Below are 56,656 nucleotides of genomic sequence, written 5' to 3' on the forward strand. Positions count from 1 at the left end.
AGCGCGTCAGACCGTTTTCCGAGGGCGAAAGGTTATCGGGCGTCTTCATGGCGTCCTCCAGGCTAGGCCATCAGCCTCTAATTGTCTTTTGCTGATTGTCAACAGTTTAAGATCCAATGGCGTTGCCCGGCTCCGACTGATAGATTGAGCCAATCACACGGAACCCAGTGCATGAGCCTCGATATCGATTCCGCCCTGCAGCTTCGCCGCAACCAGTCCCTGACCTCGATCATCCGCCACGAGTTGGAGCAGATGATCGAACGGGGCGAACTGAGTGCCGGCGAGCGCCTCAACGAGAACGCGCTCGCGGCCAGGCTGGGTGTCAGCCGGGGGCCGATCCGCGAGGCATGCCGGGGGCTCGAGCAGAGCGGGCTGGTGAACGTCGTGGTCAACCGCGGCGTGTTCATCCGCGCGCTCGACGGGCGCGAGGCAGCCGAGCTCTACGAGATCCGCGCGGCGCTCTATGGTTTGGCAGGCAGATTGCTGGCGCCGATCGTCACCGACGAGCAGGTCGCCATCCTCTCCGGCTATGTCGCGGAGATGGATGCCGCGATGGCAGCAGGCGACCTCAACAGCTTCTATCCCGGCAATCTGCGCTTTCACGAAGCCATCGTCGAATTCGGCGGCAATGGCCGCCTCGCGGCCGAATGCGCCGCCATCCACCGCGAGATGCACCTCCTGCGCCGCCGCACCCTCGATATGCCCGGTAGGATGACGACCTCGAATGACGAGCACCGCGCGATCCTCGAGCGGATCGCGGCACGCGACGCCGTCGGCGCCGAAGCTGCACTGGAGGAACATGTCCTGATCAGCCGCAGCGCATTGTTCGGCCCGCTCGGCCATTACCCGGATACCTGATCAGCCGCGGACCGGTGCGACTCTCACTCCGCCGAGGAGCGGCAGGCGGTTGGCGAGGAACACGACCGCGAACGAGACCATCAGCAGCATGATCCCGAGCACCGAGATCGCGCCGAGATCCCCGGATTCGTTGAGGTCGTAGATGATGACCGACACGAGCTTGGTGTCGGCCGTGGTCAGCAGGATTGTCGCCGAAAGCTCGCGGATCGTGCCGATGAACACGAAGCACCATGCCGCCACGACATTGGAGCGCAGCAGCGGCGCGGTGATGGTTCGCAGCGTCGTCATCCGCGTCGCGCCGAGGATGCGCCCCGCCTCCTCCAGCTCGACATGCACGCTCTTGAAGGCGGACGAGAGCTGCTGGTAGCCCGCGGGCATCTCGATGGTCAGGAAGGCGATCAGCAGGATCCAGAGCGTGCCGTAGAGCGGCAATATCGGACTGGAATAGCTGAGGAAGAGGCCGACACCGAGGACGATGCCGGGGATCGCGACCGGTGCGGTCGCGAGATAGCCGAGCAGCGGAGCCCCGCGCGAGCTGCCGCGGGTTACGAGATAGGCCACGACGAGCGCGATCGCGGTGCCGATGGTCGCCGTGAGGAAGCCGAGCAGGAACGTATTGCGCAGAGCGAGCTGTGTCGCCGAGAACTCGAAGAACACAAACCAGATATGGTGCAGCGTGAAGCTCTCGAAGGTCAGCGGTTCCGCCACCGTGCGGGTGAGCGCGGTCTTCACCAGCGCGGCATAGGGCATCAGCACTGTCAGCGACAGGACGAGGAAGGTGAAGCCGAGCGCCAGCCATTTCCAGCGCCCGAGCACCGTGATGCGCGCGCTCCCGCTCTTGCCGCCGACCGTGGTGTATCCGCGCCGGCCGAGGATGCGCCGCTGTGTCCAGAGCAGCAGGATCGTGACCAGAAGCAGCGGCAGCGCCGCCGCCGCTGCGAGCCCGGGCTTGGGCGGATACTGGAACAGGCTCCAGATCTTGGTGGTGATGACGTGGAAATTCGCCGGCAGGGCGAGGATCGCCGGCGAGCCGAACATGGTCAGCGCCTGCAGCACCGCGATGAGGGAGCCCGCGAGCATGGCCGGTAGGACGAGCGGAACCGTCACCTTGCGCAAGGTCGTCCACAGGCCGCCGCCAAGGATGGCGGACGCTTCCTCGAGTTCGGTCGGAACACGCTCGAGTGCGTTCGTCACCAAGGTGAAGACGTAGGGAAACGTGTAGCAGGCGATCGCGAAGACGAGGCCGGACAGGGTGTAGATGTCGACGAGGTACTCGTAAGGGTCGAGGTCAAACAGCCAGCGGTAGACGGCGTTGATGATGCCGCTATTGGGCGCGGCCAGGATCTCCCAGGCGATTGCGCCGAGGAAGGGCGGGGTCACGAAGGAGGCCATGACGAGCCCGCGCACCAGCGTGCGGCCCGGCATGTCGGTGCGGGCTACGATCCAGGCCAGCGGGGTCGCGATGGCACAGGACAGCACCCCGACGCTGAGCGCCATGGTGATCGCGACGATGAATGGCCGGCGCAAAGTTGCATCGCTGACCAGCGCCCTGAAGTTCGCGAGGCTGAGGCTGCCGGACTGATCGGTCACGGCATAGTAGCCGAGCCAGCCGAGCGGCAGCACGACCAGCACGGAAAGGACGACGGTCAGCAGCACGAAGATGGGCCGCGACCAGTCGATGGCGACGCGGCGTATGGGAACTCCGGACACGATCCCGGTTATCGCAGTCATGAGGATCTCCGTGCGCCGCCGGCGCGCCAGCGCCGGGTGCAGCTCTCGTCATAGGGCGATGCACGGCGCGCAGCTTCCGCGCCGTGAGGTCCGCGCGGAACGGATCAGGTGCCGAAATACTCTTCGTATTTCTTCTTGATCATCTCGATATTGGGCTCGAGCTTCACCGGATCGGAATAGAGCAGCTTGATCTTGGAAAGCGGCGTCCGCGTCTCCTTCTCCTTGACGCGCGGGTGGAACGAGCGCAGCCCGCCGGAATCGCTGTTGAGCTGCTGCGTCTCCTGGTCGAACAGGAAGGAGTAGAACAGCTTCGCGGCATTGGGGTGCGGCGCGTTCTTCATTATCCCGCCATGACCGATGGCAATCGGCGTGCCCTCCGTCGCATAGACGATCTCGACGGGAACGCCGGACTCCTTGAGCATGAACATGTTGTATTCGTTGCCGTCGGCCTCGATCGAACGCTCACCCTGGGCGAGTTTCTTCGGCGGCTCGGTCGATGACTGGACCTGCATGATGCGCTGCTTGCCGAGCTTCTCGAAGAACTCCCAGCCGAGCGCCCGACTGAGGACGTCCGTGCCGGTCATCACCGTGCCGGAATAACCGGGATGGGCCTTGACGATGCGGCCCCGCCATTTGGGATCGAGCAGGTCGGCATGGCTCTTGGGCGCATCCTCCGCCCTCACCTGCTTGCTGTTGTAGCCGATGACCGAGAGATGCGCCCGATAGGCCGCATAGTAGCCGTCGGCATCCTTGGCCTCCTTCGGCCAGTCCTTCGCGACTTCGGCCGGCACGGCCTGGGCCAGCCAACCATTGCGCTTGAACAGGACGAAATGCACCGCGTCGGAGGTTTCGACGACGTCGGCATTATGGATCGAGCTGCCATATTCCTGGCTGAGGCGCTGGAACACGCGCTCGGAACCGGAACGCTCGACCTTCACCTTGATGCCGGGATATTTCGCCTCAAACGCGCTGCCGACCTTTTCGGAGACCGCCACGTCGGTCGCAGTGTAGAAGGTGACCGTACCTTCCTTCTTCGCCGCCTCGATGAGCTCCGGCGTAACCTGATAGGGGGCCGGTGCCTGTGCCAGAGCGGGTATGCTTCCGAGAGCCGTCGAGAGCAGAAGGCCGGCCACCACGGATCGTCTGTCGAACATTGGGCGTGTCATTCTCGTTCCTCCTCATTGTTATGATGTTGGCGAGATTGCTTTCGCGCCCCCGGTTCAGCGGGCGAGCGCGCGGCAGTGCTCCTGTGGAAAGTGCAGCCAGACCGGTTGGCCGCGGTCGATGGCAAGATGCGGTTCGGCAACCGTGCGGATTTGCGCGCCGCCGGGAAGTTCGATCAGGTAGTCGCGATGCGAACCGAGATAGACTTGGCGCAAGACCGTGCCCTGCGCCCGGTTCGGCCCGTCGCCCTGCGGCTTGGCGTCCAGCACGATGTCATGGTGGCGCACCGAGACGACGCCATCCCCGCCGGCCGAGAAATCGCCGGTGCCGCAGCGAAGCTTCAGCGGGCCGCACTCGACCGTATCGGCATCGAGCCAACGGCCCTTCAGGATGTTGGTGCCGCCGAGGAAGCGCGCCACGAACTCCGATTGTGGCCGCTCATAGATCTCTTCGGGGCTCCCCGCCTGCTCGATCCGGCCCTGGTTCATCACCACGATGAGATCGGCCGTGGTCATGGCCTCGGCCTGATCGTGCGTCACATAGACGGTGGTGTAGCGATAGGCGTCGTGGAGGCGGCGGATCTCGAAACGCATCTCCTCGCGCAGATTGGCGTCGAGATTGGAGAGCGGCTCGTCGAGCAGCAGGATCTCGGGCTCGACGACGAGCGCGCGCGCCAGCGAAACGCGTTGCTGCTGCCCTCCGGAGAGCTCTCCCGGATAGCGTTCGGCCAGCGGCTTCAAGCGCGTGACGTCGAGGATCTTGTCGACGAGCCGCGCGATCTCGGCCGACTGCATCTTCCGCAGCGACAGGCCGTAGCCGATATTCTCGCGAACGGTCATGTGCGGCCAGAGCGCGTAGCTCTGGAAGATCATCGACATGCCCCGCCGCTCGGGCGGCTCGCTCCAACCGGCCGACGAGATCGTGCGCCCGCCGACATGGATTTCGCCACCCTTGGGCGTGATGAAGCCGGCGATGAGCCGCAGCGTGGTCGTCTTGCCGCAACCCGACGGCCCGAGCAGGCAGACGAGATTGCCCTTCTCGACATTCAGATCGACGCGATCGACCACCGTCATCGCACCGTACCGCATCGTCAGATCGGCAAGTTCCAGAAACGCCAATGCATCCTCCCAGACGCGATATCGCCTGGACATCCGGGGTCCGGGCTTCGTTTTTCTGGATCGGCGGCGAGCAGGGACGCCTGCTCCGCCATCCCAATTTGGATACGAGCTAAGTGCCAATCCTGAGGATTGTCAACAATAAGCATTCTACGATCAACCCTGGGCTGCGCTTGAACGGTTGTGCAGTGGGCCGACCCGATCGTTGCGCCTCGGCGGCAGCCGGCAGGTCCAAGTCCCGATATCGGTCTCCGGCGGCGTGGACCTGCGCCGATCTGTTCCCTCCCCGAGACGCGCGACAGACCTCATGAGAGCACGGCAACCTCAAAATTGCAAACTGTTGACAGTTTTCTGTAGACGCTGATATCAGAGCCTATGACCATTCCAGACGATGCCCTGACCATTCTGAGGACACGCTCGCTTTCGGGTGTGCTCGAACGCGAAATCGAGAGGGCGATCCTTGCCGGCGACATTCCGCCGGGGAAGCGGGTCAACGAGAACCATCTGGCGATCCGCTTCGGCACCAGCCGCGGCCCGGTGCGCGAAGCGCTGCGGGCCCTTGAGGGGCTCGGCCTGGTCGAGCTGATCCCCAATCGCGGCGTCTTCATTCGCCAGCCGGCGGTCGAGGAGGCCATCGAGATCTACGACGTGCGCACGGTGCTGTTCGGTCTCGCCGGCAAGCTCCTGGCCGAGCGGGTCAGCGAGGCGGAGGTGGCGCGGTTGAGAGACTATCTCGAGCAGATGGAAGCGGCGGCGCGCCACCGAGACTTCGACCGCTACTACCCGCTCAACCTCGCCTTCCACGAATTCATCATCGATGCCTGCGGCAATGGCACGCTCGCCGCGCAATATCGCGGGCTGGTCAAGAAGCTGCACCTGTTCCGTGCCCGCAGCCTGGTGCAGGGCGGCGGCCTGGAGGTTTCCAACTCGGAGCATCGCGAGATGGTCGAGGCCATCGCCGCCCGCGATCCCGAGCGTGCCCAGCGCGCCCATTCCGACCATGTCGCCCGCGCCAAGGCGCGCCTGCTCGCCGCCTACGAGAAGACCGAGGCACAGCCCACGCGTCTGACCAACTGACGATCTTCGTTCAAGAGAAAGCCGGATACGCCATGACCGAGCTCAATCACGTTACTGCCTCCGCCGTCGCGTTCATCGAGAGGGCGAGCTATGACGATCTGCCAGTCGAGGCGCTGCGGATCGGCCGGCGCTGCATCATCGATACGCTTGGACTCTACCTCGCCGGTGGACTTGAGGACTCGGTGCGCATGCTGGCCGCCGATGCCGCGGAAACCGGCGGCAAGGCCGAGGCACTGCTGATCGGCCATGGCCATACCCGCGTTCCCGCGGCTCTGGCGGCGCGCGTGCTTGGCACTGCCGGCCATGCTCATGACTGGGACGACACTCAGGTTTCGAACGACCCGCGCCACGTCTACGGCCTGCTGACCCACCCCTCGGTGCCCCCGCTGACCGCTGCGCTGGTGCTGTCGCAGCGCCTTGGCGGCGTTGACGGCAAGCGCCTCATGCTCGCCTTCCAGACGGGGTTCGAGGTCGAATGCAAGATCTCGGAATGGATGACGCCGCGCCATTATCGTCGAGGCCATCACAGCAGCGGCACGGTCGGCACCTTCGGCGCCGCCGCCGCCGCTGCGAAGCTGCTCGGCCTCAAGGGCGCAGAGCTGGCGCATGCCCTCGGCATCGCGGCGAGTTTCGCTGCCGGCATCCGCTGCAATTTCGGCACGATGACCAAGCCGCTTCACGTCGGGCGCGCTTCGGAAAACGGCGTCACCGCGGCCCTGCTCGCTGCACGCGGCTTCACCGCGGACCCAGCGGCGCTCGACGGCACCTGGGGCTTTTTCCAGGTGATGGGCGAGGGACTTTCTGAAGAGAAGCTGCCGCAGGGCTTCGGCGAGACGCTGACGATCGCTGAGCCCGGCATCAGCATCAAGCCCTACCCTTCTGGCATCCTGACCCACCAGTCGATGGACGCGATGCTGGCGCTGGTGCTCGCGCATGACCTCAAGCCCGAGCAGGTCGAGCGCATCCGTTTCTTTGCCGGCAGGAACATCCTCGAGCCGATCCGCTATCCGCTGGCGCAGAACCACCTCCAGGCCAAGTTTTCGATGCCCGCGCTGCTCTCGATGATCGCGCTCTGTCGCCGCGCCAGCCATCACGAGTTCAGCGACGCGTTCGTGGCCTCGCCGGCGATGCAGGACATGCAGAAGCGCACCGAAATCCTCAACGACCCCGAAATCGATGCGCGCGGCTACGACAAGATCCGCTCGCGCATCGAGGTCGAGACCAAGGACGGCCGGACCCTCGTGCAATGGGCCGACGAGCGCTATCGCGGCGGCCCGGACAATCCGATCAGCGACGCCGATCTCGAAGCCAAGTTCCGGATGTGTGCCGAGGGCGCGATCACCGATGCGGCCCAGAACCGGCTGCTCGATCTGGCCTGGGGCGTCGACGCCCTGCCGCGGATCGAGATGCTCGTCGAGCAACTCGTCTTCGACACCACCCCGGCGGTCCGGCCACTGCGCAACGCCGCGCAGTGAGACGGTCCGGCGCGGACAATCTGCGTCGCCGCACGAATCGAACGAGGCCTCTCCGAAGCAGGGAGGCCCATTCATCGATCTCAGGGAGAGAAACCATGCGACATCTGGCCATCGCCACAGCCGTCGCCACCAGCCTCTCGGCCTGGTCGGCAGGCGGCGCCGCCGCGCAAACGCCGGTCGACTACCCGCATAAGGTGGTGACGCTCGTCACCCATTCGAGTCCGGGGGGCGGCAGCGACGTCTTCCTGCGCGAAATGGCCAAGCACCTGCCGAAATACATCAAGGCGACCTTCGTCATCGAGAACGTGCAGGGTGGCAGCGGAGCCCGCGCCGTCTCGCGGCTGGCGACGGCGCCCGCCGATGGCAGCGTCTTCTACGCGACGACGCCGACCTATATCTACACATCGCTGCTTTCGAAGACGCAGCACGGCTACAAGGACGTCGAGCCGCTGGCGAACTTCTTCACCGACTCGGAAGTGATCTACACCCGCACTGATGGCCCCTACAAAACCCTCAAGGACGTGATCGACAAGGCGCAGACCTCGCGCGGGCGGTGGGGCGCGGCGAACCCGGCCTCACTGGAGCGCCAGGCGGCCGAGCAGCTCAAGAAGGCGGCAGGCGTGTCCCCCGCCGTGGTCTCGCATGAGGGCGGCGGAGATCTGATGATCAACGTGCTCAACGGCACGCTCGATATCGGCATCGGCGAGATCCCGGAACTGCGGCCGCAACTCGAGGCCGGCAAGATCCGGTTGCTCGCGACCTTCGACGCCAAGCGCATGGAAGCCTTCCCCAACGTCCCGACGGTGAAGGAATCCGGCTACGCGATCGCGCTCGACAAGTTCCGTGGCCTTGCCGGCCCCAAGGGGGTGCCGCCGGCGATCACCAAGATCTGGGACGAGGCCGTGCCAAGGATCCTGGCCGATCCCGAGTACCAGAAGGTCTACAGGACCGAGAGCCTGGTCGCGAACTTCATACCCCACGACCAGTACCAGGGCTTCGTCCAGAATTTCGGCACCGTCACCGAAGCTTTCCTGAGGGAGAACGGCGTCCTGAAGTGACGCCGCACTCCAGCGACCATGTACGCAACCCGTCGGGAAAGACCGTAGCATGAGCGGGCGAACAGCTCCGAAGGATCTGGCAGGGGGGCTCGTCGTGCTCGCCATCGCGATCCTTTACTACCTCGGCATCGGCGACATCGCGGAGAGTTCGCTCGCCGACGATGTCGGCGCGGGCGGATTGCCGCGTATCCTCGCCTTCGTCCTGGCCGGGTTCGGCGTGGTCCTGGTGGTCCGCGCCATCATCGAGGGCGCACTGGCGCGGACGCCGACGCCTGCCGCGATAGTCGCTCAACCCGGGGATGACGACCCGATCGCGCCGCTCCCGCGCGCGCTCGGTTTCCTCGGCTTCGGTGCGGCCTATGTCGTGCTCGTGCCGATCATCGGCTACCTGCCCGCCATCGCCCTCCTGATCGGAGCGATCGCTCTCTTCGAGGGCGCGGCGGCGAACTGGAAGACCGCGCTGATCGCGATCGGCGGGGCCGTCGGCTACTGGGCGATCTTCGTCAAGCTGCTCGGCGTGCATCAGCCCTCCGGCTGGTTCTTCTAAGGGGACGATGATGCATTCGCTCGGAATCGCATTCGACCTCCTGTTCGGCTCGCCGATCATCCTGTTTTCGATCGTCGGTCTGATCTGGGGCATCATCGGCGGATCGCTGCCCGGTATCTCCGCCTCGATCACCATGGCCCTGCTGCTGCCCTTCACCTATGGCATGGCGCCGGTGCAGGCGATCGTGATGCTGGCTTGCACCTATATCGGCGCCGAATACGGCGGCTCGATCCCCGCCATCCTAATCCGCACCCCGGGCACCAACTCGGCTGCCGCGACCGTGATCGACGGCTACGAGATGAAGAAGCAGGGCCGGGCCGGCGAGGCACTGGGGATCTCGCTCTGGTCCGGCGTCATCGGCAGCCTCTTCGGCCTGGTCATGCTGATCATGCTGACCGAGCCGCTCTCCTGGGTCGCACTTGCCTTCAGGCCAACCTCCTATTTCGCGCTCGGCATTCTCGGCCTTAGCGTCATCGCCTCCATGACCAACGGCTCGCTGCTCAAGGGTCTCGCCGCGGCAGTCGTCGGGCTGATGATCTCGACCATCGGCACAGACCCGATCTCGGGCGTGACGCGCTTCACCTTCGGTAGCCCGGAGCTGCTCGGAGGCGTCGAACCCGTCCTGATCATGATCGGCATCTTCGCGGTCAGCGAATTGATGATGCAGTCCGGCTCGCGGGACATTGGCGGTCTGCGTGAACAGGTCAAGGTCCGTCTGCCCAGCCTAAGCATGATGAACAGGCTCAAGCGCTCGCAGTTCATCGGCTGCCTGCTCGGCACATTCGAGGGGCTGACCCCGGGTGGCGGCGGTTCGATTGCGGCCTTCCTGTCCTATAACGAGGCCAGGCGCTGGTCGAAGGAGCCGGAGAAATTCGGCAAGGGATCGGAGGAGGGCGTCGCTGCGCCCGAGACCGCCAACAACACGGTGGCCAGCACCGCGCTGATCCCGCTGCTCTCCTTCGGCATTCCGAGCTCGAATTCGACTGCGGTGCTGCTCGGCGGCCTGCTGATCCACGGGCTGCTGCCGGGGCCGCGCCTGTTCGAGCAGAATGCCGATGTCGTGGTCGGACTCTATCTCGGCTCGTTCATCGCGACCCTGGCGCAGATCGTCGTCGGCATCCTGCTGCTGCCCGTTTGCGTCTGGCTGGTGAACCGGCCGCGCGCCTATCTCGCCGGCTTCATCCTCGCCTTGATCCTGTCGGGCATCTACACGCTCAACACCTCGCTCGCCGATCTCGGCATCGCGCTCGGCATGGGCCTCGTCGGCTACTTGATGCGTCGCGCCGGCTACCCGTTCCTGCCACTGATCCTCGGGGTCGTGCTCGGTCACATGGTCGAGTCGAGCTATCGCCGCTCGCTGCTCCTCTCGGGCGGTGACCACGCGATCTTCCTCGAAGATCCGATCGCGGTCGGCCTGCTGCTCGCATCGGCCGTCTTCGTCACCCTCTCGCTCGTCCGCGAATTCCGCGACGCGCGCAATGCCAAGCCCAAGGATGCGCACGCGTGAACCACCAGACTTCGATCACCGGTGAGCCAGTCGCGCTGCGGCTCGCCAGCTTCGCTGCTCATGCAACGGTGAGCCCGAAGGCGCGGGAGACCGTCCGCCTGCTGCTGCTCGACGTCGCCGGGCTTTGCGTCGCGGCCCGCGGCACCGACTATGTCCGCGCCGCCCTGGCCTCGACCGCATCGTCAGGCAAGGCAACCGCGATCGGCCATGCAGCGGCCCTGGGCCCCTATGACGCAGCGCTGGTCAACGGCACCGCGGCGCACGGCGAGGATTTTGACGATACATTCGAGGGCGGGCCGATCCATGCCGGCGCGGTGATCGTGCCGGCCGTACTGGCAGCCGCGGAGCATCGCGGGCTGTCGGGCGAAGCGGTGCTGCGCGGTGTTGCAGTCGGCACCGAGCTGATGTGCCGGATGAGCCTGGTGACGCCGCAAGCGATTCACAAGGCCTGTTTTCACCCCACCGCGGTGATCGGCGCTCCCGCAGCTGCCGCCGCGGTGGCGAGCGCGCTTGGCCTGCCACCGAAGTTGATCGCGCATGCCATCGGCGTCGCCGGCAGCCTGGCCTCCGGCATTATCGAATATCTAGCCGACGGCAGCTGGACCAAGCGCCTCCATGCCGGTGCGGCAGCGCAGGCCGGCATCCGCGCCGCCTTGCTGGCCGAGGCCGGCTTCCTCGGGCCCGCAACCGTGATCGAGGGCCATCACGGCTTCTACCGCGCCTTCGCTCCGTCGAAGGCACCGGATTTCGCGCCGCTGCTCGACGGGTTGGGCGAGAGCTGGGTGCTCGAGACACTCGCCTTCAAGCCCTATGCCTGCGGGACGATGACCCAGCCCTTCGTCGACTGCGCCATCGCGCTGGCGAAGCAGGGCGTGACGGCCGAGGACATCGTCAGCCTGGAATGCGAGGTCGGCGAAGGCACCGTGCACCGGCTCTGGGAACCGCTCGCGCTGAAGCAGGCGCCGCCCAACGCCTATGCGGCAAAATTCTCGACGCCCTATTGCGTCGCTGTCGGCTTCAGCGACGGCGGCGCCGGACTGGGGCAGTTCACCGAGGAGCGCGTCGGGGAAGCGAACGTGCGGGCGCTGGCCGCCAGGGTTTCTTATGTCGTCAATCCCGCGGACGAGTACCCGCGCAATTTCAGCGGACATATCAGGGCGATCCTCAAGGACGGCACGGTGCGCGAGATGCGCCAGCCGCACATGCGCGGCGGGGCGCATGAGCCGCTTTCCGCTGCCGATATCCTCCAAAAATTCCATGACAACGCCGCCTTCGGCGGCTGGGCTCGCGAGCGCTCCGAACAGGTAGCCGGCGCGCTCGACAAGATCGTCATCGGTGGTGGTTTCGATCTCACAGCAGCGCGGGGCTGAGCGATGGCTGAACTCGACGGCAAGGTTGCCCTGATCACCGGAGCAGCCCGCAATATCGGCCGCGCCATCGCACTCGAACTCGCCGCCGGCGGGGCGGCGGTGATGGGCGTGGCGCTCTCGGACGAGACAGGGCTTGGCGAAATGGTCGCGGCAGTCGAGGCCGAGGGCGGCCGCGCCGCCTGGCGACTGGCCGATGTCACCAAGCCCGACTCCGTACGCGCCGCCATCGAGGCCACGCTCAAGCGCTTCGGCCGGATAGACATCCTCGTCAACAATGCCGCAATCCGTGGCGAAGTGGCCTTCGACGCGATGACCCTGGCGCAATGGCATCAGGTGCTCGGCGTGACGCTCGACGGCCCGTTCCTGTGTTCGCAGGCGGCGCTGGACGCGCTGACTGCGAGTGGGGCAGGCGCCATCATCAACATCGGCGGACTGACAGCCTATACCGGCGCGAAGCAACGCGCCCATGTCGTCACCGCCAAGGCGGGCCTCGACGGTCTCACCAAGGCCCTGGCGCAGGAGCTGGCCGAGCGCGGGATCACCGTCAACCTCGTCTCCCCCGGCCTGATCGATACGGTGCGTGCCGGTCATTCGGCGGCCGAACCTGACCATCACAAGCACCGCACCACCCTGGTTGGACGCCGCGGCCGCCCGCAGGAGGTCGCGGCGATGGTGCGCTATCTTGCTGGGCCGAACGGGCGCTATCTCACCGGCCAGACCGTGCATGTGAATGGAGGGGCCTATCTGCCATGAGCCTCGCGGCTGACCCGGCCTTGCTTGGATCGGCTGTGCAGGCGGCGACCGCTCTTGCCGTCGGCACGGCCGCCTTGGTCGGGTCGCTGCTGAGCGCGCTGACCGGCTCGGGCGGTGCGATCGTGCTGTCGCTGGTTCTGGCTCCCATCATCGGCGTCGGCTCGGTGGTGCAGACGATCAGCGTTGCGATGCTGCTCAGCCATGTCGCGCGCGTCGGCGCATTCCGGAGATTGATCGACTGGCCCGTCACAGGGCGCATCCTGTCGGCGGCGATCCCCGGCTGCCTTGCCGGAGCGGTGCTCTATACCCGGCTTGACGAGGCGGCGATCGGACTGGTGCTCGGCATCTTCCTGATCGCCGTCGTAGTGCTCAAGCGTCTGTTCGCCGGACGGCGCTTCGAGATCGGGCCGACCGGCGTGCTCGTTGCGTCGGCGATCTTCGGCTTTCTCTCGGGCACGACGATCGGTGGCGGACTGCTGATGATCCCGATCCTGCTCGGCGCCGGGCTTGGCGGTGCGGCGCTAGTCGCAACCGATGCGATCGTCGGCCTCACCATGCACCTGACCAAGACACTGGTCTTCGGGCAGGCAGCAGTCCTGAGCAGCGCGCAGGTCTGGCTCGGTGCGGTGATCGGGCTTTGCATGGTCCCGGGCGCCTGGCTCGCCAGGGCGCTGCTCGCCCGCATCCCGCTCAAGATCCACGCGCTGTTGCTCGACGCTGTGGTTGCGTTCGGCGGCGCCTCGTTTGTGGTTCAGGCCCTCCGGACCGGAGCTTGAAACGAGATGCAACTCCGGTTCCCGCGCACGATCGGACGCTGCGTTCTGGCCGGACGCCGACGGTAGCGCGCCCACGAATGCCAGCTGCATGAAGGAGACTATGCGTTGACGAGTGACGAAATTCTGTACGAGGTCGACGGCGGGATCGGGTGGATCACGCTCAACCGGCCGCAGGCGCGCAACGCGCTGACATTCGCGATGTATGATCGTGTCGCCGAGATCTGCTCCGATCTCGAAGGCCATGGCTCACCAAAGGTTCTGGTCCTGACCGGGGCGGGAGAGAAAGCCTTCGCCGCCGGCACGGACATCTCGCAGTTCCGCGCCTTCGACAATCCGGAGGATGCGCTGGCCTATGAGGCACGCATCGACGGTGCATTGCAGAAGATTGAAAGTTGCCAGGTTCCGACCATCGCGGCGATCTCGGGAGCGGCAACGGGCGGAGGCGCCGGCATCGCTTGCGCCTGCGATCTCCGGATCGCGACGCGCAACGCCCGCTTCGGCTTCCCGGTGGCGCGCACACTCGGCAATTGCCTGTCCATGAACAATTATGCGCGGCTGGCCACCCTGCTCGGACCGGCGCGGGTCAAAGACATCGTCTTTACCGCGCGGCTGATGGATGCCGACGAGGGCCACCGCATCGGTCTCTACACTGAACTCGTCTCCGACCATGCCGCGCTGGTGGAGCGGGCAAAGGAATTGGCCACGACCATTGCTGGCCACGCACCGCTGACCCTACGCGCGACCAAGGAAGCGATGCGACGGATCACCAGATCCGACCGCACACGGGAAAGCGACCTCATCCTGATGTGCTATATGAGCGCCGATTTCCGAGAGGGTATCGAGGCCTTCCTCACCAAGCGCACTCCGACCTGGCAGGGACGCTGAAGCTGGATGAGTTCGGATGATTGGCCGAAGCTGCGGACTCGGTAAAGAGACTGCTTCTACGCTGACTGGGTTTCGTCGGCCTTGCCCCGGATCACATAGGCCGCCGCCCCCGCGCTCATCAATGCAAGGCAGAACCAGGTCAGCGCGTAGACGAGATGCGTGTTGCGGAAGCTGACCTGTGTCATCCCGCCCTGCGGCAGCGGGCCAGGCTCGGAGACGGCGTCGGCATCGACGAAATAGGGTGCGACCTCTCCGACGCCCTGTGCCTGCGCGATCTGCACGACATCGCGGGAATACCAGCGCCCGGCGGCGGGATCATTCGCACGCAGGAAGCCGCCACCGGGCTCGCTCAGCCGCAGCAACCCGATGGGACTCGCCGCTTCGCCGGCAACCTTGCGCCGTTCGTCCGGCCCACGCCGCTCCTCCGGCAGGAAGCCGCGATTGACGAGAACGGTAAAGCCGGCATCCGTTCGAAATGCCGCCAGCACCCAGAAGCCGGGGCCGCGCTCTGTCACCGCCATCGTCAGCATCTCCGGCACGGCGAGATAGCGCCCCCGCAATGCAACGCGGCGGTATTCGTCGGCGGCGCCCAGCCTGCCCCATTCCGCCGGCCCGGGCGCGGCCGCTGGCGGCGCGTGAATGCGTGCCTCGACGCGGGCGATGAGATCGAGCTTCCAGGCCCGCCGCTGCATCTGCCAGATGCCGAGCCCTGCGAAGATGAGCGCAAGCACGCAGGCTGCGGCGACAAAAACGACATGCGCCGTGCGCGGTCGGCGCCCCTGCCCCGCGTCCTGTAACGTCACGACGCCGGCCTCACATCCTGTGCATGTCGCTCGGCATCATGTTGGCGTTGAGGTGGTACATGACCCACAGCGAGCCCGAAAGCACGATCACCACAATGATGATGGTGAAGATCAGCGCCATCATCGACCAGCCGCCTTCGGAGCGGCCGTTCATGTGCAGAAAATAGACCATGTGGACGACGATCTGCACCGCCGCGAAACCCATGATCACGAGCGCGGTCAAAGTCGCGTGACCGAGCACGTCATTCATGACGAGCCAGAACGGGATCGCGGTCAGGATGACCGAAAGAACGAAGCCGGTGATGTAGCCGCGCAGGCTGCCATGGGGAGCGCCATGGGCGTCCCCGTGCTCGCCATGCGGCTCGGCGTGGTTCTGGCTTCCGCTCATTTCAGCACGCCCATCAGGTAGACGAAGGTGAAGACGCCGATCCAGACGATGTCGAGGAAGTGCCAGAACATGCTCAGGCACATCAGCCGGCGGCAATTGGCTTCGATCAGTCCGTGTCTTGCGACCTGCCTCATCAGCACGACCAGCCAGATCAGGCCGAAAGTGACATGCAGCCCGTGCGTACCGACCAGCGTGAAGAACGAAGAGAGGAACGCGCTGCGCATCGGCGTCGCGCCCTCGTGGATCAGGTGGGCGAACTCGTAAAGCTCGACCGCGAGGAAGCCGAGGCCAAACAGGCCGGTCACGACGAGCCAGCCCTGCATTGCGGCCTGCCGGCCCTTTTCCATCGCCAGCATGGCGAAGCCATAGGTGATCGAGGAGACCAGCAGCAGGCCGGTATTGACCGCCACCAACCTGAGATCGAACAGGTCGGCGCCGGACGGCCCCGCCGCATAGTTGCGCCCCAGCACCCCGAACGTCGCGAACAGCACCGCGAAGACGAGGCAATCGCTCATCAGGTAGATCCAGAAGCCGAGCATGGTCGAACCGCCGGAGTGCTCGTGCTCCTCTTCCGTGACGTAGAACGTCGGGGCGCCGTTCGAAACCTGGACCTGTGCTGCCGCCTTCGCCATCGTCGTTCCTCAGGCCCGTGCCAGCAGCTTGCTGCGCGAATCCTCCTCGCGCAGAACAGTCTCTGCCGGGATGTGGAAGTCGCGGTCGTAATTGAAGCTATGCGTGATCACGCTCGCCACGGCGCCCACGAAAGTCAGCGCTGCCAGCCACCAGACGTGCCAGATCAGCGCGAAGCCGCAAAGCGTCGCGAAGCCCGCGATGACGACACCGGCCCCGGTGTTCCTCGGCATATGAATCGGCCGGAAGCCAGCGAGCGGTCGCTGATAGCCGCGCTTCTTCATGTCGGACCACGAGTCATGGTCGTGGATCACCGGGGTGAAGGCGAAATTGTAATCCGGTGGAGGCGAGGACGTCGACCATTCCAGCGTGCGCCCGTCCCAGGGGTCGCCGGTCGTGTCGCGCAAGGCATCGCGACGGATGATGCTGACCGCGATCTGGATGAGGAAGCAAAGGATGCCGAACAGGATCAGCACCGCGCCGATTGCCGCGATCACGAACCAGATCTGCAGCGAGGGGTCCTCGAAGCGGTTCAAGCGGCGGGTCACGCCCATCAGGCCGAGCACATAGAGCGGCATGAAGGCGACGTAGAAGCCGACGACCCAGAACCAGAAGGAGAGCTTGCCCCAGAACGGATCGAGCTTGAAGCCGAAGGCCTTCGGAAACCAGTAGGCGATACCGGCGAAGATGCCGAAGACGACGCCGCCGATGATGACGTTATGGAAATGCGCAACCAGGAACAGGCTGTTGTGCAGCACGAAATCGGCCGGCGGCACCGCGAGCATCACACCGGTCATGCCGCCGATGACAAAGGTCAGCATGAAGGCGATGAGCCACATCATCGGCAGCTCGAAGCGGATGCGGCCGCGATACATCGTGAACAGCCAGTTGAAGATCTTCGCGCCTGTCGGGATCGAGATGATCATCGTCGTGATGCCGAAGAAGGAGTTCACGCTGGCGCCCGAGCCCATCGTGAAGAAATGGTGCAGCCAGACAAGATAGGACAGGATGGTGATGACCACCGTCGCATAGACCATCGAGGCATAGCCGAAGAGCCGCTTGCCGCAGAAGGTCGAGGCCACCTCCGAGAAGATGCCGAAGGCCGGCAGGATCAGGATGTAGACCTCGGGGTGCCCCCAGATCCAGATCAGGTTCACGTACATCATCGGGTTGCCGCCGAGATCGTTCGTGAAGAAATTGGTGCCGACATAGCGATCGAGCGTCAGCAGCGCGAGCGTCGCCGCCAGGATCGGGAAAGTCGCGACGATCAGGACATTGGTGCACAGCGACGTCCAGGTGAAGACGGGCATCTTCATCATGTCCATGCCGGGCGCGCGCATCTTGATGATGGTCGCCACCAGGTTGACGCCGGAGAGCGTTGTGCCCACGCCCGCGATCTGCAGCGCCCAAAGGTAATAGTCCATGCCCACCCCGGGCGAGTAGGCGGCGCCTGAGAGGGGCGGATAGGCAAGCCACCCCGTCTTGGCGAATTCGCCGATGAAGAGCGAGGCCATCACCAGCACGGCGCCCCCCACCGTCATCCAGAAGCTGAAATTGTTGAGGAACGGAAAGGCGACATCCCGCGCGCCGATCTGCAACGGCACGACAAAGTTCATCAGTCCGGTGACGAAGGGCATCGCCACGAAGAAGATCATGATGACGCCATGGGCAGTGAAGATCTGGTCGTAATGGTGCGGCGGCAGGTACCCTTCGCTACCGGCAAAAGCGATCGCCTGCTGTCCCCGCATCATCAGCGCGTCGGCGAAGCCGCGCAGCAGCATGATGACGCCCAGGATCATGTACATGATCCCGATCTTCTTGTGGTCGACGCTGGTGAACCACTCGTTCCAGAGATAGCCCCAGGCTTTCATTCGCGTGATCAGCACGAGCAGCGCGAGGCCGCCGAGCACCACGACAGCAAAAGTCGCCACCAGGATCGGCTCGTGCAGCGGCAGCGCTTCGAAGGTGAAACGGCCAAACACCAGCTTCCACCATTCGGGATAGGAGGTCATGGATCCCTCGTCTCGCTAGCGGCGACCATCTCGGACGCGGTTCAGTTGGCGACGCGGGCGGTGAGGCCCGCGGTACCGTAGACGTCGGCGGGAGTGCAGATCGCCGTGACGAAGGGGCGCGGCGGTATCGGCTGCCCGCCCCGGCGGATGCTCTTGTCGTATTCGAGCGCCATCACGGTCGAGATCCCCTCCTTGCCGCCCCCGCCCCTGGCATCCATCGCCATCATGTCGCGCGTGCACATCTTGGCGCGATCGACACACATGTTGAGGATGGCCTGGAACAGGTCCGGCGCGACATCGCGGAACTGCCGCGTCGGCTCGCGCTCGCTTGGGCGTTCCAGCACGAGATATTCCTCGCGTCCGAGCGGCCCGCCCCTTTCGCGCGTGGCTCGGGTCCAGGCCTCGAAGCCCTGGCGGTCAACGCCGCGGAAACGAAAGCGCATGTCGGAGAAGCCGGCGCCGCTGTAATTGGCCGAGAAGCCCTCGAAATCGCCGGGATGATTGATCACGGCGTTGAGCTTCGTCTGCATGCCCGGCATCGCATAGATCTGCCCCGCCAATGCCGGAATGAAGAGGGAGTTCATGACCGTGGAGGACGTGATCCGGAATTCGATCGGCTGGTCGACCGGCGCGACGACCTCGTTGAGCGAGGCGATGCCCTGCTCCGGGTAGAGGAAGAGCCACTTCCAGTCGAGCGCCACCACCTGGATGACCAGCGGCCCTTGCGGCGGTGCGTTTTCGCTCATCCTTGCAGCGGCAGCCGGCTTCGCCGCGCTGATGCGCCCGAGCGGCCGGTAGGGGTCGAGCAGATGCGTGGCCATCCAGGTGATCGCCCCGATGACGATGATGATCAGCAACGGAACCGCCCAGATCACCACTTCGAGCGGCAGCGAATGGTGCCAATCGGGATCATAGGTCGCGTTGGCGGAAGCACGGTAGCGCCAGGCGAAGAACACCGTCAGCGCCATCACCGGCACGATGATAAGGAGCATCAGCGCCGTGGAGGTCAGCAGGAGATTTCGCTGCTGGACGGCAACATCGCCCGACGGAGCCAAAAGCACCATCTGGCAGCCGCCGAGCATGGCGAGTACAGGCAGAATCGTTAGAAATCGAAGGATCCGCAAGAGACTCGAGACCTCCCTGCCGCCGGAACAACCTTCTCTATGCCCATTCCTTCGCATCACCCATCAGACAATCTGTCCCATTGCGAAGGTTTGACGGGTATCTGCGATCCACCGTATCCATTTGCATGAGGTGCGGGCAAGCCCGTACGATCCGACCCGCCCGATAGCGAGGGGTTCCCGGTCATGAGCGCTGAGGCAGCGAACCATACATCGGGTCACTTGATAGACGAGCACGGGCGCGACCATGTCTCGCCCGGCGAAATCGCGATCGGCGTGATCATCGGCCGGACCTCCGAATATTTCGACTTCTTCGTCTTCGGTCTCGGCTGCGTCCTGGTCTTTCCGGAGCTGGTATTCCCTTTCGCCGACCGGCTGACCGCAACGCTCTATGCCTTCGCGATCTTCGCGCTCGCTTTCATCACCCGCCCGATCGGCACAGTGCTATTCATGGCCATCGACCGTCGCCACGGCCGGGCAGCCAAGCTGACCGTTGCGCTCTTCCTCCTCGGCGGCGCGACGGCCGCCATCGCCTTCCTGCCCGGCTACGCCACGATTGGCATCTGGTCCGGCATCATTCTCGCGATCTTCCGACTCCTGCAGGGCATCGCACTCGGCGGAGCCTGGGACGGGCTCTCCTCCCTGCTCGCCCTCAATGCGCCCGCCGGCCGCCGCGGCTGGTATGCCATGCTGCCGCAGCTCGGCGCGCCGCTTGGCTTCATCCTTGCCGCCGGGCTGTTCGCCTATTTCGAAGGCTCGCTGTCGAGGGAAGATTTCCTCGACTGGGGTTGGCGCTACCCCTTCTTCGTCGCGCTGACGATCAATGTCGTGGCGTTGTTCGCGCGGCTGCGGATGGTTGCAACCCAGGAATTCGCCCAGCTCATGGAAACCCGCGAGCTCATGCCCATGCCGGTTCTCGAGTTGGTCAGGGCGCGCGGCAGCACCCTCATCCTCGGCGCCTTCGTGCCGCTGGCGAGCTTCGCGCTGTTCCACCTCGTCACCATCTTCCCGGTGAGCTGGATCAACCTTTTCACCGAACGTTCGGTTTCGGAATTCCTGATGGTGCAGGCGGCCGGCGCCGTGGTTGGCTTCGGCGCGATCGTCACCTCCGGTTTGATCGCAGACCAGATCGGCCGCCCCAACACGCTCCTTGTATCCGGCGGAATGATCGCCCTCTTCAGCCTGTCGAGCATCATCGCGCCGCTGCTCTTCGGCGACAGCCTGGCGGGACAGACGATCTACGTGATCATCGGCTTTGGCCTGCTTGGGCTCTCCTACGGCCAGACTGCCGGCGCCGTGGCCTCGAGCTTCGGCACGCAGTACCGCTATACCGGCGCAGCCCTGACCTCCGATCTTGCCTGGTTGCTCGGCGCCGGCTTTGCGCCACTCGTGGCGCTGACCGTCTCGAGCCAATTCGGGCTCGCCTGGGTTGGCGTCTATCTGCTCTCGGGCGCGCTCTGCACGCTCGCGGCGCTCGGGATCGATCGGCGGCTTGAGGGGCGTTACAGCTGAGCCGACCACGACACGAACGACGATATTCGTCCGAGGAGGGACGCCGTCGCTCGCCAGTTCGGTGCCGAGCTGGGGCGGTCGGAAGAGCCTGGAATGGTCCGAAATCGGTGCCCCGCCAACCCCTGCGGCTAACGGGTCGCACGCCGTGTTGCGCGCACCACGGTGGGAGCCGTAACCGCCCCCGCAGCGCCCCCAACGACCGCACCGACCGGGCCACCCACAAGTGCGCCCGTTCCCGCTCCGGCAGCGGCACCACCGATCCTCTGCTGGGTCGTGTTACAGGCGCTCGCCGCCAATGCGGTGAGTAGCAATAGCGTCATCACTGAAACCTTCATCGCGCGTCCTCCTGAATGCGCAACGTCCCTGGACGGTAGCTGTTCCGGCCCGCGGACCAGCCGAGTGGCAGTCTCATCGGCTTTGCAATCCCAGAACGGGCCGCAGCATCTGAACCGTGACGGTGCCGCATTCTGCGCGATCGCCGGCGCTTGGCAGCGGCGGGCCTTGCGGTCGACACGAGCAGCAAGACCCATGCTGGGCACCGCGGAGGCTCAGCAGGTGATCGAGAGACTTGAACGCACGACGACTCCGCCCCGCACGCCTGCGATACGCGCGTGGCGCCGAATGGGGCATAACCGCGCTAACGGCGCCGAGATCATGGGAAGGTCAGGAGCAAGAACGATGCGGTAGCCGAATCGCTCGCTGGCGAAACGACACGGGCTCGCCATGCGTGGCCGCGTTAAGGCCGACAACACCATCGGCCTGCGGTCGAGTGGAAAGCGCTGAACCGTGCTTTAATGGAAGCTTACAAATGGCCCTGAAAACGGGCGGTAAGCAGCACTCCTGAGAAGGAGCTAAATAATGGCGCGCCCGAAAGGATTCGAACCTCTGACCCTCAGATTCGTAGTCTGATGCTCTATCCAGCTGAGCTACGGGCGCGTATCAGGTGGCTCGGCCGTGGCCGCGTCGATCTGATGTGGCGGGAATAACCGCAACGCTTCGGCTTGGCAACCCCCGTCTTCCCGGAAATCTGACATTCCCGGGGATGAGGGTGCGAGCGCGCTAAAACCGCTGCTCAGTCTTCGCGCGAGCCGCCACCGCCAATTGCGGCAACCTCGGCGCTTTCCTGCCTCGCCTGCTTCGCGGCCCGGTTCTTCGGCAATTTCTCGGCAATGCCGTAGAGCTGTTCGCGCCGGTCCATCTCGCGCCAGACATCCGCGGGCGCGATACCGATCTCGCTCCAGAGCACAACGAGATTGTAGATCAGGTCGGCGCTCTCCAGGATCACTCGCTCGCGGTCGGCCTGAACCGCTTCCAGCCCGACCTCCACCGCCTCCTCGGCCAGCTTCTTGGCCATTTTCGGCAGCCCCTCGCCGATGAGCTTGGCGGTGCGCGAAAAGGCCGGGTCGCGTGTGCGCGCGGCGAGGACCGCAGTGTGAAGCTTGAAAACCGAATCAACCATATCGCGAGCCTCACCCCCTCATGTGAGCATTTCGTGACAGGGAGCATCAGGCAGCACGCGGCGCGAATCACTCCCCAGGAAATGGTAGAGCAAATCGCAGGGGACGAAATGTTTGTTTCACGCCAAGACGAACTTGGAACGATCAGTCCGCTGCGAAGGGGGAAAAGGACCGGACCACGTCGCGATAGACGGCCTGTTTGAATGGAATGATCAGATCAGGCGTCTCTTCCAGCCGTGCCCAGCGCCAGGCTTCGAACTCTGGCTTGTGCCCGCCAGAGGGGTGCAGGATATCGATCTCGCTGTCGGGACCGTCGAGACGGAAGGCGAACCATTTCTGGGCCTGGCCGCGCCAGCGGCCCTTCCAGGCTTGTTGGCCGATATCCACGGGAAGATCATAGCTCAGCCAGACCGGCACCTCAGCCAGCAGCGAGACGGAGGTGACATTGGTTTCCTCCTGCAGCTCACGCAGCGCCGCCTGATAGGGCGTCTCGCCGGGATCGATGCCACCTTGCGGCATCTGCCAGGCAAAGCCCGGCGCAACATGCTCGCGCTTGGTCTTGTCGGCTCGCCGCCCGACGAAGACGAGCCCGTCGCGGTTGAACAACGCCAGCCCGACGCAGGGGCGATAGCCGGGAGGCGGCTCGGTCATTTCAGAGAACCTGTTGTGGAGGGGTTGCGCAGTCCGCGGGCTGCGCTGACCGGCACGATGACGAGGCCCTTGGCTTCCAGCGATTTGGCCCAGCGCGCGATGCGCTCGATCGAAACCGGCAGCGCGCTCGCCGCTCCAATCGCCACACCTTGTTCGCGCGCCAGAGCCTCAAGCCGCTGCAACTGCTGGTCGATCTCATCAGCCCGGGTGACCGTATCGATCACCCTGTCGACCTTGAGTGCCGGAATTTGCGCCCGCGCTGCCGCATTCGCGAGCTGGCTGCGCGAGGAGGAGCCGTCGTCGATGACCATCAGCCCGCGACCGGCGATCTCGCGCAGGACCGGTGACAGGGCGTTCTCATCGGCCGTCAGCCGGCCACCGAGAAAATTGACGATGCCGACATAGCCGGTGAAGCGACCGAGCACCCAATGCAGCCGATCGAGATTCTCAGCCGCCTTGGGGCCGGCGAGCAGGGTGTGCGGCCCGGGATCGTTGTCGGGATAGTCGAACGGTTCCATGGGAACCTGCAGGAAGACCTCATGGCCGTCGCCACGAGCCCGCTGCACGACGCGCTCCAGCTCGACCCCATAGGGCGCGAAGGCCAGCGAAACCGCGCCAGGCAGCTGTGTGATCGCATCTGCCGTACCGTTCTGGCTGATACCCAGCCCGCCGACGAGGAGCGCAATGCGGCCGGCCGGCTTGGTCTCGGGCGCCGGACCTGACGGCCGGGCATAGACCTGCATCGGCGTCGTGCCGTCCGGTCCCACCTTCGGCAGAAGGCCGAACCGGCTGCGTTCGACCAGCCGGTTGTCGGGGGCCGGCGCGAGCTTGACCTCGCCGCTGTCGGGAATCGTGATGACGATCGCACCGGGAACATCTGCCCCCGGGCGCACGACGGTCACCCCTGATTCGGTTTCAAGCTGGCGCGCAGTGGACGGGGAGCGCGGATCTCTGACATTGGGTTCGACCGCCGGTGCAGCCGCGATCTCCCGTGAGGGCTGCCTGATCTCGATCGCGGCAGTCGCCATCGGCTCGCCCCCGTCGGGGTCACGACGGAACAGCAGGATGGCAATCACTGCAAGCGCCGTGCATCCCACCGCCCCGCTCAAGGCGAGCGACAGCAAGCGCGTCCACGGCTTGCCGTGGCGCACCGGGCGATCCTGCCCCAAGGGCCGGTCGAGCTCGGTAAGCGGCGTTCCGGCCAAGGGCAGCCGTCCTCAGCTGTTCGAAACGGACCCGAATCAGCGGCCCGCACGCCTAGTCTTGGCGCGTGCGGCGCCAGCAGTCGAGAGCGCCGGAGAATGGCGCTCTCCTCGCAGTCGGATGGAAATCAGTTCGGCTTGGCGGGCTCTGGGGTCGGAACCGGCCCGGCAACGTCCTTCTTGACGCCCCGCAACTGATTCAGCGCGGCAAGCAGCTGCGTATCCTTGGTCGGATCATTCGGCACATAGGAAGCCGAACCCGACTGCTCGTCCTTGCCGTCGCCCGACTTGAGATGGCCCTTCAGCGAAGCCTCGCCCTTGTTGTCCGTCAGCTTGTCCTTGAGCTCTGGCGGAATTTCCTGGACGACCTCGATATCCGGCGTGATGCCCTTGGCCTGGATCGAATTGCCCGATGGCGTGTAGTAGCGCGCCGTGGTCAGGCGCAGGCCGCCATTCGAGCCGAGCGGGATCACGGTCTGCACCGAGCCCTTGCCGAAGGAGCGCGTGCCCATCACGGTTGCGCGCTTGTGATCCTGCAGGGCGCCGGCAACGATCTCGGCCGCCGAGGCCGAAGAGCCGTTGATCAGAACCACGACTGGCTTGCCCTTCGTCAGGTCGCCCGACTTGGCGTTGAAGACCTGGGTCTCCTCGGCATTGCGACCGCGCGTCGAGACGATCTTGCCGCGCTCCAGGAACGCGTCCGACACCAGCACCGACTGATCGAGCCTGCCGCCGCGATTATTGCGCAGATCGATCACATAGCCCTTGATCTTGTCGACGCCGATCTCGGCATTGACCTTGTCGAGCGCCTTGCGCAGGCCCTCATAGGTCTGCTCGCTGAAAGTGCCGATGCGGATATAGCCGACATCGCCTTCGACCCGCTCTTCAACCGCCGGGACGACGATGGTGGAACGGGTCAGGGTGAACTCCAGCGGATCCGGCTTGCCCGGGCGCTCGATCTTGAGCTTGACCTGCGTGTTGATGATGCCGCGCATCTTCTCCACGGCCTGGGTCAGGCTCAGGCCCTTCACCTGGTCGCCATCGATCTCCCTGATGATGTCGTTGGCGAGGATGCCGGCCTTGGAGGCGGGCGTGTCCCGAATCGGCTTGGCGACCTTGAGGACGCCGTCCTCCATCGTGACCTCTATGCCGAGGCCGCCGAACTGGCCGCGCATGTCCGTGTCCATGTCACGGAAGCTCTTCGCATCGAGATAGGCCGAATGCGGATCGAGCGAGGAGACCATGCCGTTGATCGCGGCCTCGATCAGCTTCTGCTCGTCGGGCTTCTCGACATAGTCGGTGCGGATCTTCTCGAAGATGTCACCGAACAGGTTGAGGCTCCGATAGACCTCCGCCGAAGCCGCGACCGCACTGGTCGAGGACAACAGGTGGGTCTGTGTCGCCAGACTGGTAAGGCCCGCGCCAACGATCGCGCCGGCGAGAACGAGGGAGACCTTGCGCATCATCCGCGAACCTTTTCGCTTTGCAATTTCGTCCACCACGGTGTCGGGTCGATCGAAACGCCGTCTTTTCTGAACTCTATATAGAGAACCGGTTCCCCGGTCCCCGAACCTACGATCGTCGCGGCAGCTTCCGACGTTTGACCCATCATCGCAACCGGTTCCCCGGCAAGGACGAATTGGTTCAGCGACACGTCAATCCGCTGCATGCCGGCCAAGAGCAAATAGTACCCCCCACCCGCGTTCAGGATCAAGAGTTGCCCGAAGGAGCGGAACGGCCCGGCATAAACAACCCAAGCGTCGGAAGGCGCCGAAACTAGGGCATTAGGGCGGGTTGTTAGCGAAATTCCGCGCGTTGTGCCGCCAACGCCGTCATTGTCACCAAAACCACGCAATTGTGATCCGGCGGCCGGCAGAGGCAGCATGCCGCGTGCTTCCGCGAAAGCAATCTTCGGGGCGAGCCGGGCCGGATCCTTGAAAGCGAGCGCCGCCATGCGCTGTCGCTGCTCGCGGGTCTCGGCCTCCAGAGCCTGGCGCGCCGCTTCCGCGGCGCGATTCGCGACGGAGATTTCCTTCTCGATCCGCTCGACGAAATCGCGCAGACCCTTCGCCTGCATCGCAAGCTCTCCGCTCATCCCGCGCTGCGCCTCGATATCCTTGGCCGCACTGGCCTCGCGCTCGCGCCTGGCGTCGATCAGCGAGGCAAGGCGCTGACGCTCGCCTGCGAGCGTTTCCAGCTCGCCGGTCATGGCCTTGCGCTCGTCTGCAATCCCGCCGCGCAACCGCACCAGCTCGCCAAGATCAGTGCTGAGGATCTCGATCTCCTGGCGCAGATCGGGCACCACAGCACCCAGCAGCATCGAGGCTCGCACCGCCTCCAGGATATCCTCCGGCCGCACCAGAACGGCTGGCGGCGGCCGGCGGCCGATCCGCTGCAGCGCCGCCAGGACTTCGCCGATCAAACCGCGGCGCCCCTCGAGCGAGCGCCGGATCGCGGTTTCGCTGGTTTGCAGAAGCGCCAGCCGCTCCTCGATCGCGCCGATACGACGTTCGACACCTTGGGTACGGGCTGTCGCCTCGAGCAGCGCCTTGTTGAGACCAGCCCGATCGGCTCGGATCGTGGCGATCTCGGCCTCCAGTTTCGTTCGCGCCTCGGCATTGCCCGCCAGCCGTTCCTCGATCGCCTTCAACTCGGCTTCGCGGGCCTGCTTCTCCGCCAGCTTCTGCGCGATCTCGGGCGCCGCGCGATCCGGATCGGGCGCCGGCTCCTGGGACTTGGCCGGCAGATGACCGAGACCGAGCGCGAGCCATAGCAAAGCGGCGCTGCCGAGGCGGCGCGAATTGGCTCGAATCACTGATGCGACGGACGTCATGCGCGATGATAGGGATGTCCGGCAATAATCGTCATGGCCCTGTAGAGCTGCTCAAGCGCAAGCACGCGCACGAGCTGATGCGGCAGCGTCAGGGCCCCGAAGGCCAGTGTCAGATCGGCGCGATCCCGAATGCTCTCGTCCAGCCCGTCCGCGCCGCCGATCACGAGGCTTGCGGTGCCCGTCCCGGCGTCTCGCGAGGCTGCGATCCTGCCGGCGAAGGCATCGCTCGTCAGGCTCCTGCCACGCTCGTCGAGTGCAATCAACAGCCCTGGCGAGAGCTTTGAAAGGATGGCGGCAGCTTCATCGCGCTTGCGCTCTTCAGGCCGCCGCGCCCGGCTTTCAGGCAGCTCCATGACATCGGGCCCAGTCAAGCCAAGGCTGCGCCCAAGACCATGGCTACGTTCGCGGTAGCGCTCGCAGAGGTCCCGCTCCGGCCCGTCCTTGAGCCGGCCGACGGTGATGATGGCGAGCCGCACCGGAGATCTGGGTCAGCCGACGAGCCGCTCATTCGGGCGGTCGGCGCCCCACATCTTTTCCAGATTGTAGAACTGGCGCACTTCCGGCCGGAAGACATGGACGATGAGATCGCCCGTATCGATCAGCACCCAGTCGCAGGCAGGCATGCCCTCGACTTTCGGCGTCGGCAGTCCCGTCTTCTTGAAGGCCTCGACGAGGCTGTCGGCAATCGAGGCGACATGGCGGTTCACGCGCCCTGACGCGATGATCATCGCGTCAGCCAGCGAAGTCTTGCCAACCAGGTCGATGACGGTGATGTCCTCGGCCTTCATATCTTCGAGAACATGGATTGCGAGGGCCACGCTGTCGGCGGACGGGTTTCCGGGGACAGCAGCCTGGGGAAGCGGCTTCGGCTCGGCTTCACCAAGGGTTTGACGGTTCAGTTCCGTATCCTCACATGACGACGCGCTCTCAGCGCGACGATCCTAAATTAAGCGATATGAGGTCGAAATTCAATCGCGACCAGCCAACTGGCGCAAATGGGTCGAGGACAGCTCCGAGCGCCGGCCATGCAGGAACACCCAGGCGGGGGGCTCCAGCAGCGGCAGGGCGGCCGCCGCATTCTCGGAAACTCGCCAGCGCGACAACCAGTTGGCGGCCGGCGAAGCCACCGCACGATGCGTCGATCCCGGGCGGTCGATCACGGCGATCGGCATCATCCGGGCAATGGCGCGCCACTCGTTCCAGCGATGGAAACCCGCAAGATTGTCGGACCCCATGATCCAGACGAAGCGGACGCCAGGACAGCGCAGCTTGAGCGCGCGCAGGGTATCGGCAGTATAGCGGGTGCGCAGGCTCGCCTCGACCCCGGTGACATGAATGCGGGCGTGATCGGCAAGCTCTTGCGCCGTCGCTATTCGTTCGCCGAGCGATGGCAGGGCCGCGTTGTCCTTGAGCGGATTGCCCGGGGTGACTAGCCACCAGACGCGGTCGAGTTGCAGCCGACGCAGCGCCGTCAGGCTCGCCATGCGGTGTCCGTCATGCGCCGGGTTGAAGCTCCCGCCGAACAACCCGATCCGAAGGCCCGGTGCGTGGGGCGGCAGACGCAGATCCTCTGCCCTCACGGCCGGATCTGGCCGCTGCCATGAACCCGGTATTTGAAGGAGCAGAGCTGCTCGACACCGACCGGCCCGCGCGCATGCATGCGCCCCGTCGCGATGCCGATCTCGGCGCCGAAGCCGAACTCGCCGCCATCGGCGAACTGGGTCGAGGCATTATGGACCACGATGGCTGAATCGACTTCGGCCAGGAAGCGCCGCGCCGCCGCCTCATCGGCGGTCACGATTGCATCCGTATGGTGCGAGCCGTAGCGCTCGATATGCGCGATCGCCGCATCGAGCCCGTCGACCACCTTCACCGCGATGATGCGGTCCAGATATTCGGTCGCCCAGTCCGCCTCCGTTGCGGGCGTCACCTGCGGATTGGCGGCCTGTGCGGCAACATCGCCACGCACTGCGCAGCCGGCCTCGACCAGCATCCTGAGGAGCGGCTGCAAATGGGTCGCCGCACATGTGGCGTCGACCAGAAGGCTCTCGGCCGCGCCGCAGACGCCGGTACGGCGCAGTTTTGCGTTCAGCACGATCGCCTTAGCCATGTCGAGATCGGCCGCACCATCGATATAGACATGGCAGTTGCCATCGAGATGCGCGAAGACCGGCACACGCGCATCGCTCTGGACACGGGCGACCAGGCTCTTGCCGCCACGCGGCACGACGACATCGACGGCGCCGCCGAGCCCCGCCAGAATTTCGCCGACGGCTGCGCGGTCCCGTGTCGGCACCAGCTGGATCGCGTCGCCCGGCAGCCCGGCAGCTTCCAGCCCCTGCCGGAGCGCTGCAGCAATCTCGGTCGACGTGCGGAAACTATCCGAGCCCGCGCGCAGGATCGCGGCATTGCCGCTTTTCAGGCAGAGCGCGCCAGCATCGGCGGTGACATTCGGGCGGCTCTCGAAAATCACCGCGATGACGCCAAGCGGCGTCGCCACGCGCTCGAAGGCAAGGCCATTGGGCTGGGTCCAGCTGGCGAGAACCCGACCGACGGGATCGGGCAGCAGGGCGATGCTCGCAACCGCCTCGGCAACCGCCGCGAGCCGGGCCTCGTCCAGCATGAGGCGGTCGATGAAGGCGGCGTTCTGGCCGGCGCCTCGCGCCTCCTCGAGGTCGCGTGCATTGGCGGCGAGGATCGCCGGCGCGCGCTCGCGCAGGGCCTCGGCCATCGCCATCAGCGCCGCGTTGCGCTGCTCGGCCGATGCAAGCGCGACGAGCCGAGCGGCGGCGCGGGCCTGCCGGCCGAGCCCATGCATGACCGTGCCGATATCCTCTTGGCTGTCACTTGCAGAAACCACGCGCAGCGCGCCTTCGCCAGTCATCGTCAACTCACCCGTTTCCCCAGCCCGGCGACCTTAGCCGACACCGAGCGCCATGTCGTCACGGTGGATCATCTCGGCGCGCCCGGGATAGCCGAGGATCGCCTCGATATCTCGCGAGGCCTTGCCAAGCACGAGCCCCGCCTCCCCCGCATCATAGGCCACCAGCCCGCGGCCGAGCACGCGCCCATCCGGATCACGAATGAGCACGGCATCGCCACGCGCGAACTCGCCCTCGATCCGGCTGACGCCGACGGGCAGAAGGCTCGCGCCGCCGCGCAAGGCCCGAGCGGCCCCTGCATCGACATGCAGGGTGCCGCGCGGCTCGAGCGAGCCGGCGATCCAGGTCTTGCGCGCCGTCGCAGGCGTTGAAGCCGAAAGAAACCAGGTGCAGCGCCCGCCAGCCACGATCGCACTGAGCGGATTCTTCGTCCGCCCATCGGCGATCAGCATATGGGTGCCGCCCGCCGCCGCGATCATGCCCGCCTCGATCTTGGTGCGCATGCCGCCGCGGGAGAGCTCGGACGCTGCTCCGCCCGCCATGGCCTCGATCTCGGGCGTGATCCGCTCGACCAGCGGGATATGGCGCGCAGCCGGGTCCCGCCCCGGCGGCGCCGTGTAGAGCCCATCGATATCGGAGAACAGCACGAGCAGGTCGGCGCCCGCCATGGTCGCGACACGTGCGGCGAGGCGATCATTGTCGCCATAGCGGATTTCGGTCGTCGCGACCGTATCATTCTCGTTGATCACCGGAATCGCGCGCAGATCGAGCAGGCGGCCAAGCGTGGCGCGCGCATTGAGATAGCGGCGGCGCTCCTCGGTATCCGCCAGCGTCAGCAGGATCTGGCCGGCCGTCAGCCCATGATGTCCCAGCGCCTCGGACCATGTCCGCGCCAGCGCGATCTGCCCGACGGCTGCGGCAGCCTGGCTTTCTTCGAGGCGCAGCGGGCCGCTCGGAAGTCTGAGCACGGTCCGGCCGAGCGCAATCGCCCCCGACGACACGACAAGCACATCGGCGCCGCGTAAGTGCAGTTCGGCGAGATCCTCGGCGAGCGCGGCGAGCCAGGCCTGGCGCAGCCGGCCACGCTCACGGTCGACCAGCAGGGCCGAACCGACCTTGACCACGATGCGGCGGAACTGACTCAGCGACGGCGTGTTCACGGAGAAGACCAGGATCGAGTAACGGAAGCGAGGATTGCCTGTTGGCGAAAACCCGACACTTGTAAAGCGCAGCGCTGCCCGTTCGGCTATGCATGCCCATGCAAAAGCATGCCTGAACCCCGGCAATTGCATTGACATTCACTGTTCGAGAGGCCATATGGCGGCCGTCGATATTCGGCCGAACGCCGCGGTCCTGCGCATGTCAATGTGCCCGCCGACGACCTTCCCCGCTCAGATCGAACAACCGGCGCGCGGCCTTCTGGTGCGCTTCAACATGACGCTGCGAAGATTTCGCTGGATCTCGGGCCCGGGTTCAGCGCGATGTTTTCGCATTTCGAATGAAGGAAACCAGGATGCAGGTTCTCGTCCGCGACAATAACGTCGACCAGGCGCTGCGAGTGCTTAAGAAGAAACTGCAGCGCGAAGGCGTTTTTCGTGAGATGAAGCGCCGCTCAGCTTATGAGAAGCCATCCGAGCAGCGCGCCCGCGAAAAGGCCGACGCCGTTCGCCGCGCCCGCAAGGCTGCTCGCAAGCTGGCTCAGCGCGAAGGCCTCATCGCCGCGCCGAAGCCCAAGGCGAAGCCGACCCGCGCCGCAGGCGCAGCGCCTGCGCGCTGATTACAATACACATCCGGCCCGTTCTGGATTATTGCCCCCGCGGGCTCGCGAATTAGAGCCCGTTCAACCCAAGAAGGTAGACCTTGAAGAACCCGAACGACCGCAGCTTCACTGATCGTCAGTCCAACTCCGCCAATGCCAAGAAGGCGCTGCTAGAGCGTTTCCAGGCACGGCCGAAGGCCGATGACCCGATCATGCAGCAGCGCCGCGCGGAGCGCCAGGCCATTGCCGATGCACGCGCTGTCCGCGACGCCGAAAAGGCCGCTGCCCGCGTCGAGGCCGAGCGCCTCGCGGCGATCGAACGCGCCGCCCAGGAGGAAGCCGAGCGTCAGGCCGAACTGGTGCGTGAGGCTGCCCGCAAGGCCGAACAGGCCAAGCGCGACGCCGAGCGTCCCCGCAAGGTTCTGCTCGAGGCTGTACAATACATGCAGATGCGCGCCGCCGGCAAAGGCCGTCGCTGAGCAAAGCCTCCCGAGGTCGCAGGACCTCGAGCTTTCGATGACGACCCAGGAATGAGCCGCGCATAACGCGCGCCTCATTCTTTCTGTTTTGGCAATGCTCCTCCTTCACCGCGACGAGCAATCGCACTTTATCTCAGCAGCACAAGAGCCGCCCTTCCGGGCGCGCCATGGCTCGTTCCCGGCCCTCCCCCCCGCAGGAATGCTCCGGAAATCGGCCGTTTATCGCCGGTTTGCGGCGCGGGTCGGCCGCCCCTTCCCCCCGCTCCGCTCACGCAGCGGCACTCCCTTGCCCCTGAAGCGGCATAGCCGGCTCCCGTCTTGCCCAGTTGCAAAGGCCATCGCGATCAGCGATCTAAGACCTTAGTATTACGCCTATCGCTTGCCACGGCAACTGAATACAGCAACTCTGGGATATCGCGGCCAGCAGGCAGCAATAACGACACGCCAGATACATGGCGGCGCCACCAGGGAGGGAATTCATGACTACGGAGACCGCTAAGCCTCGCTCGAATCGTCGCAGCTTCCTCAAGGTCGCAACACTTGCGGGCGCTGGTGCCATTGCCATGCCCCAGGTCAGCCGCGCGCAAACGGTGACCTGGAAGTTCCAATCCACCTGGCCGACCAAGGACATCTTCCATGAATTCGCCGGTGACTTCGCCAAGCGCGTCAATGACATGTCCGGAGGCCGGCTGAAGCTGGACGTACTCGCGGCGGGCGCAGTCGTCCCCGCTTTCCAGATGCAGGATGCGGTCGCGGCCGGCATTCTCGATGGCGGGCATGGCGTCTGCGCCTATTGGTACGGCAAGAACAAGGCGTTCTCGCTCTTCGGCACACCTCCGTCACTCGGCTGGGACGCAACCAGCTTCCTGGGATGGATGAACCATGGCGGTGGCTATGAGCTCTATAACGAGCTGGTCGGCCAGACCCTGAAGCTCAATCTCGTAGGCTTCCTCAGCGGGCCGATGCCCTGCCAGCCGCTTGGCTGGTTCAAGAAGGAACTCAAGACCCCCGATGACTTCAAGGGCCTGAAATACCGCACAGTCGGCCTAGCCGCCGATCTGATGAAGGAAATGGGGGCCGCAGTCACGATTCTGGCCGGCGGCGAGATCGTGCCGGCGCTCGAACGCGGCGTCATCGACGGAGCCGAGTTCAACAATCCCTCCTCCGACTCGATCCTTGGTTTCCAGGACGTCGCCAAGGTCTACATGCTGCAAAGTTACCATCAGGCAGCCGAGAGCTTCGAGCTCATCTTCAACAAGACGAAGTTCGATGCGCTCGCCTCCGAGCAGAAGGCGATCATCAAATATGCGGCGGAGGCAGCCTCCTCCGACATGATCTGGAAGGCGCTCGACCGCTATTCCAAGGATCTCGACATGCTGCGCTCGAAGGGCGTCAATGTCGTTCCGACTCCCGAGGTGATCCTCAAGGCCCAGCTCGTCGCCTGGGACAAGGTGCTCGACAAGCTCTCTGCCGAAAACGCCTTCTTCAAGAAGGTGGTCGAGTCGCAGAAGGCCTGGGTCAAGCGCACCGTTGCCTATGAACGCGTCAACACACCGTCGCGCGAACTGGCCTTCACCCATTTCTTCAAGGCCTGAGCCTCTGCCCGCATCCAAGCGCCCGCCGGCCGTGTTCGGCCTGGCGGGCGTTTGCGCCGACAAGCTGCGTAACGCGCCGTGGAGAATCTGATGGGCGTCATCCTCGCGATCGACAAGTTCAATACCGCCATCGGGAAACTCGCCGGCTGGACGATCCTGATCCTGACCCTGGCGATCAGCTACGAAGTCTTCTCGCGCTACGTGTTGCGCGCGCCGACCGAATGGGCCTTCGACGTCAGCTATATCCTCTATGGCACGCTGTTCATGCTGGCCGGGCCCTACGCGCTCGCGCGAAACGCCCATGTGCGTGGCGATTTCCTCTATCGCCAATGGGCCCCGCGAACGCAGGCCGGGCTCGATCTGGCGCTCTATTTTCTGTTCTTCTTCCCCGGCATCATCGCGCTGGCCTGGGCCGGATACAAGTTCGCCGCCTTCTCCTGGATGATCGGGGAGCACTCCTCGAACTCGCCCAACGGGCCGCCGCTCTATCATTTCAAGTCGCTGATTCCGATCGTCGGGGTCCTGATGTTCCTCCAGGGGCTCGCCGAGGTCGCGCGCTGCGTCATCTGCCTGCGCACAGGCGAATGGCCCCCCCGCCTGCATGATGTCGAGGAGACCGAGAAGCTCATCCTCGAGGAAGCCGCAACCCGCGAGGGATCGATTTGATGTTCGGACTGGGCAATCCCGAACTGGGCGTGGTCATGCTCGTCCTGTTCATCGTCTTCATCATGCTCGGCTTTCCCATCGCCTTCACGCTGATGGCTCTGGGCGTCGGCTTCGGCTACTGGGCAATGGGCGACAATGTCTTCGCGCTGGTCGTGCAGCGAGCCTATTCGGTCATGGCCAGCGACGTGCTGGTCTCGATCCCGCTCTTCATATTCATGGGCTACATCATCGAGCGGGCGAACATCCTCGACAGGCTGTTCCACTCGATCCAGATCGCGCTCGGCAACGTGCCTGGCTCACTCGCTATCGCGACGCTCGCGACCTGCGCGATCTTCGCGACCGCGACCGGTATCGTCGGGGCGGTGGTCACGCTGATGGGGCTGCTCGCCTTCCCGGCCATGCTTCGGGCCGGCTACGATGTGAAGCTCTCGGCCGGCGTCGTCTGTGCCGGCGGCTGTCTCGGCATCCTGATTCCGCCGAGCGTCATGCTGATCCTCTATGGCGCGACAGCGGGCGTCTCGGTCCCGAAGCTCTATGCGGGCGCGCTCTTCCCCGGGCTGCTGCTCGCCGGCCTCTATATGGTCTATGTCATCATCCGCTGCACCCTCAACCCGGCGCTGGCGCCAAGGCTGCCGAAGGAACAGACGGACGTGCCCTGGAGCAAGGTCATCTGGGCGCTGATGACCAGCTTTTTTCCGCTCACCATCCTGATCATGTCCGTGCTCGGCGCGATCTTCTTCGGGCTCGCGACGCCGACCGAGGCCGCCGCCATCGGTTCGCTCGGCAGCCTGATCCTGGCCGCGGCCTATCGCTCGCTCTCCTTCGGCAAGGTCAGGGAATCGGTCATCCTGACGGCGCGCACCTCGGCGATGGTCTGCTGGCTCTTCGTCGGCTCCTATATCTTCTCGTCGATCTTCGCGATTCTCGGCGGGCACGAACCGATCAAGGATCTGGTCACGGCATTGAACCTGTCGCCGACGATGTTCCTGATCGTCGCGCAGTTGATCATCTTCGTGCTCGGCTGGCCGCTGGAATGGACCGAGATCATCGTGATCTTCGTGCCGATCTTCCTGCCGCTGCTGCAGTTCTTCAATATCGACCCGCTGTTCTTCGGCATCCTGATCGCGCTGAATATCCAGACCTCGTTCCTCTCCCCGCCAGTGGCGATGGCCCCCTTCTATCTGAAGGGCATCGCGCCGCCGCACGTGACCATCAATCAGATCTTCTCCGGCGTGATGCCCTATCTGCTGATCGTGCTGTTCGCGATGGTGCTGGTCTATGTCTTCCCGGGAATCGCGCTCTGGTTGCCGAAATATCTCTACGGCTGACACGACCGAGAACCCTGCGGGCAGGACAGCAACCTACCCGCGCTTGCGGCCCCGCTTGTTCGGGGCCGCTGCCTTGCCTACAGATCAGGGGCCCTGCGAGACGTGCTGGGACGGAGGGCGAGGTTCCGCCCGTGACCCGAGGCCTCATGACCACGACGCCCACGCTGGTTCCGGAAACCGCCAGCCCTCAGCCTGGTCGCAAGGGGCGACTGCATGGCGCCACGGTCGCAACGCTGCGCCGGATGATCATCACCGGCGAATTGCCGGCCGGGCAGAAGCTGCGGGAGCAGGAGATCTGCGAACAGCTCGGCGTCTCGCGTACGCCGTTGCGGGAGGCGCTGCGCACCCTGGCCGCGCAGGGATTGGTGAGGTTGACGCAAAATCGCGGCGCCGAAGTCGCCTCGCTGACCCTGGACGATATCCTGGGGCTCTACGAGGTCGTCAGCACCCTGGAAGCCCTGGCTGCGCGGCTCGCCTGCAAGACCATCTCGGACGAGGCCGTCGCCGAGATCGGCATGCTGCATTACCGGATGATGCGGCATCAGGCGCGCGCCGAGCAGCTGGAGTATTTCGCGCTCAACCAGCAGATACATCGGGCGCTTGTCGAGGCGTCCCGCAACGCAGCCCTGCTCGAAGCCTGGGAAGGATTGTCCGCCCGCATCGAGCGCGCGAAATACCTTCCGAACCTGCAGCCCACGCGCTGGAAAGCGGCGATGCAGGAGCATGATGCGATGCTCGCCGCCCTCGTCTCCCGCGATGGCGAGGGCCTGGCCCGGCTCATCGAGGTCCATTTTGCCAATAGCCTCGCCGCCATCCTCGCTGCCGCGAGCCCGGCGGCGGAGGAAGCGCCGGAAACGCCAACGCGGGAGGGCGATGATGGGCGCGAGGCGCCCTGACAGGCTGCCCTATCGCCCTTGCCAGCTGGGCGCGCGCTTGGCCAGGAAGGCTTCCATGCCCTCGCGGAAATCGGCGCTCATATAGCACATCAGGACGAGATCCTCGTCATCGGCATGGCCGCGTGCAGCGGCGATCCGGCGCAGGCCTTCCTTGGTGGCCCGCATCGTCAGCGGCGCGTGGCCCGCGATGGTCTGCGCCAGCTCTGCGACCCGCGTGAGCAGAGCCGCATGATCGGCCACCAGTTCACCATAGAGGCCGGCGCGGTGGCCTTCCTCCGCCTCGATCAACCGAGCCGTGAAGACCATGTCCTTGACCCGCGCGGGCCCAAGCAGCGAGGCAAGCCGGGCGAGGTTGTTCATCGACAGGCAGTTGCCGAGCGTGCGCGCGATCGGGAAGCCGAAGCGGGCCGACTGTGTCGCGACTCGGAGATCGCAGGCACAGGCGATGGCGGCTCCGCCGCCGGTCACGGCGCCCGAGATCGCCGCGATTGTCGGAATCGGGCAGCTCTCGATCGTGGTGATGATCTCCTCGATCCGCGTCTCGTAGTTGAGGGCATCCTCTGGCTTGGCGAAGGCACGAAACTGCGAGATGTCCGTGCCTGCAGCAAAGGCTTTGTCCCCGGCCCCGGTCAGGACCAGCACCTTGGGTGAACCATGGCCCTCGATGTCGCCGCAGATCGCGGCGATGCGGTCATACATCCCGAAGGTCAGCGCGTTGCGGGCCTGCGGACGGTTGAGGGTGATGGTGCCGACCCCGTCCTTCAGATCGTAGAGAATCTCGTCGTTCATCAGCCCACTGCTCCTTCAGATCGCCCCGGCTTCGCGCAACCGCGCGACAGCGCCCGAACCGTAGCCGAGTTCGGCCAGGATCTCGGCATTGTGCTCCCCTGCCTCCGGCGTCGGCGACACGACGCCGGCGGGTGTCCGCGACAAGCCGACCGGCTCGCCCACCACCCTGAAATCCCCAAGGATCGGATGGCTGACCGGCTGTGCGATGCCGAGATGCTGCACCTGCGGGTCCTCGAACATCTCGTCGACGGCATAGATCGGTCCGGCCGGAACGGCATGCTCCTCGAAGGCGGCAAGCCAATGCGCCGAGTCCCTCTGGGTCAGGATGCTCTCGATGATGACCCGCAGTTCAGGGCGCTTGTCGTAGCGCTTCTCCATGCTGTCATAGACCGGGTTGTCGCCGAGTTGGGGATGACCGATCGCCTTGCAGAAGGAGCGCCAATGGCCCTCGGCGCCGACCCCGATATTGATATGGCCGTTCCTCGTCGCGTAGACGCCCATCGGCGTCGAATAGGGGTGATCGTTCCCGGCCTGCGGCGGCACCGTCCCTTCGACCAGGAAGCGCGCAGCCTGGAAATCCATCATCGCGATCTGGGCTTCGAGCAGGGAGGTCTGGACCCACTGACCGAGCCCCGACGTCTCGCGCTCGGCGATCGCAACCAGCGCGCCAAGCGCGCCATAGAGGCCCGCAGCCGAATCTGCGACGGCAATTCCGGCCCGTACCGGCCCCTGCCCCGGCAAGCCGGTAACAGACATCATTCCGCCCATCCCCTGGGCGATCTGGTCGAAGCCGGCGCGGGTCCGGTAGGGACCGCTCTGGCCGAATCCGGAGACCGAAACCAGGATCAGGCGCGGATTGAGCCTGTGCAGCGTGTCGAAATCGAGCCCGAGCCTGTCCTTCACGTCGGGGCGGAAATTCTCGATCAGCAGATCGGCACTCTCGATCAGCTTGAGCAGGATCGCTTTGCCCTCGGCAGTCTTCAGGTTCAGCGTCAGCGAGCGCTTGTTGCGGTGCAGGTTCTGCATGTCATAGCCATGCCGCGCACCGCTCATGTTCTCGTTCGGATCGAGCCCCGGCGGGCTTTCGACCTTGATCACATCGGCACCGAAATCCGCAAAGACGCGAGCGCAGGTCGGCCCGGCCCGCACACGGGAGAGATCGAGAACACGCAGTTTCGCAAGGGCGGTGGAAGGCGTCGGGCGGGGCATGGCTCGGCAGGCGTTGGCGACAAGGACGCCGACTATGGGTGCGCCTCGGCAGGGCGTCAACGCCTCTCATATTTTGCATGCAAGGCCATGCCGATGCAGGCGACCTCAACCAATGCATTCGGAATAGACCTAAATATCCGAAAAATATGTATGCAAGCTATCGCCGAAGCTTAAGCCGCGGGATCACGTCCGCTTCGCCGCGCCTGTTCTCGTCGGGCTTTCCAATGCAACAGGATCGCTGGCCGGAAAGGTCGCCCGAAGAGCATCGTTCAGATCGGAGTCCTTGCCCTTCCCGCGTTCCGCCTTCCGTTGCTCCGCCCGCTCCTGGCGCAGGCTCTGGGCGGCCGGACTGGGCTTCTTGACTGCGCTCGCCATGACATCCCCCGCTTCGGATCCCGATTGTCGCGATGCGCGCCGGGACACGAGATGAAACGCTCCTCCCGCTGCGGCGTTCCATAGGCCGGCCGCTAGGCCCGCCTTTGCCCATAGGCATGGTGCACGATGCGGCTGAATGAGCGATAGAGCTGTTCGAGCCGATCGAAATTCCCGCCATCCTGCGTGATCGGCCCGGCGCTATTGGCGATGGCGACCAGTTGCAGCGCGATATCACCGCGCGGGATGTCGTTCGAAAACTCACCCCGTGCCACGGCCTGATCTATTCCGGCAACCACGAGGTTCTCGAGCGTCGCGCCGAATTGCGCCAGCGCCTCACGCGCCTTCGGGCCGATCACATCCTGCTCCAGCCGCATCCGGCCAATCAGGCTCCAGGGATTGGCGGTCGTGGCCGTTGGATTGTAGCGGAGATAGCGCTGACGATTCGACTCCATCATGCCATGGATCTTGTCTTCAAAGCTCTTGTCGCTGCGCCAGTTCGCCTCCCAGTTCGCCAGCGTCTGCTCGACATAGTCGACGATCACCTCTTCGGCGAGGTTGAGCTTGTTGCCGTAGTAGTAGTGGATGTTCGCGCGCGTCGTGTTGAGGACGTCTGCGACATCCCGGAAGCGGAAGCCCTGGTAGCCGTTGCGGATCAGGAGCTCTGCCGAGATTTGCTTGATCTCCTGCTTCATATCTCACTCCGCCGCATCAATTGCGCCCTTCTGGAGCCGTTTCGTGCCGCCGTCCAGTGTGCCGCGTCGCGGATGGATCATCTCGCCAGAACGCTTCTGCATTGGCGCCATGCCAGATCGCGAAAGGGCTGGACGCAAGCCGGTAGCGCTCCCATCTGCCACGGGCGCGGCATGATGAGCCGGGCGTCGATACGCAGGAGCGCTGCATGGTTGATTTCTCGGTCCTCGACCTCTCCCCGGTGATCGAGGGGCAAGAGCCCGGCGACGCTCTGCGCAATTCTCTCGACCTTGCCCGCCACGCCGAGGCGCTCGGCTATCGCCGCTACTGGGTCGCCGAGCATCACAACATGGTCGGCATCGCCAGCGCCGCGACGGCGGTGGTGATCGGCTATCTCGCCGCTGGAACCAAGACCATCCGCCTCGGCGCCGGCGGCATCATGCTGCCCAACCACGCGCCTCTCGTCATTGCCGAGCAGTTCGGAACGCTGGAATCGCTCTATCCAGGCCGGATCGATCTCGGCCTCGGCCGCGCTCCGGGCACCGACCAGCGCACGGTCCGGGCCCTGCGACGCGACCCGATGGCCTCGGACAGCTTTCCGCAGGATGTGCTCGAGGTGCAGGCTTTCCTCGCACCGGTACAGCCCGGGCAAGTGGTGCAGGCCGTGCCAGGGGGAGGCACGGAGGTGCCGCTCTGGATCCTGGGTTCCAGCCTGTTCGGCGCGCAGCTCGCTGCAGAACTCGGCCTGCCCTACGCCTTTGCCTCGCATTTCGCCCCAGACGCGCTGATACAGGCGCTTGCGATCTACCGCGAGCGCTTCAAGCCCTCGGAGCAATTGGATCGGCCCTACGCGATGCCGGGCATCAACGTCATTGCCGCCGATACGGATGAAGAGGCTCGCTATCTCTTCACCTCGGTCCAGCAGCGCTTCATCGACATGATCCGCGGCACCCGCGGCAAGCTGCAGCCACCGATCGACGATATCGAAAGCTACTGGTCCCCGGCCGAGAAGGCACATGTCTCGCAGATGCTGCGCTACGCCTTCGTCGGCTCGCCGGAAAGCCTGAAGCGTCAGCTCGATGGGTTCCTGGATGCGACGGGGGCCGACGAGGTGATGGTCACGGCGCCGATCCACGATCACGGCGCTCGCAAGCGCTCCTACGAGATCCTGGCCGGCATCGTTCCGACCTTGGCCAGAAACCAGACCAAGGCCGCGTGAGCATCATTGCACCCGTGAGATGCTGACGCTGAGACTGGCGCGTCGCGAGGCGCGCCAGAGATTGAGGGCGAGCGCCGCGAGGAAGAAGCCGGCCTGGACCACGACGATGCATGGACCGGTCGCGGCATCGAGATGAAAGCTCAGGAGCGTGCCGAGCACGCTCGATACGGTTGCAACGCCAGTGGCTACCAGCAGCATCCGGTCGAACTGGCGCGTCATGAGGTAGCCAATGGCGCCCGGCGCGATCAGCATCGCAACCACCAGGATGATGCCGACCGCCTTGAGTGCCGCGACGATCGTCAGCGCCAACAGAATCAGCAAACCGAAATGCAGCGCTGCGACCGGCAGGCCAATGGCGCGCGCATGAGCCGGATCGAAAGAGACGAGCAGAAAATCGCGCCGCTTCGCCAGCATGATCGCGATGGTCGGCACCGCGATCAGCGCCGTCTCCGCGATATCGGCCCAGCGGACACCCAGCATGTTGCCGAACAGGATGTGCATCAGGTGCTGGTCGCTATCGACCTTGACGAAGAGCACCAGCCCCAGCGCAAACATGCCGGAGAAGACGATGCCCATCACCGTGTCCTCCTTCACCCGGCTGTTCTGCTTGAGGTAGCCGATACCGACGGAGCAGCCGAGCCCGGCAGCGAAGGCGCCGATCGCCAGCGGCAAGCTCAGGATATGGGCGAGCACGATGCCGGGCAGCACCGCATGCGAGACCGCGTCGCCCATCAGCGACCAGCCCTTGAGCACGAGGAAGCAGGAAAGCACCGCGCAGACGAGGCCGACCAGCACCGCGACGATCAGCCCCCGCTGCATGAACTCATGCGCGAACGGCGAAAGGAACCAGGTTTCGATCAGGCTCATGCGGCGTGCTCCGGAAGGGCCCGGGCCGCCCGGCGCGCTGCGAGCCGGCCGTGCTTCGGCGCGAAGATGAACGCGAGCAGAAACAGGACGGTCTGGAAGACGACGATCAGCCCACCGGTTGACCCGTCGAGAAAATAGCTGGCATAGGCGCCGATCGCGCTGGTCGCGACGCCCATCGCAACCGCAATGATGATCAAGCGACCGAAGCGGTCGGTCAGCAGGTAGGCGGTTGCGCCCGGCGTCACCACCATGGCGATCACGAGGCAGGCGCCGACCGTCTGCAGGGCTGCCACCGTGCAGGCGCTGAGCAGCACGAAGAAGAGGATTTTCAGCCGCGTCGGCGAGAGCCCGACGCTGCGTGCCTGGTTCTCGTCGAAGAAGACCAGCATCAGGTCCTTCCAGCGTGCGATCAGGATCACCAGGGAGACGAAGGCGATGATCGCGACCTGGACGACGTCCTCGTCGGAGATACCCAGGATGTTGCCGAGCACGATCGACTGGACATTCACCGAAGTCGGGTTGATCGAGACGATCAGCAGCCCCGCAGCAAAGAACGTGGTGAAGACGATGCCGATCACCGCATCCTCCCGCAATTGCGTGCGCACCCGGACCAGGGACATGGCGAGCGCCGCCAGCAGGCCGGAGAGGAAGGCACCGGCGGCATAGGGCAGCTTCAGCAGATAGGCGAGCGCGACGCCGGGCACGATCGCATGCGCCAATGCGTCGCCCATCAGCGACCAGCCCTTGAGCATCAGATAGCAGGACAGGAAGGCGCAGACGCCGCCAACCAGCGCTGAGACCCAGATGGCCTTGACCATGTACTGGTAGGCAAAGGGTTCGAGCATGAGGTCGATCACCGGACAACATCCCTGCTGGCGTCGACAACCACCTCGTGATCGCGCTCGCCATAGAGCACGAGCGGACGTTCGTCGTCGGTCAGGACGGTGACGCGCCGGTCGTCGGCATCGTCATGGAGTTGCGCGCCCCCTAGCCGGAAATGCCGGAGCACGCCCCCGAAGGCCCGTTGCAGATTGGCTTCCGTGAAGGTGGTCCCGGTCGGGCCGGCCGCAAGAACGGTCTTGTTGAAGATCACAACCTGGTCGCAGAAATCCGGGATCGAGCCGAGATTATGGGTCGAAACCAGCATCAGCCGCCCTTCGGATCGCAATTCCCGCATCAGGCCGACGATCGCATCCTCTGTCTTGACGTCGACACCGGTGAAGGGCTCGTCCAGCAGGATGACCTGCCCGCCCTGAGCCAACGCCCGCGCGAGAAAGACGCGCTTGCGCTGACCGCCGCTGAGTTCTCCGATCTGGCGGCGCCGGAAATCCACCATATTGACGCGCGCGAGCGCCTCCTCGACGGCCTCCTTGTCGGCGCGCCGGGCCATGCGCATCAGGCCCATATGGCCGTAACGTCCCATCATCACGACATCGTCGACGAGAACCGGAAAGCTCCAGTCGACCTCCTCGGACTGCGGCACATAGGCGACGAGCCCGCGCTTCAACGCCTGCCGCACCTCCAGTCCCGCGATCGCGACGCGGCCCTGAGCCGGCTTAAGAAATCCCATGAGCGTCTTGAATAGGGTCGACTTGCCCGAGCCATTGATGCCCACCAACGCGCAAATCGTGCCCGCACCGAGGGCAAAGGAGGCATCGTTCACCGCGGTCACGCCATTGCTGTAGCGCACCGTCACGCCCTCGACCGTGATCGAGGGTGCCAGACCAAGCGCGCCCGGTCGGCCAGTCACATGAATGTTCACTGCCCGAACCCCTTCGCGATCGTGTCGACGGTTGCCTCCAGCAGCTTCAGATAGGTCGGCACCGGCCCGTTCTCGGCAGAGAGCGAGTCGACATAGAGGACGCCGCCATAAGCCGCTCCGGTTTCGCGGGCGACCTGCTTGGCTGCCTTGTCGGAGATCGTGCTCTCGCTGAAAACAGCGGGAATCTTGTTCTTGCGAACGAGGTCGATCAGGCGCCGCACCTGCTGCGGCGTGCCCTGTTCATCGGCGTTGATCGGCCAGAGATAGGCTTCCCTCCAGCCAAAATCGCGCGTGAGATAGCTGAAGGCGCCTTCGCTGGAGACGAGCCAGCGCCTGCCTTCCGGCACCTTGTCGAGCCGGGCTCGCAACGGCGCGTCGATCGCCTTGATCTGCTCGGAATAGGACGTCGCGTTCCTGGAATAAGTCTCGGCATTCGCGGGGTCCGCAGCCGCGAGCGCCTTTCGAATGTTCTCGACATAGATCAGCGCGCTCGCCGTCGACATCCAGGCATGCGGATTGGGCTTGCCCTCATAGGGCCCCTCCTTGATGCCCATCGGCACGATGCCTTCGGTCACGACCGCGCTCTTCACATTCTTGACGTTCTCGAAGAAGCGCTCGAACCAGCGCTCGAGATTCAAGCCGTTCCAGAGCACGAGATCGGCCGATTGCGCCTTCACCACATCGAGCGGCGTCGGCTGATAATCATGAATCTCGGCACCGGGCTTGGTGATCGATTCCACGATCGCTGCGGTGCCCGCGACGTTCTGCGCGATGTCCTGGATCACCGTGAAGGTCGTGACGACGCGCAGCGGCTTGGTCTGTCCCCCCTGAGCCAACACCACCTGGCTCGTTGCGGCAGATCCGGCCGCGAAGGCAATGGCGGCGGCCAGAATCGTGAAGCGGCGACGCGAAGGCATGATCTCTCCTGCTACAGGCTCGATCCGTTTAGCTAATGCAAATCACTTGCATCTGTCAACGCAATTGCGAATGATTTGCGATAAGCCTCAATTTTTGCGAATGCGTCTCAACATGCTATCCCGATGGCATGAAGGGAATCGACAAACGGGTAGCCCTCTTCGAGGAGGAGCTCAGGCGGGCGGGACTGCGAATGACGCAGCAGCGCCGGCTGATTCTGCGCGTGCTGGCCGAGGCCGACGACCACCCCGACGCCAAGGGCATCTTCACGCGCGCCTTCGCGCACGACCCGACCCTGTCGCTGTCGACGGTCTATCGGACGATGAAGCTGCTGGAGACTCAAGGCGCGATCGAACGCCACGCCTTCGAGGACGGCGTCTCGCGCTATGAGCACGCAGACCAGCATCATCATGATCATTTGATCGATGTCGAGACCGGTCAGGTCGTCGAATTCTCGTCGCCGGAGATCGAGGCACTGCAGGCCAAGATCGCGGCCGAGCTCGGCTATGAGATCGTCCGCCACAGGCTCGAATTGTACGGGCGGAAGATGCCCGGCACCAGCAAGCGCAAGGACGTTGCGAAGGCTGACTGAGCCGCCATGGTCAGGCGTGTCCCGACCATTACCGTCTCCCCGCAAATGCATCCTCAGACGTCATGCGCGCCACAAGGCCGGGCACGATGTCCGAGCGATCAGATCATCTGACCTTCTTGCGTTTGCATCGGCGCGAAAGCCGCTATCCGCTCTTCGCACCGATGCTTTGGCCGACCTCAACCCGCCTTGCGCTTGTTCTGACGGTTGGAAATCAGGTCGTCGACCACGGCCGGATCGGCCAGCGTCGACGTATCGCCGAGCGCGCCGAACTCGTCCTCGGCGATCTTGCGCAGGATACGGCGCATGATCTTGCCGGACCGCGTCTTCGGCAGGCCGGGCGCGAACTGGATCAGATCCGGAGAGGCGATCGGACCGATCTCCTTGCGCACATGGGCGACCAGTTCCTTGCGCAGCGCCTCGCTCGACGCCTCTCCCTGCATCAGCGTGACATAGGCATAGATGCCCTGCCCCTTGATGTCGTGGGGATAGCCGACCACCGCGGCCTCCGAAACCTTCGGATGCGCGACCAGTGCCGATTCGACCTCCGCCGTGCCCATGCGGTGGCCGGACACGTTGATCACGTCGTCGACGCGGCCGGTGATCCAGTAATAGCCGTCTGCGTCGCGCCGGCAGCCGTCACCGGTAAAATACTTGTTCGGATAGGTGGCGAAATAGGTTTCCTCGAAGCGCTTGTGGTCGCCGTAGACGGTGCGCATCTGGCCGGGCCAGCTCTCGGCAATCACCAGATTGCCTTCGGTCGCCCCCTCCAGCACCTTGCCCTCGGCATCGACGATCTCCGGCTTGACGCCGAAGAAGGGCCGCGTGGCCGAACCGGGCTTGAGCTTGGTCGCACCGGGCAGCGGCGTGATCAGGATTCCGCCCGTCTCGGTCTGCCACCAGGTATCGACGATCGGGCAGCGATCATCCCCGACGACGCGGTGATACCACTCCCAGGCCTCCGGATTGATCGGCTCGCCGACCGAGCCGAGCAGGCGCAGCGACTTGCGCTTGGTCTTCTTCACCGGCTCCTCGCCGGCGCCCATCAGCGAGCGGATGGCAGTCGGCGCCGTGTAGAAGATGTTGACCTTGTGCTTATCGACGACCTCCCAGAAACGCGAGATCGTCGGATAGGTCGGGATGCCCTCGAACATCAGCGTCGTCGCGCCATTCGCCAGCGGGCCGTACACGATATAGCTGTGCCCGGTGACCCAGCCGACATCGGCCGTGCACCAGTAGATGTCGCCATCATGGTAATCGAAGACGTATTGATGCGTCATCGAGGCATAGACGAGATAGCCGGCGGTGGTGTGCAGGACGCCCTTGGGCTTACCCGTCGAGCCCGAGGTGTAGAGGATGAAAAGCGGGTCCTCCGCCTTCATTTCGACCGGCGGACAATGCCCGGAGACCTTCGCCGCCTCCTCGTGATACCAGACGTCACGCCCCTCCTGCATCGCGACATCGCCGCCGGTCCGCTTTACCACGATCACGGTCTTGACGGGGGCCTTCTCGGCCGCCGCATCGACATTGACCTTGAGCGGCACCTTGCGCCCGCCGCGCAGGCCTTCATCCGCCGTGATCACCACGTCCGAGGTCGCATCAGCGATGCGACCGGCCAGCGAATCCGGAGAGAAGCCGCCGAAGACGATCGAGTGCACCGCGCCGAGCCGCGCGCAGGCGAGCATGGCATAGGTCGCCTCCGGGATCATCGGCATGTAGATCGTGACGCGATCGCCCTTCTTGACGCCCTGCGCCTTCAGCACATTCGCGAACTTGCAGACCTCGGTATAGAGCTGGCCGTAGCTGATCTTCTTGGATTCCGACGGATCGTCGCCTTCCCAGATGATGGCCGTCTGCTTGGCGCGCGTCGCCAGATGCCGGTCGACGCAGTTGTAGGAGACGTTCGTGGTGCCGTCTTCATACCATTTGATCGAGACCTTGCCCGGCTTGTAGCTGACGTTCCGCACCTTGCTGAACGGCTTGAACCAGTCGATCCGCTTGCCGTGCTCGGCCCAGAACTTGTCGGGGTCCTTGATCGAGGCCGCGTACATCTTCTTGTATTTGGCGTCGTTCAGATACGCCTTTTTGGCCCAGGCGGCCGGCACGTCATAGATCTTGTCGGACATAGAAGACTTCTCCCCGGACTTGGACCGCATCAGCCCATCTTCGTCGCGGCTCATGGCATGAGTGCCGGATTCCTCGGCAAATAACGACCGCTTCTTTCGAATTGCGCGCATCATAAAGCGCGAAAGAGCGGCGGCAAGCCGCGCGCCCTCGCACTTTGGTTTCAAAGACTTTTGGCGAGGGTCGGAGAGGTCGGCAAGGCGCAATATTGCCCGTTATCGCGCACTATTGGCCGTCATTGCCGCAACCGACGCGGCCCTGCCATGCGCTCGACGAACCACTCGAACGGCCCCTTGCTGAAGGTCCGCGACCATAGCGACGCCAGCACCAGCAGCAACGCATAGATGACGGCTGCCGCAAGCATGCAGGCCGCCGGCCCGAGGCGCCCGTAAAGCCCAAGACCATAGCCGAGAAAGATCAGCACGCAGACGATCGACTCGGACATGTAAAGCGAAAGGGACAGGCGGCCATCCGCCTGAAAGATCCGGCCGATGCGGATGCCGAGCGGCCGGTTGAAGAAGCTCAGGCCGGCGCCGATCATCACCAGGCTCATCAGCGGCGGGAAGACGCCGCGCAGGATGAGCTCCGCTGCAGCAAAGGCCGGTTTCGCCGGGCCGGGAGGCGCCATCGCCACCGCAGCGTAAGCGACATTGCCGACGAGGGCGGGCAGCCAGAGAAAGCGCGCCAACGCCGCGCCCGGTACGGCGAGGCTGCTCAGCGAGGCGGTGCCGAGATGGCGGAAGGCGGCCATGCCGAGGAAGAACATGCCCGCGACATGCGGCAAGGTGATCAAGGGTGCCAGCCCGTAGAAGATCGCCCATTCCATCAGCCGATAGCGCGCGATCGCCAGGAAATCGCCGGAACGATGCACCGCAACGACGGCGGCATCCGCACCGGTGGCCGGATCGGGCTCGACGATGCCGACGATTGCAAGCAGGGCATGGGTCAAGATCGCCAGCAGCCACGTCAGGGCAGCCGCCTTGAGCAGACGTCCCAGCGACCAGCGCGCCGCGAGCGGCAGGATCAATCCAAGAAGCGCGTAGGCGAGAAGGATGTCTCCTGCGAAGAGCAGCAGCCCATGGGCGACGCCGAGCAATCCGAGTGCGAGCAGGCGACGCCGATAGCGCCCTTCGCCATTGGTTGCGATCTGCCGTGCCGCGCCATAGCCGAACAGAAACGAGAAGATCAGAACGAACTTCGCTTCGAACAGGGCCTGGATCAGGAACACTGCAAGACGATCCAGGGCGCCGGGAAAGGCGGAGCGCCACCAATCGCCGCCGAAACCGAACGGCATGGCGAAGAAGGGCAGGTTGACGACGAGGATGCCAAACAGGGCGATGCCCCTGATCGCATCGATGGCCGGGTCGCGCCCCGGTGTCGCGCCAGACGCAGGTGTCATTGTGCGGTCTCGGTCAGCGTCAGGAGCGCCTCGCGCGCAGCCGCCACATCGGCAGGGTCGAGCTTTGTGACGAACGCGCCGTCGACGGCAAGGCGGATGGCGATCGCCAGCCCGCGCGGCAGACCATCGGAACAGGCGGCTTCGAGCCAGCGACGGTCGGCACTGAGCAGGGGCACCAACGCCGGCGACTCCGGTGGCAATCCGGCCAGCAGGATCCCGAGCAGCCGATCGACATCGCCTCCGTCAGTGAAAGCAATGCGGATATAGGCGCGCAGCCAGCGGCCCGGCCCATCGGGTTCGGCATTGCTCGCGCGTTCCTCGGCGATCGCAAGATCGACAAGGCTGACGATGCCCTCGACCAGAGCGATGAGAAGGCGCTCCTTGTCGGGGAAATGGTAGAGAATACCGCCCTTGCTCACGCCGGTTTCGGCTGCGAGCCTGTCGAAAGTCAGGGCGTCGATGCCGCCCCCGACGACGATCGCGCCCGCTGCCTCGAGCAACGCCGCCTTCTTGCTGCTACGCAAATCGAACCTCCATAACTATACCGTCCGGACGGTATAGTTATGGCTTCACCTCTGCGACCGCAAGAGGGGCTCAGAGCGCGCTATATTTTCAGAGCCCGCCCATCTTGCAGACCAGTGCCCATTCATCATCGGCCACCGGTTGGACCGAGAGGCGGAAGGACGTGACCAGCGCCATCTTGGCGAGTTCCGGCGTGGCCTTCACCTGAGCAAGGGTCACAGGCTTCGGCAGCGGCTTCACCGCCTTGAAGTCGACATAGACCCAGGGCTCGCCCGGGTTGGCGATATAGTGCTCCTTGATGACCTCGACGATGCCAACGACCTCGAGCCCCTCGTTCGAGTGGTAGAAGAAGACCTGGTCGCCGAGCTTCATCGCCATCAGGTTGAGCTTGGCCGTATGATTCTTCACGCCATCCCAGTGCGTGCCCTTGGCACCCGCTTTGACCTGGTCGTCCCAGGACCAGACGGACGGTTCGGATTTGACCAGCCAGTGAGCCATCAGACGTCATCCTCTTTCGTCGGAGCAGGCGGACGCAGCGCGGCCTCGCCCTGTTCGTTCCAGAAACGCACCATCTCGCGCGTCAGCGCTGCATAATCCTGCGGGCCGAGTTCGACCCTGACCTCGCCTTCGCCGAAAGGCAGAATCAGCACGAAGCGGTGGGTGTCGTCGCCGCGCCGCCGTCGATGCTGGATTACCGGCCCGGCGGGCACACGCCCGGCCAACGCCACCGGCATGCTCTCGGCAACCAGCTCCGAGCCGGTGGTCTTCCGTACCTCGGCAACGCCGCGCGCCACCCGCTTGCTCAGGTCTGACCAGTCGCCTGCCATTGCTGCCTCTGCCACTTAGCTGCGTTACGGTCGGATCTCGACCGGAGTCCCTTGCGCAACCCGAGCCCAGATCCCGCGAATCTCGGCATTGGTGACCGCAATGCAGCCATCCGTCCAGTCGCGGCCGAGGTGCAGGCGGCCCAGCCAGCCAAGTCCGTTGCGAATGCCATGGATCATGATGTCGCCACCGGGGGCAACACCTGCCCGCTTGGCATCCTCACGATCCAGACGATCAGGATAGGAGATGCGAAGCGCGAGGTGATAGCGGCTGCGCGGGTGCTTGAAATCGATGTCGTAGACGCCTTCCGGAGTCCGGCCGTCGCCCTCCTTCACCTTGTCGCCGACCGGATCCGAACCCAGCGCCACCGCATACCGTGCCAATACGCGACCATCCCGTTCCAAGGTCAGCTGGCGTGCGGCTTTCTCTATGAGGACACGGGTCGCCTGTTCATCGGGAGCCGCGAGTTCGGGGACCGTCCGGGCGATCTGCAGGAACTCCAGCCCCAGGGCAAGCACGAGACCTGCGCTCAACAATAGGAGCGCGCGTCGCAGAGGCTTTCGCGCCAACTCAGTTCTCCGCCCGGACCGGTCGCGCCAGCAATCCCGTGACCGCTTCGCGAACGCCAATGCGTTCGGCGATAATGGCCGCAACGGCCTCGGCGATCGGCGTCTCGATGCCGCGTGCCTGCGCCATCTCTGCCAAGACGGACGTCGTGAAGGCACCCTCGGCCAGTTTGCCTCCAGCGGCTTCGGTCGGTGTCTTGCCCTGGCCGAGCGCCAATCCATAGGCGAAATTGCGTGACTGCGCCGAAGCGCAGGAGAGCACGACATCGCCCAGCCCCGAAAGCCCCATCAGCGTCTCCGGCTGCGCACCAAAAGCCTCGCCGAAGCGCCTGAGCTCGGCAAAGCCGCGCGCCACCAGCGCGGCACGGGCGCTCTCGCCATAGCCAAGCCCGATCGCGATCCCCGCTGCGATCGCCAGCACGTTCTTCGCGGCTCCGCCGATCTCGACGCCACGGATGTCGACGCCGTGATAGATGCGAAAGGAGGCAGAACTCAGCGCCTCGGCCAGATCCTGCGCCAGATCCGCCTCGCGCGCTGCCAATGTCAGCGCCGTCGGCAACCCGCGCGCGATATCGGCGGCGAAGCTCGGACCGGACAGGATGGCCGGGACCGCACCGGGCCAAAGCTCGGTCACGATTTGCGTCGTGAACAGCCCGCTCTTCTGCTCGATGCCCTTGGCCGCCGAGATCGTCGGCACGCCATCCGGCAAGGCTTGCGCGAGCGCAGTGCAGACCTGTCGCAGCGCCTGGGTCGGAACGGCGAGGATCAGCGCCTGTGCATCGGCAAGCGCGGCAAGGTCGGCAACCGGCGATACGGCGTCGGGCAGCGTCGCGCCGGGCAGGCGCGGCACCTCTCGACGCTCGCGCATGGCCGCGATGGCCTCGGGATCACGGGCCCAGAGCAGCACGTTGCGCCCAGCCCGCGCCGCGGCCAGAGCCAGTGCGGCACCGAAGGAGCCGCCGCCAACGACGCCGATCGTCTCGAAGGCCTTGCTCATCTCGGCGCGCTCACGTCGCTCACGGATCACGCTTTGGCCTTGAGCTCGTCCAGCGGCCAGCGTGGCCGGGCAACCGCGCTCATGTCGTCGACAAGCCCGAGCCTCAGCCTCTCGAGCCCAGCCCAAGCGATCATCGCGCCATTGTCGCCGCAAAGGGCAACCGGTGGCGCGACCATCGGCAGGCCGGCCTCGGTCGCAAAGCGGGTCAGTCCGCGCCGGATGGGCTGATTGGCGGCAACGCCACCGGCGACCACCAAGGCCGTGGGCATGATCCCGGCCCCACGGCAGGCGCGCAGGCCCGCTCGCGTGCGGTCGACCAGCACGTCGACGACCGCTGCCTGGAAGGAGGCACAGAGATCAGCGACATCTCGGTCCGAGAGCGGCGCAATGCGTTCGGCCACCAGCCTGACCGCGGTCTTGAGGCCGGACAGCGAGAAATCGGGATTGGGGCGCCCGGCCATGGGCCGCGGAAACTCGAAGCGTTCGGGATCGCCCTTCTCGGCTTCTCGCTCGACCGAGGGGCCGCCCGGATAGGCCAGGCCGAGCATCTTTGCGATCTTGTCGAAGGCCTCGCCGACCGCGTCGTCGATGGTTCCGCCCAGACGCAGATAATCGCCGACGCCGCGCACCGCCAGGAGCTGCGTATGTCCGCCCGAGACCAGAAGCAGCAGATAGGGAAAGGCAACGTCATCGGTCAGCCGCGCCGTCAGCGCATGGGCTTCGAGATGGTTCACCGCAATGAAGGGGCGGCCGGTCACCAGGGCAATCGCCTTCGCCGTGGTCAGCCCGACCATGACGCCGCCGACCAGACCCGGCCCGGCGGCAGCAGCGACAGCGTCGATCTCGGAGGGCTTGAGTCCGGCATTCGCGAAGGCGCGAGCGACGATGCGATCGATGGCCTCGACATGCGCACGCGCCGCGATCTCCGGCACCACGCCGCCATAAGCCGCATGTGCGGCGATCTGACTCAGGATCTCGTTGGACAGGATTTTGGCTTCGCCGGCGCGATCGACGCCAACGATTGCAGCCGCGGTCTCGTCACAAGTCGTCTCTATCCCCAGAACGCGCATGATCGATCGACAAATCTCGGACAGGTTTCGGCCGGAACAGGCCACAAGGAGAGGCGGGCGGAGCTCCGACGGTTTCACGCCGGAGATTCCCTCGTATAGTGCGCCACGGAGCATAAGGCCAAGAGGCCGTGGAGTTCGCCGGCCAGCGGCCGGTATCAGGAAGACGCAAAGAGAATGAACGAGATCGCAGCTTCGGTTCGCGGACGCCAGGCCGGCCGCTTTGTCATTGGCACGCGCGGCAGCCCCCTGGCGTTGGCGCAGGCCAATGAGTTCGCCCGCCGCCTCGCCGAGGCTCATGGCTGGGCAAAGGACGAGCTGCCGCTCGAAATCATCGTCACGACGGGGGACTCCATTCGCGATCGTCCCCTCTCTGAGGCCGGCGGAAAGGGTCTGTTCACCAAGGAGATCGACCAGGCTCAGATCGAGGGCCGGATCGACTACGCTGTCCACTCCGCCAAGGATCTTCCCACCAAATTGCCCGACGGCCTCACCATCGCTGGCTATCTCCCCCGCGAGGATGTGCGCGACGCGTTGATCGCGCGCGGCATTTCCCGCGTGGCAGACCTGCCGCAGGGCGCTGTCGTCGGTTCGGCCTCGCTGCGCCGCCAAGCCATGCTGAGGCGCGCCCGGCCCGATCTCGAGATCGTCCTGCTGCGCGGCAATGTCGCAAGGAGGCTGGAGAAGGTGGCGAATGGAGAGATCGACGCGACCCTGCTCGCCATCGCCGGACTGAAGCGGCTCGGGCTCGCCGACAAGGCGACCGGCATCCTTTCCATTGAGGAATCGCTTCCGGCCGTCGGCCAGGGTGCGATCGCCATTGCGGTTCGCATTGGCGACACCGCGAGCGCGGAGGCTGTGCAGCCGATCCTCTGCCGTGACACCGGCATCGCACTCGCCGCCGAACGCGCCTTCCTGACCGAGCTCGACGGTTCCTGCCGGACACCGATCGCCGGTCATGCCACGGTCGAGGGCGACCGCTTCCATTTGCGGGGACTGCTGCTCTCGCCCGACGGCACGGCGATGGCCGAAGATAGCTGCAGCGGTCCCGTCAGCGAGGCCACGGAACGTGGAGCCGAACTCGGACGCGCCTTGCGCGCCAGGGCTCCGGCGGGGATCTACTCATGAGGCCGGGCGTTCCATGAACGCCAACGACGCGACAGGAGGGCGCATGCGCGTATTCGTGTTCAGACCGCAGGCGGATGCCGAACGCAGCGCCCGCGCGCTCACCGCCCATGGCCATGAGCCGATCGTGGCGCCGCTCTTCGACGTGGTCCGTCTCTCCGAGCCTGTACCCAAGGGTACATTCGCCGCCCTGATACTGACCAGCGGCAATGCGGTACCGGCCCTCGCCGATGCCCCACAGGCCTGGCGGGATCTGCCGGTTTTCACCGTCGGAGCACGGACGGCCGCGAAGATGCGCGACGCCGGTTTCGAGGATGCCCGCAGTGCCGATGGCGACCGCAACGACCTGATCGCTCTGGTCCAGCGCAACATCCCCACGCCGGCACGGCTGCTTCTGGTCGCTGGCCGGGACCGCCATGACGATATTGCGGAGCGCCTGGGCAAGGCCGGTTATGAGATCGCGAGCTGGACCGCCTATGCTGCCGAGGCCAGGCCGAGCCTGCCCGAAGTGGCGGCAGCCAGCCTGCGGGATGGGCGCGCCGAAGCCGCACTTCACTATTCACCACGAGGCGCCCAGACTTTTCTCACCCTGACACGCGCCTCCGGTCTCAGTGAACAAGCGCTCGAACTGACGCATGTCACGCTTTCGGCGGAGGTTGCGGCTCCCTTGATCGCAGCAGGCGCCAGCACGGTTCTGGTTGCGGAATACCCCGAAGAGGCAGCCCTGCTGGCTGCGCTGGATCAAGTGACCGCTCGCAATCGTCGCGCTGGGGGTGTTAGACAGGCCGTGACCGCGCCGGCCGGCGTCGAGACGGACAAGGATGCGATGAGCGAGCCGCAGACAGCCACGCCGCGCGGACGCCACCGGCGAACTCCCCCGACCATCGACGGCAAGGTCGAGGAGGCAGTGACCGCTGCACCAGAGGCCGCTTCGACAGAGACTGACCAGCCTCCCCCGGCAGCCACGCAACCCAGTGAATTCGCACCGGGGAGCACATCTCCGGCGCCTGAGCCCGCTGGCTTGGCTCCATCCGAGCCTGCGCCGCCCGTTTCGGGTGAGCCATCTCCCCCTCCGCGGCTGCCATGGGCTGCGCTGGCCGCGACCGGCCTGATCAGCGGCATCCTTGGGGCGGGTCTCATGACGCTGGTTGGTTCCCGCGCGACGCCCGATACCGGCGAACAGCAGATCGCCGAGCTGAAGGGGCGCCTCGAGACGCTGCAGCGCACGACGACCAATCTGCAAAGCGCAGTCACGAGCCTGCCCCAGCGCGCGGCGCTGGAGGCGCTCGATCGCCGAATCAGCGCAACGTCGGAGGCCGCCGCCAATGCGGCCACGGAGGCAAAGACCGCTGCCGCACGGCTGGCAGAACTCGCAAACGCTCCCGCCCCGGCCACGGCAGAGAACAGCTCGGCCATCGCCGGGCTGACGCAACGCCTCGGCACTGTCGAGACGCTCGCCAAGTCCGCGGCCTCGCCGAGCCCGCAGGCATTCGCCGCCGCGCGCATCGTGCTGGCCGAACGCATCCAGGGTGCGCTTGCTGCAGGCAGGCCCTTCTCGGCCGATATCGCAGCTCTCGGCAAGGGTGGCGGCTCGGCCGAACAGCTGGCCGCCCTCTCCGCCGTCGCCACGACCGGCGCACCGACGCAGGATGCGCTGCTGGCGCAATTCCGGGTTCATCGCGCCATGTTCGATCGCGAAATGACGCCGGCCGCCAAGGATTGGCAGGATCGTCTGCTTGGGCTCGCCAGCAAGGTCGTCACCATTCGCCCGGTTGGAGATACCGGTGCAAACGATCCTGCGACGTTGGTGATCCGCCTGGAGAACGCGCTTCTGCATAACGAATTCGGCAAGGCCGCCGGCCTCTGGGCTCAATTGCCCGAGCCGGCGCGGCGGGACAGTGCCGAGTTCGGCACCGGCTTGCAGAAGCGCGCTGCCGCGGACGCCGCGATCGGCAGGATTGCACAGGATGCGGTTGCCGCGCTCGGCGCGGGTGGCTGACGGAGGATAGCGTTCAATGGTTCGCGTGCTGCTCTATCTCTTCGTCATTGCCTGCCTCGCGGCTGGCGCCGTCTGGCTGGCCGATCGCCCCGGCGAGGTCTCGGTCCTCTGGCAGGGCTACCGCATCGAGACGAGCGTCGCGATCGCGGCGATCGGCGTCATCATCCTGGCGTTCCTCGCCATGCTCGCCTGGGCCGCAATGCGCTTCGTTCTCGGCCTGCCCTCCGCCTTCAGCTTCGCCTCGCGAGCACGGCGTCGGGCGCGCGGCTTCGAGGCCGTTTCCCGCGGAATGGTCGCGATCGGTGCAGGGGATCCGGTGGCCGCCGGCCGCTACGCCGTCGACGCCCGCAAGTTTTCCGGCAACGAACCGCTGACCCTGCTGCTGGAAGCACAAACCGCCCAGCTCTCGGGCGATCGGGGCCGGGCGGAGGCCGCCTTCAAGGCCATGCTCGACAAGCCGGAAACACGGGTGCTCGGCCTGCGCGGTCTGTTCGTCGAGGCCCGGCGCCGCGGCGACATGGCGGCTGCGCGCGCTTTTGCGGACGACGCCGTGCGGCGCTCCCCCTCGCTCGCCTGGGCCAATGACGCGCTGCTCGATTTCCACACCAGTGCCGGCGACTGGCAAGCGGCACGCACGGCCGTCGAACGCCGCGCCGCCCTGCGCCTCGCCGACAAGGCGGATGCCAAGCGCCAGCGCGCTGTGCTGCTGGCGGCGGAAGCCCTCGACGCGAAGGGCAGCGAACCGGAGAAGGCCTTGGCTGCCGCGCTGGAAGCGACAAAACTCGCTCCAGGCCTCACGCCCGCGGCCGCCCTGGCAGGACGCATGCTTGCCGAGCGGGGTGATATCCGCAAGGCAGCCAAGCTACTGGAGGCTGCCTGGCGCGAGGTCTCGCACCCAGATATCGCCGCCGCTTATCTCGATGTGCGCCCTGGCGACAGCGCGCAGGACCGCCTCGCACGGGCCGAAACGCTCGTGAAGCTGCGCCCAGCCGATCCGGAAGGCGTGCTGGCTCTCGCCGGCGCGGCGATCCATGCCCGTGATTTCGCCAAGGCCCGCCAGGCGCTGAAGCCGTTGTTGGCGGGCGGC

At 65.2% G+C, this 56,656-nt stretch carries 57 protein-coding genes and 1 tRNA gene (2 of these 58 only partly in view); 22 read left to right on the forward strand and 36 right to left on the reverse strand.

Features of this window, described 5'->3' with window-relative positions:
- On the reverse strand, positions 1-49 hold the beginning of the coding sequence (locus tag AB4099_RS07075) for an MmgE/PrpD family protein (protein WP_441477504.1). 1,370 nt of this gene lie to the left of the window's left edge; the window shows 49 of its 1,419 coding nt (coding positions 1-49); its start codon is at positions 47-49; its stop codon lies beyond the left edge, outside the window.
- Between the two features lie 122 nt (positions 50-171).
- Between AB4099_RS07075 and AB4099_RS07080 the strand changes: the two genes are divergently transcribed.
- Positions 172-858, forward strand: a complete 687-nt coding sequence (locus AB4099_RS07080; protein ID WP_113516124.1) for an FCD domain-containing protein — start codon at positions 172-174, stop codon at positions 856-858.
- On the opposite strand, the gene AB4099_RS07085 is transcribed toward AB4099_RS07080, so the two are convergent.
- The 3 genes from AB4099_RS07085 to AB4099_RS07095 all read right to left on the reverse strand — a co-directional run bounded on the left by AB4099_RS07085 (position 859) and on the right by AB4099_RS07095 (position 4,904).
- Entirely contained in the window at positions 859-2,589 is a 1,731-nt protein-coding gene (locus tag AB4099_RS07085) for an ABC transporter permease (RefSeq protein WP_441477505.1), read from the reverse strand.
- Positions 2,590-2,693: 104 nt separating this feature from the next.
- The gene (locus tag AB4099_RS07090) at positions 2,694-3,755 is read right to left on the reverse strand and encodes an ABC transporter substrate-binding protein (protein ID WP_113516122.1); all 1,062 of its coding nucleotides are present in this window, start codon (positions 3,753-3,755) and stop codon (positions 2,694-2,696) included.
- 54 nt (positions 3,756-3,809) lie between these two features.
- Positions 3,810-4,904: an ABC transporter ATP-binding protein gene (locus AB4099_RS07095; protein ID WP_069878942.1), complete on the reverse strand. Its 1,095-nt coding sequence runs from the start codon at positions 4,902-4,904 to the stop codon at positions 3,810-3,812.
- Positions 4,905-5,243: 339 nt separating this feature from the next.
- Here AB4099_RS07095 and AB4099_RS07100 point away from each other — a divergent pair, with 339 nt between their 5' ends.
- The 9 genes from AB4099_RS07100 to AB4099_RS07140 all read left to right on the forward strand — a co-directional run bounded on the left by AB4099_RS07100 (position 5,244) and on the right by AB4099_RS07140 (position 14,316).
- Positions 5,244-5,945, forward strand: a complete 702-nt coding sequence (locus AB4099_RS07100; RefSeq protein WP_441477506.1) for an FCD domain-containing protein — start codon at positions 5,244-5,246, stop codon at positions 5,943-5,945.
- 32 nt (positions 5,946-5,977) lie between these two features.
- Positions 5,978-7,420 carry an MmgE/PrpD family protein gene (locus AB4099_RS07105; RefSeq protein WP_441477507.1) on the forward strand — a complete coding sequence of 481 codons (1,443 nt, stop codon included), beginning with the start codon at positions 5,978-5,980 and terminating at the stop codon, positions 7,418-7,420.
- Between the two features lie 95 nt (positions 7,421-7,515).
- Positions 7,516-8,478, forward strand: coding sequence for a tripartite tricarboxylate transporter substrate binding protein (locus AB4099_RS07110; protein WP_441477508.1), 963 nt, complete (start codon positions 7,516-7,518; stop codon positions 8,476-8,478).
- Positions 8,479-8,527: 49 nt separating this feature from the next.
- A complete protein-coding gene (locus AB4099_RS07115) occupies positions 8,528-9,025 on the forward strand; it encodes a tripartite tricarboxylate transporter TctB family protein (RefSeq protein ID WP_441477509.1) in 498 nt (165 codons plus the stop codon).
- 10 nt (positions 9,026-9,035) lie between these two features.
- Entirely contained in the window at positions 9,036-10,532 is a 1,497-nt protein-coding gene (locus AB4099_RS07120) for a tripartite tricarboxylate transporter permease (RefSeq protein ID WP_441477510.1), read from the forward strand.
- Entirely contained in the window at positions 10,529-11,902 is a 1,374-nt protein-coding gene (locus AB4099_RS07125; RefSeq protein WP_441477511.1) for an MmgE/PrpD family protein, read from the forward strand. The genes AB4099_RS07120 and AB4099_RS07125 overlap by 4 nt, the downstream gene beginning before the upstream one ends.
- A gap of 3 nt (positions 11,903-11,905) precedes the next feature.
- Positions 11,906-12,655 (forward strand): SDR family NAD(P)-dependent oxidoreductase, encoded by a 750-nt coding sequence (locus AB4099_RS07130; RefSeq protein WP_441477512.1) that lies wholly within the window; start codon positions 11,906-11,908, stop codon positions 12,653-12,655.
- Positions 12,652-13,431 carry a sulfite exporter TauE/SafE family protein gene (locus tag AB4099_RS07135; protein WP_441477513.1) on the forward strand — a complete coding sequence of 260 codons (780 nt, stop codon included), beginning with the start codon at positions 12,652-12,654 and terminating at the stop codon, positions 13,429-13,431. The genes AB4099_RS07130 and AB4099_RS07135 overlap by 4 nt, the downstream gene beginning before the upstream one ends.
- 105 nt (positions 13,432-13,536) lie before the next feature.
- The gene (locus AB4099_RS07140) at positions 13,537-14,316 is read left to right on the forward strand and encodes an enoyl-CoA hydratase/isomerase family protein (protein ID WP_441477514.1); all 780 of its coding nucleotides are present in this window, start codon (positions 13,537-13,539) and stop codon (positions 14,314-14,316) included.
- Positions 14,317-14,372: 56 nt separating this feature from the next.
- On the opposite strand, the gene AB4099_RS07145 is transcribed toward AB4099_RS07140, so the two are convergent.
- The 5 genes from AB4099_RS07145 to cyoA are packed head-to-tail and all read right to left on the reverse strand — an operon-like array spanning position 14,373 to position 19,273.
- A complete protein-coding gene (locus AB4099_RS07145) occupies positions 14,373-15,119 on the reverse strand; it encodes an SURF1 family protein (protein ID WP_441477515.1) in 747 nt (248 codons plus the stop codon).
- Positions 15,120-15,129: 10 nt separating this feature from the next.
- Entirely contained in the window at positions 15,130-15,507 is a 378-nt protein-coding gene (cyoD, locus tag AB4099_RS07150; RefSeq protein WP_441477516.1) for a cytochrome o ubiquinol oxidase subunit IV, read from the reverse strand.
- Positions 15,504-16,139 carry a cytochrome o ubiquinol oxidase subunit III gene (cyoC, locus tag AB4099_RS07155; RefSeq protein ID WP_441477517.1) on the reverse strand — a complete coding sequence of 212 codons (636 nt, stop codon included), beginning with the start codon at positions 16,137-16,139 and terminating at the stop codon, positions 15,504-15,506. Before cyoC ends, cyoD begins: the two co-directional genes overlap by 4 nt.
- Positions 16,140-16,148: 9 nt before the next feature.
- Complete coding sequence (gene cyoB / locus AB4099_RS07160) at positions 16,149-18,149, reverse strand: cytochrome o ubiquinol oxidase subunit I (RefSeq protein WP_441477518.1); 2,001 nt, start codon at positions 18,147-18,149, stop codon at positions 16,149-16,151.
- 41 nt (positions 18,150-18,190) lie between these two features.
- Positions 18,191-19,273 (reverse strand): ubiquinol oxidase subunit II, encoded by a 1,083-nt coding sequence (gene cyoA, locus AB4099_RS07165; protein ID WP_441477519.1) that lies wholly within the window; start codon positions 19,271-19,273, stop codon positions 18,191-18,193.
- A 183-nt stretch (positions 19,274-19,456) separates the two neighbouring features.
- Here cyoA and AB4099_RS07170 point away from each other — a divergent pair, with 183 nt between their 5' ends.
- Complete coding sequence (locus AB4099_RS07170) at positions 19,457-20,782, forward strand: MFS transporter (RefSeq protein WP_441477520.1); 1,326 nt, start codon at positions 19,457-19,459, stop codon at positions 20,780-20,782.
- 128 nt (positions 20,783-20,910) lie between these two features.
- Here AB4099_RS07170 and AB4099_RS07175 read toward each other — a convergent pair whose 3' ends face one another.
- From AB4099_RS07175 to proB, 12 genes are all read right to left on the reverse strand, one after another.
- On the reverse strand, positions 20,911-21,117 hold the full coding sequence (locus AB4099_RS07175; RefSeq protein WP_441477521.1) for a hypothetical protein: 207 nt from the start codon (positions 21,115-21,117) through the stop codon (positions 20,911-20,913).
- A 524-nt stretch (positions 21,118-21,641) separates the two neighbouring features.
- Positions 21,642-21,718, reverse strand: a tRNA-Arg gene (locus AB4099_RS07180).
- Between the two features lie 136 nt (positions 21,719-21,854).
- On the reverse strand, positions 21,855-22,241 hold the full coding sequence (gene hisE / locus AB4099_RS07185; protein WP_113516106.1) for a phosphoribosyl-ATP diphosphatase: 387 nt from the start codon (positions 22,239-22,241) through the stop codon (positions 21,855-21,857).
- Positions 22,242-22,383: 142 nt separating this feature from the next.
- Positions 22,384-22,890, reverse strand: coding sequence for an RNA pyrophosphohydrolase (locus tag AB4099_RS07190; protein ID WP_113516105.1), 507 nt, complete (start codon positions 22,888-22,890; stop codon positions 22,384-22,386).
- On the reverse strand, positions 22,887-24,095 hold the full coding sequence (locus AB4099_RS07195) for a divergent polysaccharide deacetylase family protein (RefSeq protein ID WP_441477522.1): 1,209 nt from the start codon (positions 24,093-24,095) through the stop codon (positions 22,887-22,889). The genes AB4099_RS07190 and AB4099_RS07195 overlap by 4 nt, the downstream gene beginning before the upstream one ends.
- A 125-nt stretch (positions 24,096-24,220) precedes the next feature.
- Positions 24,221-25,555 carry a S41 family peptidase gene (locus AB4099_RS07200; protein ID WP_441477523.1) on the reverse strand — a complete coding sequence of 445 codons (1,335 nt, stop codon included), beginning with the start codon at positions 25,553-25,555 and terminating at the stop codon, positions 24,221-24,223.
- A complete protein-coding gene (locus AB4099_RS07205; RefSeq protein WP_113516103.1) occupies positions 25,555-26,925 on the reverse strand; it encodes a murein hydrolase activator EnvC family protein in 1,371 nt (456 codons plus the stop codon). Before AB4099_RS07205 ends, AB4099_RS07200 begins: the two co-directional genes overlap by 1 nt.
- The gene (gene rlmH / locus AB4099_RS07210) at positions 26,922-27,401 is read right to left on the reverse strand and encodes a 23S rRNA (pseudouridine(1915)-N(3))-methyltransferase RlmH (RefSeq protein ID WP_113516102.1); all 480 of its coding nucleotides are present in this window, start codon (positions 27,399-27,401) and stop codon (positions 26,922-26,924) included. Before rlmH ends, AB4099_RS07205 begins: the two co-directional genes overlap by 4 nt.
- 12 nt (positions 27,402-27,413) lie before the next feature.
- A complete protein-coding gene (gene rsfS / locus AB4099_RS07215) occupies positions 27,414-27,743 on the reverse strand; it encodes a ribosome silencing factor (protein WP_441477524.1) in 330 nt (109 codons plus the stop codon).
- A gap of 150 nt (positions 27,744-27,893) precedes the next feature.
- A complete protein-coding gene (locus AB4099_RS07220) occupies positions 27,894-28,505 on the reverse strand; it encodes a nicotinate-nucleotide adenylyltransferase (protein WP_113516100.1) in 612 nt (203 codons plus the stop codon).
- A complete protein-coding gene (locus AB4099_RS07225; RefSeq protein ID WP_441477689.1) occupies positions 28,502-29,743 on the reverse strand; it encodes a glutamate-5-semialdehyde dehydrogenase in 1,242 nt (413 codons plus the stop codon). Before AB4099_RS07225 ends, AB4099_RS07220 begins: the two co-directional genes overlap by 4 nt.
- A 99-nt stretch (positions 29,744-29,842) precedes the next feature.
- Positions 29,843-30,967 carry a glutamate 5-kinase gene (proB, locus tag AB4099_RS07230; RefSeq protein ID WP_441477525.1) on the reverse strand — a complete coding sequence of 375 codons (1,125 nt, stop codon included), beginning with the start codon at positions 30,965-30,967 and terminating at the stop codon, positions 29,843-29,845.
- 353 nt (positions 30,968-31,320) lie between these two features.
- Here proB and rpsU point away from each other — a divergent pair, with 353 nt between their 5' ends.
- The 6 genes from rpsU to AB4099_RS07260 all read left to right on the forward strand — a co-directional run bounded on the left by rpsU (position 31,321) and on the right by AB4099_RS07260 (position 36,530).
- Positions 31,321-31,584, forward strand: coding sequence for a 30S ribosomal protein S21 (rpsU, locus tag AB4099_RS07235; protein WP_043234034.1), 264 nt, complete (start codon positions 31,321-31,323; stop codon positions 31,582-31,584).
- An 83-nt stretch (positions 31,585-31,667) separates the two neighbouring features.
- The gene (locus AB4099_RS07240; RefSeq protein WP_441477526.1) at positions 31,668-32,045 is read left to right on the forward strand and encodes a DUF6481 family protein; all 378 of its coding nucleotides are present in this window, start codon (positions 31,668-31,670) and stop codon (positions 32,043-32,045) included.
- 479 nt (positions 32,046-32,524) lie between these two features.
- Complete coding sequence (locus AB4099_RS07245; protein WP_441477527.1) at positions 32,525-33,640, forward strand: TRAP transporter substrate-binding protein; 1,116 nt, start codon at positions 32,525-32,527, stop codon at positions 33,638-33,640.
- Between the two features lie 90 nt (positions 33,641-33,730).
- Positions 33,731-34,306, forward strand: coding sequence for a TRAP transporter small permease subunit (locus tag AB4099_RS07250; RefSeq protein ID WP_113516097.1), 576 nt, complete (start codon positions 33,731-33,733; stop codon positions 34,304-34,306).
- Entirely contained in the window at positions 34,306-35,634 is a 1,329-nt protein-coding gene (locus tag AB4099_RS07255; protein ID WP_441477528.1) for a TRAP transporter large permease, read from the forward strand. The genes AB4099_RS07250 and AB4099_RS07255 overlap by 1 nt, the downstream gene beginning before the upstream one ends.
- A 146-nt stretch (positions 35,635-35,780) precedes the next feature.
- On the forward strand, positions 35,781-36,530 hold the full coding sequence (locus tag AB4099_RS07260; protein ID WP_441477529.1) for a GntR family transcriptional regulator: 750 nt from the start codon (positions 35,781-35,783) through the stop codon (positions 36,528-36,530).
- Positions 36,531-36,539: 9 nt separating this feature from the next.
- Here the strand turns inward: AB4099_RS07260 and AB4099_RS07265 are convergent, their stop codons facing one another.
- From AB4099_RS07265 to AB4099_RS07275, 3 genes are all read right to left on the reverse strand, one after another.
- Positions 36,540-37,319, reverse strand: coding sequence for an enoyl-CoA hydratase/isomerase family protein (locus AB4099_RS07265; protein WP_113516094.1), 780 nt, complete (start codon positions 37,317-37,319; stop codon positions 36,540-36,542).
- A 15-nt stretch (positions 37,320-37,334) separates the two neighbouring features.
- Positions 37,335-38,528: a CaiB/BaiF CoA transferase family protein gene (locus AB4099_RS07270; RefSeq protein WP_113516093.1), complete on the reverse strand. Its 1,194-nt coding sequence runs from the start codon at positions 38,526-38,528 to the stop codon at positions 37,335-37,337.
- Positions 38,529-38,995: 467 nt separating this feature from the next.
- Entirely contained in the window at positions 38,996-39,595 is a 600-nt protein-coding gene (locus tag AB4099_RS07275; protein ID WP_441477530.1) for a TetR/AcrR family transcriptional regulator, read from the reverse strand.
- Positions 39,596-39,801: 206 nt separating this feature from the next.
- Between AB4099_RS07275 and AB4099_RS07280 the strand changes: the two genes are divergently transcribed.
- On the forward strand, positions 39,802-40,812 hold the full coding sequence (locus AB4099_RS07280) for an LLM class flavin-dependent oxidoreductase (protein ID WP_113516090.1): 1,011 nt from the start codon (positions 39,802-39,804) through the stop codon (positions 40,810-40,812).
- A gap of 3 nt (positions 40,813-40,815) precedes the next feature.
- Here AB4099_RS07280 and AB4099_RS07285 read toward each other — a convergent pair whose 3' ends face one another.
- The 4 genes from AB4099_RS07285 to AB4099_RS07300 are packed head-to-tail and all read right to left on the reverse strand — an operon-like array spanning position 40,816 to position 44,358.
- Positions 40,816-41,679: a metal ABC transporter permease gene (locus tag AB4099_RS07285; RefSeq protein ID WP_113516089.1), complete on the reverse strand. Its 864-nt coding sequence runs from the start codon at positions 41,677-41,679 to the stop codon at positions 40,816-40,818.
- Positions 41,676-42,536 (reverse strand): metal ABC transporter permease, encoded by an 861-nt coding sequence (locus AB4099_RS07290; RefSeq protein ID WP_113516088.1) that lies wholly within the window; start codon positions 42,534-42,536, stop codon positions 41,676-41,678. Before AB4099_RS07290 ends, AB4099_RS07285 begins: the two co-directional genes overlap by 4 nt.
- Complete coding sequence (locus AB4099_RS07295; RefSeq protein WP_441477531.1) at positions 42,533-43,441, reverse strand: manganese/iron ABC transporter ATP-binding protein; 909 nt, start codon at positions 43,439-43,441, stop codon at positions 42,533-42,535. The genes AB4099_RS07290 and AB4099_RS07295 overlap by 4 nt, the downstream gene beginning before the upstream one ends.
- Positions 43,438-44,358, reverse strand: a complete 921-nt coding sequence (locus tag AB4099_RS07300) for a metal ABC transporter substrate-binding protein (RefSeq protein ID WP_441477532.1) — start codon at positions 44,356-44,358, stop codon at positions 43,438-43,440. Before AB4099_RS07300 ends, AB4099_RS07295 begins: the two co-directional genes overlap by 4 nt.
- A 128-nt stretch (positions 44,359-44,486) precedes the next feature.
- On the opposite strand from AB4099_RS07300, the gene AB4099_RS07305 reads away from it, so the two are divergent.
- The gene (locus AB4099_RS07305) at positions 44,487-44,948 is read left to right on the forward strand and encodes a Fur family transcriptional regulator (protein WP_441477533.1); all 462 of its coding nucleotides are present in this window, start codon (positions 44,487-44,489) and stop codon (positions 44,946-44,948) included.
- A gap of 176 nt (positions 44,949-45,124) precedes the next feature.
- Here the strand turns inward: AB4099_RS07305 and acs are convergent, their stop codons facing one another.
- From acs to tsaD, 8 genes are all read right to left on the reverse strand, one after another.
- Positions 45,125-47,071 (reverse strand): acetate--CoA ligase, encoded by a 1,947-nt coding sequence (gene acs, locus AB4099_RS07310; protein ID WP_113516085.1) that lies wholly within the window; start codon positions 47,069-47,071, stop codon positions 45,125-45,127.
- A gap of 233 nt (positions 47,072-47,304) precedes the next feature.
- Complete coding sequence (locus tag AB4099_RS07315; RefSeq protein WP_441477534.1) at positions 47,305-48,468, reverse strand: DUF418 domain-containing protein; 1,164 nt, start codon at positions 48,466-48,468, stop codon at positions 47,305-47,307.
- The gene (locus tag AB4099_RS07320; protein WP_441477535.1) at positions 48,465-48,992 is read right to left on the reverse strand and encodes a TetR/AcrR family transcriptional regulator; all 528 of its coding nucleotides are present in this window, start codon (positions 48,990-48,992) and stop codon (positions 48,465-48,467) included. The genes AB4099_RS07315 and AB4099_RS07320 overlap by 4 nt, the downstream gene beginning before the upstream one ends.
- Positions 48,993-49,080: 88 nt before the next feature.
- Complete coding sequence (locus AB4099_RS07325; RefSeq protein ID WP_113516082.1) at positions 49,081-49,488, reverse strand: EVE domain-containing protein; 408 nt, start codon at positions 49,486-49,488, stop codon at positions 49,081-49,083.
- Positions 49,488-49,817, reverse strand: a complete 330-nt coding sequence (locus AB4099_RS07330) for a hypothetical protein (protein ID WP_069878906.1) — start codon at positions 49,815-49,817, stop codon at positions 49,488-49,490. The genes AB4099_RS07325 and AB4099_RS07330 overlap by 1 nt, the downstream gene beginning before the upstream one ends.
- A 24-nt stretch (positions 49,818-49,841) precedes the next feature.
- Positions 49,842-50,348, reverse strand: coding sequence for a L,D-transpeptidase family protein (locus AB4099_RS07335; protein ID WP_441477536.1), 507 nt, complete (start codon positions 50,346-50,348; stop codon positions 49,842-49,844).
- A gap of 37 nt (positions 50,349-50,385) precedes the next feature.
- Positions 50,386-51,378 carry an NAD(P)H-dependent glycerol-3-phosphate dehydrogenase gene (locus tag AB4099_RS07340; protein WP_441477537.1) on the reverse strand — a complete coding sequence of 331 codons (993 nt, stop codon included), beginning with the start codon at positions 51,376-51,378 and terminating at the stop codon, positions 50,386-50,388.
- 26 nt (positions 51,379-51,404) lie between these two features.
- Positions 51,405-52,448: a tRNA (adenosine(37)-N6)-threonylcarbamoyltransferase complex transferase subunit TsaD gene (gene tsaD / locus AB4099_RS07345; protein WP_069878903.1), complete on the reverse strand. Its 1,044-nt coding sequence runs from the start codon at positions 52,446-52,448 to the stop codon at positions 51,405-51,407.
- Between the two features lie 174 nt (positions 52,449-52,622).
- Between tsaD and hemC the strand changes: the two genes are divergently transcribed.
- The 3 genes in view from hemC to AB4099_RS07360 are tightly spaced (at most 43 nt apart) and all read left to right on the forward strand, a layout consistent with a single transcriptional unit that may run on beyond the window.
- Complete coding sequence (hemC, locus tag AB4099_RS07350; RefSeq protein WP_113516080.1) at positions 52,623-53,573, forward strand: hydroxymethylbilane synthase; 951 nt, start codon at positions 52,623-52,625, stop codon at positions 53,571-53,573.
- Positions 53,574-53,616: 43 nt separating this feature from the next.
- Positions 53,617-55,569 (forward strand): uroporphyrinogen-III synthase, encoded by a 1,953-nt coding sequence (locus tag AB4099_RS07355; protein WP_441477538.1) that lies wholly within the window; start codon positions 53,617-53,619, stop codon positions 55,567-55,569.
- Positions 55,570-55,585: 16 nt separating this feature from the next.
- Positions 55,586-56,656, forward strand: the 5' portion of a protein-coding gene (locus tag AB4099_RS07360) for a heme biosynthesis protein HemY (RefSeq protein ID WP_441477539.1). Its footprint extends 615 nt past the window's final position; 1,071 of the gene's 1,686 nt are visible here — the first part of the coding sequence; its start codon is at positions 55,586-55,588; its stop codon lies off the right edge, out of view.

This window comes from Allobosea sp. 2KB_26 (genome assembly GCF_052115715.1).
In the GTDB taxonomy this organism is placed as follows: Bacteria; Pseudomonadota; Alphaproteobacteria; order Rhizobiales; family Beijerinckiaceae; genus Allobosea.

Coding starts and splice junctions, on each gene's coding strand:
- AB4099_RS07080 (WP_113516124.1), top strand. CDS start 172: ATGAGCCTCGATATCGATTCCGCCCTGCAGCTTCGCCGCAACCAGTCC.
- AB4099_RS07085 (WP_441477505.1), bottom strand. CDS start 2,589: ATGACTGCGATAACCGGGATCGTGTCCGGAGTTCCCATACGCCGCGTC.
- AB4099_RS07090 (WP_113516122.1), bottom strand. CDS start 3,755: ATGACACGCCCAATGTTCGACAGACGATCCGTGGTGGCCGGCCTTCTG.
- AB4099_RS07095 (WP_069878942.1), bottom strand. CDS start 4,904: ATGTCCAGGCGATATCGCGTCTGGGAGGATGCATTGGCGTTTCTGGAA.
- AB4099_RS07100 (WP_441477506.1), top strand. CDS start 5,244: ATGACCATTCCAGACGATGCCCTGACCATTCTGAGGACACGCTCGCTT.
- AB4099_RS07105 (WP_441477507.1), top strand. CDS start 5,978: ATGACCGAGCTCAATCACGTTACTGCCTCCGCCGTCGCGTTCATCGAG.
- AB4099_RS07110 (WP_441477508.1), top strand. CDS start 7,516: ATGCGACATCTGGCCATCGCCACAGCCGTCGCCACCAGCCTCTCGGCC.
- AB4099_RS07115 (WP_441477509.1), top strand. CDS start 8,528: ATGAGCGGGCGAACAGCTCCGAAGGATCTGGCAGGGGGGCTCGTCGTG.
- AB4099_RS07120 (WP_441477510.1), top strand. CDS start 9,036: ATGCATTCGCTCGGAATCGCATTCGACCTCCTGTTCGGCTCGCCGATC.
- AB4099_RS07130 (WP_441477512.1), top strand. CDS start 11,906: ATGGCTGAACTCGACGGCAAGGTTGCCCTGATCACCGGAGCAGCCCGC.
- AB4099_RS07135 (WP_441477513.1), top strand. CDS start 12,652: ATGAGCCTCGCGGCTGACCCGGCCTTGCTTGGATCGGCTGTGCAGGCG.
- cyoD (WP_441477516.1), bottom strand. CDS start 15,507: ATGAGCGGAAGCCAGAACCACGCCGAGCCGCATGGCGAGCACGGGGAC.
- cyoC (WP_441477517.1), bottom strand. CDS start 16,139: ATGGCGAAGGCGGCAGCACAGGTCCAGGTTTCGAACGGCGCCCCGACG.
- cyoB (WP_441477518.1), bottom strand. CDS start 18,149: ATGACCTCCTATCCCGAATGGTGGAAGCTGGTGTTTGGCCGTTTCACC.
- AB4099_RS07170 (WP_441477520.1), top strand. CDS start 19,457: ATGAGCGCTGAGGCAGCGAACCATACATCGGGTCACTTGATAGACGAG.
- AB4099_RS07175 (WP_441477521.1), bottom strand. CDS start 21,117: ATGAAGGTTTCAGTGATGACGCTATTGCTACTCACCGCATTGGCGGCG.
- hisE (WP_113516106.1), bottom strand. CDS start 22,241: ATGGTTGATTCGGTTTTCAAGCTTCACACTGCGGTCCTCGCCGCGCGC.
- AB4099_RS07190 (WP_113516105.1), bottom strand. CDS start 22,890: ATGACCGAGCCGCCTCCCGGCTATCGCCCCTGCGTCGGGCTGGCGTTG.
- AB4099_RS07200 (WP_441477523.1), bottom strand. CDS start 25,555: ATGCGCAAGGTCTCCCTCGTTCTCGCCGGCGCGATCGTTGGCGCGGGC.
- AB4099_RS07205 (WP_113516103.1), bottom strand. CDS start 26,925: ATGACGTCCGTCGCATCAGTGATTCGAGCCAATTCGCGCCGCCTCGGC.
- AB4099_RS07225 (WP_441477689.1), bottom strand. CDS start 29,743: ATGCATGGGCTCGGCCGGCAGGCCCGCGCCGCCGCTCGGCTCGTCGCG.
- rpsU (WP_043234034.1), top strand. CDS start 31,321: ATGCAGGTTCTCGTCCGCGACAATAACGTCGACCAGGCGCTGCGAGTG.
- AB4099_RS07245 (WP_441477527.1), top strand. CDS start 32,525: ATGACTACGGAGACCGCTAAGCCTCGCTCGAATCGTCGCAGCTTCCTC.
- AB4099_RS07250 (WP_113516097.1), top strand. CDS start 33,731: ATGGGCGTCATCCTCGCGATCGACAAGTTCAATACCGCCATCGGGAAA.
- AB4099_RS07255 (WP_441477528.1), top strand. CDS start 34,306: ATGTTCGGACTGGGCAATCCCGAACTGGGCGTGGTCATGCTCGTCCTG.
- AB4099_RS07260 (WP_441477529.1), top strand. CDS start 35,781: ATGACCACGACGCCCACGCTGGTTCCGGAAACCGCCAGCCCTCAGCCT.
- AB4099_RS07265 (WP_113516094.1), bottom strand. CDS start 37,319: ATGAACGACGAGATTCTCTACGATCTGAAGGACGGGGTCGGCACCATC.
- AB4099_RS07270 (WP_113516093.1), bottom strand. CDS start 38,528: ATGCCCCGCCCGACGCCTTCCACCGCCCTTGCGAAACTGCGTGTTCTC.
- AB4099_RS07275 (WP_441477530.1), bottom strand. CDS start 39,595: ATGAAGCAGGAGATCAAGCAAATCTCGGCAGAGCTCCTGATCCGCAAC.
- AB4099_RS07280 (WP_113516090.1), top strand. CDS start 39,802: ATGGTTGATTTCTCGGTCCTCGACCTCTCCCCGGTGATCGAGGGGCAA.
- AB4099_RS07285 (WP_113516089.1), bottom strand. CDS start 41,679: ATGAGCCTGATCGAAACCTGGTTCCTTTCGCCGTTCGCGCATGAGTTC.
- AB4099_RS07300 (WP_441477532.1), bottom strand. CDS start 44,358: ATGCCTTCGCGTCGCCGCTTCACGATTCTGGCCGCCGCCATTGCCTTC.
- AB4099_RS07305 (WP_441477533.1), top strand. CDS start 44,487: ATGAAGGGAATCGACAAACGGGTAGCCCTCTTCGAGGAGGAGCTCAGG.
- acs (WP_113516085.1), bottom strand. CDS start 47,071: ATGTCCGACAAGATCTATGACGTGCCGGCCGCCTGGGCCAAAAAGGCG.
- AB4099_RS07315 (WP_441477534.1), bottom strand. CDS start 48,468: ATGACACCTGCGTCTGGCGCGACACCGGGGCGCGACCCGGCCATCGAT.
- AB4099_RS07325 (WP_113516082.1), bottom strand. CDS start 49,488: ATGGCTCACTGGCTGGTCAAATCCGAACCGTCCGTCTGGTCCTGGGAC.
- AB4099_RS07330 (WP_069878906.1), bottom strand. CDS start 49,817: ATGGCAGGCGACTGGTCAGACCTGAGCAAGCGGGTGGCGCGCGGCGTT.
- AB4099_RS07340 (WP_441477537.1), bottom strand. CDS start 51,378: ATGAGCAAGGCCTTCGAGACGATCGGCGTCGTTGGCGGCGGCTCCTTC.
- tsaD (WP_069878903.1), bottom strand. CDS start 52,448: ATGCGCGTTCTGGGGATAGAGACGACTTGTGACGAGACCGCGGCTGCA.
- hemC (WP_113516080.1), top strand. CDS start 52,623: ATGAACGAGATCGCAGCTTCGGTTCGCGGACGCCAGGCCGGCCGCTTT.
- AB4099_RS07355 (WP_441477538.1), top strand. CDS start 53,617: ATGCGCGTATTCGTGTTCAGACCGCAGGCGGATGCCGAACGCAGCGCC.